The organism is Avibacterium paragallinarum, from assembly GCF_900450705.1.
In the GTDB taxonomy this organism is placed as follows: Bacteria; Pseudomonadota; Gammaproteobacteria; order Enterobacterales; family Pasteurellaceae; genus Avibacterium; species Avibacterium paragallinarum.
Genome location: NZ_UGHK01000002.1, coordinates 1,771,014 through 1,828,684, shown reverse-complemented (window position 1 = coordinate 1,828,684; position 57,671 = coordinate 1,771,014). Strand labels below are relative to the sequence as shown.

Sequence of the window (57,671 nt, the reverse complement as noted above, 5' to 3'; positions counted from 1 at the left end):
GTCAGCACAAACAAAATAAACTCATTGAGCTATTTGTTGCAGGTGTTACTGCAAGGACAGCAGCAGAGTTAGTCAATGTAAACAAAACGACTGCCGCATATTACTTTCATCGTTTACGCCAACTCATCTATCAAAACAGCCTTCACTTAGAGATGTTTGAAGGTGAAATTGAAGCCGATGAAAGTTATTTTGGCGGTGCTCGCAAAGGCAAACGTGGTCGTGGTGCGGCAGGGAAAATTGCGGTATTCGGGCTTCTCAAGCGCAATGGCAAGGTTTATACCGTTGCGGTTCCAAATACGCAATCTGCCACCTTGTTACCCATTATTCGGGAGCAGGTAAAGCCTGATAGTATTGTTTACACCGATAATTATCGTAGTTATGACGTGCTTGATGTGAGTGAATTTAGTCATTTTCGTATCAATCACAGCACACATTTTGCTGAAAATCATAACCACATTAACGGAATTGAGAATTTTTGGAGCCAAGCAAAACGCCATTTACGCAAATTTAATGGTATCCCAAAAGCGCATTTTGAGCTTTATTTAAAGGAATGTGAATGGCGTTTTAATTACAGCAACATAAAAAGTCAAATTTCTATTTTAAAACAATTGGTTAAAGGGAGTTTAGTCTAGTTATCTAGGACAGCCCCTTCCGTTTTTATCTCGCTGTGGTTTTCAATATCCGTGCTTGAAATCGAGTGCGTTTGTAAACGGTTTTTACTTGTTTCCGCCTCGCTTTCAATCACCCCGCCATTCAGTTGGGTGTGCTGATGACCCTTAACATTCATTCCCCCTTCACCCACTGAAATCCCTGCTTGTTCATTGACTTGGGCATAATCCACTTTCGCCTTGCTGTAAGCCGTATTCACGGAAGCCCCGCCACCTGAACCATATGCAACCGAGCCACTTGCCCCTGCACTCACTTGTTTTGATTCGTATTTTTCACGGTCTTGTCGGCTGGTAATGTTGAGATGTTGCACCTCTGCCTCAAGACGTTTGGCCTTGAGGTTAGCCGTATCAAGCGTAAGCTCACCCGCTTCACTATGAATGATGACCTTATCCGCTGTCAAATGGCTATTTTGCCAACGCTCGCTATCTGAGTTGGATTTGCCTTTCGCTACATTCACTGAGCCTTCAATGCCAAAACCATAGCTGTTGCCATTGGTACCAACAAATACCTCCACACTGCCCCCAACAGATTTATTTTCTGTGCGTTGGTGCTCTTCATCTTTCACCCCTTTAACTTCAATACCTTGCTTACCTGACAGCGACATCAGGGCGGCGTTTGCCTCTACGCCTTCAAAGCGGAGTTTTTCACTGCGTGCAGTGGCATTGAAGGTACCTGTGTTTATCGTGGATTTTTGATGCTCAATCTGTTGTGTTTCGCTCGTTTGCGTTTGTTTTTGGCTACCGTAGCCAATGCTTATTTTTACACTTGGGCTAGCGGTTGTGCCAGTCCCTTGCATATTACCGTTGCGTAAGGCATCAACCGTTTCTGCCCCTTTACTCACATTTTGTGCTGCCATCACGGTTTCTTCTGCCGCTTTCATTGCATAAAAGGCTTTGAGTTTAGGATTGCTCACTTGTTGGCTGCGTTTGAGGCTGTTATACGCGGCTTGTGCCATATCCGTTACCGGTGTGCTTACCGAAAGGGTTACCCCCGATTGTTTATACTCATGCTTCGTGTTAGTCTCAATAATGTCTTTCCCCGCTTCGACTTTCGCACTTGCCCCTGCAAGGTCAATTTGATGAGAACGCGAGGTTATTATATCTGTGCCTAAGACATTGGCGTGGTTTCCCGCATCAATGCGAATGTTGCCATTCATCGAACCTAATGTGCTACGGGCATCGGATTGTGTCCAACCCTCTGTTTGATAATCATGCTTTTCTGATATAGAGCCAAAGGTTATCCCGCCCCACTGGTAAACACCCCTGAGTTTTTTTTGGTTTCCTTATGAATATTCTTGAAGTGATTGGTGTCTGCGGCAATATCCACATCGTGACCTGCCTGAACCTGCAAATCATTCTCAGCAATCGCTTGCACGCCTTTGGCTTTAGCATCGTTACCGGCTGCCAGCAACACCTGATTTCCACTTACTTGTGTTCCCACGCGCGTTTCAGATTGCGGTTGGTCAAAACGGGTTTTAGTCACTTTTGCAACACTACCACTTTTCGTTTTATGGAAGGCTTCAAAATGGCGACTTTCTTTTGCCCCATTCAACACAATGTCATTTTCTGCCACTGCTTTTAAATGTGCCGCACTTTCAAGGTTCGCCCCTTCGGCAGTAATATCTCGTCCACTTAATAGCACATCACCGTTGCCTTTGATGTGGCTTACCACCGCCTCTTGAACTTTTTCATTGCGGTAATGGTCGCCTTTACCCATTTTTTCATCAAAACCGACAGAAAGTGCGGTTAGATTTAGCCCTGTTTTTGCATTAACGAGCGTATCCCCTTGCCCCTCGTTAATGATGTCTGCCCCTTGGCTGAGGATAGTATTGGCACTTAAACGCAATTCCCCCTCTTTGCCTTTCACATAAAGCAAGGCTTTGCGGGCGAGGGTGGTTTCACTGCGTTTGAAATGGGAAAGATCCACCTCTGTCCTATGGGTGGTGCTTTGGTGGGTGAAATCGCCGCCGACATCAATAAATAACCCTCGTTCGGCTTCCACTTTTCCGCCGATGTTATCAAAATTCCTTGTGGTTTTAATGCCAACTTTGTTGCCTTGAATCGTTCCCTCATTGCGTAATGTGTCCGTGTTTAACAAGGCGATTTTTCGCCCTGCAATCGTGCCAAGGTTGTTTAAATGGGCGGTGCGTAAATCAATCACATTGGCGGAGATTAACGCCCCTTCGCCGTTTAAATCGCCTTTGTTCGCCACCACATAAACACGCGGGGCAATCACTTCAACAGTTTTGCCACTTGGTAGGGTGACGGTTTGAGGTTCAAACCAAACAATATCTGAGGTGAGAGCAGCAACTTGCTCAGCATTCAGGGCAATACCAGGGGTTAAATGAAATTGTTTTGCAAAGGAAATGCCTTTATCCATCAAAGCTTTGTATTGCGTTTCAAGATCTTGTTGGTTATCCAAGAACATTCGCCCTGTGAGCTGGTTAATTTGATCACGAACTACACGTTGCTCATAATACCCATCACCTAAGCGTTTCAAGATATTTTGTGGCTCACTGCGTAGGGCATCGAACATATAATCTGAGCTCAACCATTTTTTGCGATCGGTAAATTGCGGATCAGTTTCAATTAATGGTTTTTGCCCCTCTGGATGAATTCGATACAAGCTTGAGATTGGCAAGCTTATATTAGCTTGAATATGTCGAATTTCATTCTCGTTTTGTTGCATTGAGGCATATAATGCCGAATAACTTTCTACTTGAGCTTGGTTTAACGGCAATGGAGTTTCTGTGCGTCGCCTATGTGCGTGTCGTCCTGTCCACTCTCTTTGGTGGTAACGTTTAAATCCACCACGCCAGCGAGAATAGGTCCATTCTTGATTACCAATATCATCAATTTGGGTCATCCCTATTTCTTCAATATTGTTAATTCGTTTTGCGGGATCAGCGGTGTTGTGGATCACACCTGCTGCAATGATTTGGCTACGGTTATTTTCCACCTCGCCTGAAAAATCAATATCACCACCACTGAGAATTTTTCCAGGATGCGTTTCTTTCACTTTAGTTTGCCGTTCAATACGTTGTGTGACATAAACATCCCAAAATCGAGAAAACTCTCGCCCAAGTAGGCGAGCATTATGTTTTTGAATTGCCGCATCGAGTTGTTCAAATTTTTCCGCATTGGCATTGACCCAATCAAGATAAGGTTTCATCTCAGCAGAATAAGCAATAAGTTTGGCTTTATATTCCGCCATTGCTTTACGATATTCCACCATTTTCGCTTCATAATCTTTAAGTTCTTGCTCGTATCCATTGCGATTAGAAAAACGCCTGATCGGCTTAGTCGGCTCTACGGGTTCTGTTAGCGTTGAAGCAAGCCCTGATAAATCAGGCAATTTAGGAGCTGGCGTTTCTGGTGGATTAATATGAAATGCTGCCCAAACAGGATCTTGATTAGTATAGATCCCTTGCGGAACAGGAACGCACCCCGTACGCGTTTGTTCATCCACACAGGTTTCTTCATTTGGGGTTGGCAAAATATAGCCTGTAATATTGCCATCTTGCGGACGAAGTGGAATGGTTTTATTTTTATAAATCACTTTGCCTGCTCGACTAAAGGAAATCCAACGAAGTTGATCAAAATCAATACGCTCTCCAATTTTAGGGTCATCAACAATTAAGTAATGTTTATTAACCGCTTGATTGCTGACTTCCTCAAGATTAGTGCGTAAACGTGCATTTTCATTATTCAGCTGTTTTACACCAAACTGAATCCCATTTCCTTCAATCAAGCCACCGCGGTTGATTAAGATATCACTTAATCCTTGAGCCTGATGATTGGCATCAAGGGTTTTCCCAAAGACAATTTTTCCCTCAGATGCCAGCGTGCCACCAATGCCGTTAAACGCCCAATCTTGAGTAAAGATTGTTTTGCTATTTTCAATCTGAGGGGCTGCAATATCTAAGCGTTGGGTAGCTGCAATCACCGCTGAATTTATTGTGCCATCATCTTGTAATTCATCGCTGTTGATAATTTTATTAGCTTGTAGTGCGGTATGACCGCCATAAATACGTCCTGTTCCAACATTCGTGATTGTGCCTGCTTTAATCAGGATTTCAGCCGCCGTATCGCCGGTGCTTAGTCCATTAATTAATCCTCTATTGACAAGGTGTTCACTCACATCAAACGTAACCTGTCCTCCTTGTATTTCACCTTGCTTAGTTTGTTCAATAGATCGGGCATTAATCTTTACTGCGGCTCGTGTGGCGACTACACCAGATTGATTTATAGTTTGTTTACTTTTTAATTGTATATGATTTTCTTGTGACACCACTTTAGCAGCGACTCGATTGTCAATATTATCATCGCTTGTTATCCCGATTTGCTGTTTAGCTTGTACCTGCCCTTGATTAACAATCCTTCCTTGACTGTCAATCTGCACTTCGCCCACTGAAGCTCCGATATGTCCCGCATTACGCACACCAAGCCCCGTGCCGTTATCCACTAATTGGATACGTTCGGCGTACATTCCGCCTAGCTCACTCACATCAACACGATAGGTTTGCGTGGCTTCTGCTGTTTCAGGCGTTGTTGAAGTGCGGTCGTTTTTTTCATTATTTTTGTCGCCAACATAGACCACCGCGTCATTGGTGCGATTGACCTTGTTTTTCCCTGTGGTTACTTTTAAGTTTTTCGCCCAAACGCCCCCCCCTCAACCTTCACTTTCTCGGCGATAATATCGGTGTAATCCGCCTGACGGTTATCTAACCCTTTGCCCGCAATGTTCACCTTACCGCCTTTGACGTGATAGCCTTTAAGCTCTCCGTTTTCTATTTCAGGTTTACCCGTGGTTAAGGTGGAACGCCCCGCATTTATCACGCCACAGCCATCACAATGAATGCCCGAGGGGTTGGCGATCACTACATTGGCTTTCTTGCCAGCCACTTCAATATAACCTTTCAAACGGCTTGGGTTGGTTGAATTAACCTCATTGAGAATCACTTTGGCTTCGCCTGTGGCAAGATTTGGGTTGCCTTGCACCCAGCCTGCAATTTGGGTTTGCGTAGCTTTACGAGCGTTATTTAACACCGCCCCTTTTTCTGCCACATCAAATTGCGAATAGGTATTGCGAGAAACGCCTGCTGGGCTTGGGGTTTGAATATTCACTTGTGGCAAGCCATTGGCGGTTTTTAAAATGGTGGCTTGTTGCGTGGCTGGGGCTGATTTATCCGCTCGAATCGCCATTTCATCCGCCATTGCGACAGGCAAAAAAGAGACATAGCCTAAAGCAAGGAAAAGGCTGAATTGTAGCGGTTTGATTGTCCAGTGCAATGAGGAATGGCGGTTCAACGATGAATAAAGTGCGGTCAGATTTTGCAAGGTTTTTTCTATGCCAAGATTTTCACTCGCCGCTTTACCACAGGTTTTTGCTAGCTCAGAAACCACAATCATTCGGTTCAATGTTTTGCTAAAAATCACGCGATAAGTTTGTTTGTTCATCGTTGTTTCCTTAATTCTCTGCGTTCAATGCGAAATTCATGTTTAAAAACGGTAGCTAAAAGAAAAACCCGTGGTTAAATGGCTGGTTCGGAAGCCTTCAGGTTTTTTGATCGGGATTCCAATGAAATAATCATAATTTAATCCCCATAGTTCACCGCGTAGCCCCAGCACGCCGCCTGTTAAGCTATCACCAAGTTGTAATTCTTCTTGTGATGAGCGAACAATGCCTTTATCAATCCCGAGATAGAGTTCTTGCCCTTTGTTCGCAATATTCCACACCAGCTCGTTTCGCCACACCCAGCCCCGTTCGCCAGAAAGGGATAATTCGCCATCAAAACCGCGTACCGTATAACGTCCGCCAATGCTCAGCTTATCTTGTTGAACAAGGGGCGTTTGATTCCATTGAGCGTTCCAATGGGTGGTAAAACGGAATGGTTGTTTACCTAGCATAAAAGGGTAAGCTAAATCCACTGAGGCAGTGATAATTTGCATTCTTGACGTGCCTTCGTCAAATTTTTCCTCAGGGGCAATTTGCCCCTGTGCCACGTTTGTAATTGGCAGAAAGTTGTAGTGTGGCATTGCCGATGTAGTGCGTGTGCTGAAGCCCCGCTTCCCAACCAGCTGTACGGCGGCGTTGTACTTGAACTTCTGTATCATTAATGAAATTAGATGACTGCCTTGTCCACAGGGTAAAATTCAAATAGGTTTTCGAGCGACTATTTCGCCATAATAAACGCTTGAGCGTCGCATTCATTTGACGGCTTTCACCCGAATAATCATAGGATTCAAACGCTCCCCCAATAGTTTGGTGATATTGATATTTTGACCCTGATAAGGTCAGTAGCGTGTTTTTCCAAGGAATAGAATAGTAAAGGCTGTAATTTTTACTGCCATAATCTCCTTGAGCATTATCGCTATGACGTTTAAAACTTCGGCTCGCACTGAAGTAGAACAGATCATTTAGCGTTGTTACATTATCCCAAGAAAACGTCGCCGAGCCTTGCAAACGCCCTGTCGCTTTTGAACCCGCATCATCTAATCCTAAGGTTAAATGAAACGGCAAGCTCTGTTTATATTGAATAATAATGTCAGATTCGCCAATATTTTCCGTGGCTTGTAGCTCCATATTCGCATCGGCACTAGGAATTCGTTTAAGGTTCTCTAAACCTTGCTCTAAATCTCGCACATTCAAAATCTCCCCCTGTGCCATTGGCATTGCAAACCAAAGCGTTCCACGCGTGGCGAAGGGGATCGCACTGTGATCTTGAAGCTGAATATGCCCAACTCGACCAGGAATAACGGTGAGAATGAGCATTCCCGAGCGTAAATCTTGCGGTTCAACCACCACCCTTGTGGTGATATAACCAAAATCAATCAAACGATTTTGAATGCGGCGTAGTAACACATTAATGCCTTGCGAGCCAATACAAGCAGGCAGTGAAAAATCCCCTGCCGAATAGACCGCACTTAATGCCCAAGAAAAACGGCTTGGTTGAATGAGGGAGGGATTAGCTTCGTTGCGATGAATATCAGTGAGAACAATTTGCTGAATAGGGAAACATTGGGCTTCGTTACGGGGAAAATCACGAGATTGTAATTTCTCGCTTTGCAAATGAATATCAGGCGATTTCACTTGCTGAGCCTGAATTGACGAATTAAGTGCATTTTGCTTGCTGTTGCCGTTGCCGATTATTAATTTGTTGCTCTTCAGGGGTTGCTAGGCGTTCAACTTCTGCCCGAAGAAATAAAGGGAAACAAACTATTCCTAAAAGCAATAAACGGGAAAACTTCATCATAATTTATTGTTCTACAAATGATAACAGCATATTTCAAAGCCTAACGGATAGGCAAATTTTTAGCAAGATAAAATTAAAAATTATGTCAAATTTTACTATGTATATTCTCAATGTGTTATCACTCGTTACCCTAGATTATCGATAAAATTTATTCAGTTTTATTTGTCTTAAAAATAGGGTAATGTAGTTATAAAATTTCTAATGAGAGAAAATATGATGAAATATTTTTCCTTGATTGCAGGATTATGTATTACGTTCGTTCTGAGTGCAGCCGCAATGTTTCTCGCTCAAACCCACATCGCTACACAATGGCACATTAGTGCCTTAACCTTGGCGATTGTGTTGGGAATTGTGTGTGGCAATAGCATTTATCCAATGATTGAAGCGCGGGTGAAAACGGGCGTGTTGTTTGCCAAAGGCTTTTTGTTGCGTTGTGGGATTGTGTTATTTGGCTTTCGTTTAACCTTTCAGGATATTAGTCAAGTGGGATTCAGTGCGTTATTTGCCGATGCTAGCGTGCTGATTTTGACCTTTTTGCTTACTTGTTGGGTAGGGATTAAATGGCTGAAAATCGATCGTCAGATCGTCCAACTCACGGCGGCAGGCTGTAGTATTTGTGGGGCAGCGGCAATTATGGCGACAGAGCCAATTGTAAAAGCACCATCTTACAAAGTATCCGTTGCGGTGGCGTTGATCGTAATTTTCGGTACGCTGAGTATGTTTCTTTACCCTGTGTTGTATCCTTATTTGCAAGCCTATTTGCCAGAGCAGGCGTTTGGTATTTATATCGGCTCAACCGTCCACGAAGTGGCTCAAGTTTATGCTGCAGGGGCAAATATTAGCCCGCAAGTGGCAGATACCGCAGTTATTTCTAAAATGATACGAGTGATGATGCTCGCACCATTATTATTGGCATTCACTCATATGAAATCCCTCAAGCAAGCTGGAACAAAACCGCTTTTATTGGGGGCGATAATTTGGCTATGGCTTGTAATCGGCGGCTTTGGCGTGAATTGGTTTATGGCGTATTGTGCCACCTAGCCGCCTTGTAATAAGTAAAAAAACATCATTGAAAAACACCGCACTTTAATCGGGTTTCAAATACAGCAGGGCGATGCGGTGTTGAAATCAAACGGAGTAAAAATTAAAGTGCGGTATTTTTTTGACTCAAATAGTAACCTGAGTTATTATTCACCAGTTTACTTTCTCCCTTTAATACAACAATTATGCCACTCTCTTTTTCAGAACAAGAAAGGCTGATTCGTCATTCAGCCCAGAATAATCCTGCGATGCCAGTGGAGCAAATTTTGCTGGCTCGTTTGTTGTTGCACAATAGCAGCCGTTATTTGGAAAAACGGAATCAGCTATTAAAAGCCTATCAGCTTAACGATACGCTGTTTATGACGTTAGTGGTGCTGTATTGCCAGCCAAACCACACCTTGCAGCCGAGTAAATTGAGTGAAATTTTCGGTTATTCCAAGACCAATGCAACGCGAATTGCCGATGAATTGGTGAAGCGTCAATGGTTGGAGCGGAGCGAGATTGCGGGCGATCGACGAAGTTTTTTATTGAAATTAACGCCGCAGGGGGTGCAATTTTTAGAAACCTTGTTGCCAAATCAGTGGAAACAGGTGGAGCAACTTTTTTCCGTCCTTGATGAGCAAGAACAAATCACATTGAAACAACTGTTGCTGAAATTGGTAACGCGTTTAGAACATCTTTAATGGTGAATATGATGACAGAAACTGAGCATAAAACGAATAAAAAACGCAAAAAAGCCTTGGCTTATTTTGTTACGATTTTGTTAATCCTTGCCGTTATTGCGGGGCTATATTGGTTCTTCTTCGTACGAAATTATGAAGAAACGGAAGATGCTTATGTGGCAGGCAATCAGGTGATGATCTCGGCACAGGTAAGCGGCAATGTGCGTCAAATCAAGGTGGATAATATGGATTTTGTCCACGCGGGCGATGTGTTGCTGGTGCTTGATGATACGGATCTCAAGCTCAATTTTGCCCAAGCACAGGACAATCTCGCCAGTGCCGTGCGTCAAATTGAGCAATTAGGCTTTACGGTAAAGCAGCTACAAGCAATATTGAATGCAAAACTGACCGCACTTAATAAAGCCAAAGGGGATTTGCAACGCCGCGAGCAGCTGGCAAAAACGGGATCGATCGATAAAGAAAGTTTGCAACACGCTAAAGAGGCGGTGGCACTTGCCGAAGCGGATTGGCAAGCCACGCAAAATCAGCTTGCGGCAAATCAAGCCTTGCTAAAAGGGCTACCGTTGCGAGAGCAACCCGAGGTGAAAAAGGCAGTGAGTGCTTTAATCCTAGCTTGGTTAAATTTGCAACGCAGTCAAATCCTCAGCCCAGTTGAGGGCTATGTGGCACGGCGTAGCGTGCAGGTGGGGCAAAAAGTGGCAGCGGGCAGCCCGCTGATGGCGGTGATTTCTACGCAACAGATGTGGCTTGATGCGAATTTCAAAGAAACGCAGTTACGCAAAATGCGGATCGGTCAGCCTGTGAAAGTGTTTTTTGATCTTTATGGCGATGATGTGAAATTTGATGGCAAAGTGAGCGGGATTGAAATGGGAACAGGGAGTGCGTTTTCTCTTCTGCCAGCACAAAATGCTACAGGAAACTGGATCAAAGTGGTGCAACGCGTGCCAGTGCGGATTGATCTCGATCCTGAACAAATGAAAAAATACCCGCTACGGATTGGGCTTTCAGCCAATGTGGAAGTGAATGTGGCTGAAACGCAAGGGGAGGTGCTACGCAAACCGCGTCCAAATGACGTGCTGTATCAAACACAAACATTGGATTACGACCTTCGCCCAGTCAATGAATTAGCAGAAAAAATTATCCAAGAAAATAGCAATAACGCCGATGAATAGTACACAAAAACCCGTGCAAGGGGCAGCATTAGCCGTAATGACGATTGCGTTATCTCTGGCAACCTTTATGCAAGTGCTGGATTCCACCATCGCGAACGTTGCTATTCCAACCATCGAGGGAGATCTTGGGGCTTCCTCCAGTCAAGGCACTTGGGTGATCACGTCGTTTGGTGTGGCGAATGCGGTTTCGATCCCCATCACAGGCTGGCTTGCCAAACGTTTTGGCGAAGTGCGGTTGTTTTTGATTGCAACGGGATTGTTTGTGCTTGCCTCGTGGCTATGTGGAATTTCCCATAGCTTGGAAATGCTGATTTTATGCCGTATTTTTCAAGGGCTAGCGGCAGGGCCGATTATTCCCCTTTCACAAAGTTTATTATTGAATAATTATCCGCCTGAAAGACGGAGTATGGCTCTGGCATTTTGGTCGATGACGGTGGTGGTCGCCCCGATTTTTGGGCCGATTTTAGGCGGCTGGATCAGTGATAATTTACATTGGGGCTGGATTTTCTTTATTAACGTACCTATCGGGCTGAGCGTGATTTTCCTCAGTTGGAAAATTTTAGATAAGCGGGAAACCAAGATTTCTCAGCAACCCATTGATACTATTGGCTTAATCTTGCTTGTGATTGGTGTGGGCTGCTTGCAATTAATGCTCGATCAAGGGCGTGAACAAGACTGGTTTAACTCCACTGAAATTGTGGTGCTAACAGTAGTTTCCGCAATCGCGTTAGTTGCCCTGATTATTTGGGAACTCACCGACGACAATCCCGTAGTAGATATTTCCCTATTCAAATCGCGTAATTTCAGTGTGGGTTGCCTGTGTACCAGCTTGGCATTTCTGATTTATTTAGGCTCGGTCGTCCTCATTCCGCTATTGCTCCAGCAAGTTTACGGCTACACCGCAACTTGGGCTGGGCTTGCCGCCGCTCCAGTGGGCTTATTTCCGATTTTGCTATCGCCAATTATCGGGCGTTTTGGCTATAAAATTGATATGCGAATTTTAGTAACCATCAGCTTTATGGTCTATGCCCTTACCTTCCATTGGCGAGCGGTAACCTTTGAACCCGCAATGACTTTCACCGATGTCGCATTGCCACAGCTCATTCAAGGGATCGCCGTAGCCTGCTTCTTTATGCCACTAACGACCATTACCCTCTCAGGCTTACCCGCAGAGAAAATGGCATCTGCTTCAAGTTTATTTAACTTTCTACGAACCCTAGCAGGCTCAATCGGTACATCGCTCACCACCTTTTTATGGTATAACCGTGAAGCAATGCACCATACTCAATTTACTGAGGCAATTAATCCTTATAATCCCAATGCACAAGCCTATTACGAAACAATGGCACAGCTTGGCTTGAGCGATACGCAAACGTCAATGTCTTTAGCAAGAAACATTACCGCTCAGGGCTTCATTATCGGGGCAAATGAAATTTTTTGGCTATCTGGCGTAATGTTTATGCTACTTTTTGTCGTGGTGTGGTTCGCAAAGCCACCTTTTGGGAGTTCTCATTAATCAAGTCAATCATAGATTTTTTCAATCAAGTTTTTACAAGATATAAAAAATGAAGACTACTATATTAGACTTTATTCCATTAGACGCTGTCTTGCAATTTCAAATAAGCATACACCAGTGGCAACCGACACATTCAGGGAAGAAACCGATCCCGCCATTGGTATGCTAACTAATTGGTCGCAGGTTTCACGGGTTAAGCGTCGCATTCCGTCCCCCTCAGCGCCCATTACTAAGGCTAATGCCCCCGTTAATTGGGCTTGATAAAGGGTTTCTGTGGCTTCGCCTGCTGTGCCGATAACCCACATATTATAGCTTTGTTGCAAATCGCGAAGCGTGCGTGCTAAGTTGGTTACGCGAATAAGTGGCACGACTTCCGCCGCCCCACACGCCACTTTGCGTGCGGTGGCATTAAGCTGTGCCGATTTATCTTTTGGCACGATCACCGCACACACGCCAGCCGCATCGGCGGTACGCAAACAGGCCCCCAGATTATGCGGATCGGTTACGCCATCTAACACCAATACAAGAGGATTTTGCTGATCGCGTAAAATACGATCCAGATGATTTTCATTTAATTCTTTTGCAGCTTGCACGCGTGCAATAATCCCTTGATGCACTTCACCGTTAGCTTTTTTATCCAACGTTTCGCGGTTAAGAAATTGCACAGAAATGCCAAGCTGATAAAGCATATTGAGAACAGGCTGTAAGCGTTTATCCTCACGCCCTTTTAGCACATAAACTTCAATTAGCCGTTCAGGTGCATTTGCCAAAAACGCATTAACCGCGTGGATTCCATAAATATTTTCAGACATTGTTATCCTTTAATTGATACCTAAAATAAGGCGGAATTATACGCTTGTTTGCCGTCCTTCCGCCAGTTTTTCACAAGTGCATTTTAACTAAGTGCGGTGCGCGATTTACGCTTATTTTTCTGAGCAGAAATTTCTGATTTTTTCACCGCACTTTTGTTTTTCGTTTTTTTCATTGATTGAGTGGCAGACTTCCCTTTTGTTTTTTCGCACTTTCAGCATAGCGGAAGCTTTTTTTCGCTTTATCCTTGGCGGTTTTGCCTTTGCGTCGTGACTTGCGTTCCGTGCGGATAAGTGAGAAATCCACTTGCCGTTGTTCAAGGCTAACGGCTTCTACACGCACTTCCACTTTATCACCTAAACGATAAATCCGTCCGCTGTTTTCACCGATTAATTGCTGGCGATTGACATCAAATTGGTAATAATCATTATCCAAGGTTGAAATATGCACAAGGCCATCAATGAACAAATCATCTAAACGCACAAATAAGCCGAATCCTGTTACGGCGGAAATTACGCCAGTAAATTCTTCGCCAACGTGATCTTGCATATATTCACATTTGAGCCAATCTGCCACTTCTCGCGTTGCATCGTCGGCTCGGCGTTCGGTCATTGAACAATGTTCGCCAAGCGTGTCCATTTCTTCAAGGCTATAATGATAACCGCCTGAATCGGTGGTTTTGCGTTTTGAGCCTTGCAATTTAGCCAGTAAGTATTTGATTCCACGATGTAAGGTTAAATCGGGATAACGGCGAATTGGGGAGGTGAAATGGGCGTATTGCGTAAGGGCTAAGCCAAAATGTCCGATGTTGTCGGCGGAATAAATGGCTTGGCTGAGCGAACGCAGGAGCATTGTTTGAATCAGCTCGTGATCGGGGCGTTCTTTCACTTGTGCCAATAATTTGGCATAATCTTCTGTGCTTGGTTTCGCACCACCGCCTAAACTTAACCCTTGCTCTGCGAGGTAAGCACGGAAAGCACTGAGTTTTTCTTCACTTGGCGTGGCGTGAACACGGTATAACGCAGGTTCGTTGTGGGTTTCCATAAAATTCGCCGCGGCGATGTTGGCTAAAATCATACATTCTTCGATGATTTTATGGGCATCATTGCGAACGACGGGTTCAATGCGTTCGATCCGCCCCATTTCATTAAAAATAAATTTACTCTCAATGGTTTCAAAATCAATCGCACCACGTTGCTGGCGAGCGTTTACTAAGGCTTGATAGAGATGATGTAATTCTTGCAAATGGGGAACAAGGGGGGCATAACGCTGTTGCAGTTCGTCATCACCAGCTAAAATGGCTGCCACTTTGGTGTAAGTGAGGCGTGCGTGGGAGTTCATCACCGCTTCATAAAATTGGTAGCCCGTCATTTTTCCTTTGGCAGAAATTGACAGCTCACAGACCATACAAAGGCGATCCACTTGGGGATTGAGCGAGCATAAGCCATTGGATAACACTTCTGGCAGCATCGGCACAACTCGCGTAGGGAAATAGACGGAATTGCCGCGATTATAGGCTTCATTATCTAAGGCGGTGCGTAGCCGAACATAATAGCTCACATCGGCAATGGCAACCCAAAGCTTCCAGCCCCCTTTGCTGGTGCGTTCGCAATACACCGCGTCATCAAAATCTCGTGCGTCTTCACCATCAATGGTAACTAAAGGAAGTTGGCGTAAATCCACCCGCCCTTTTTTCGCCACTTCCGGCACTTCTTCGGTGAATTTTTTGGCTTGTTTTTGCACCGCACTTGGGAAAACGTGCGGAATATCGTGATTGCGAATAGCAATTTCGGTTTCCATTCCTTTTGCCATATTTTCGCCGAGTACTTCAATAATCATTCCTACTGGACGCGTGAACATTGCAGTGCGGGGCTTGAGTTCCACCACGACCACTTGTCCCATTCTTACTCCGTGTCGATGTTCATTGGGGATCAAAATATCTTGATGGATACGGCTGTCATCAGGCACAACATAGCCGATCCCTTCTTCCAAAAAGAAACGGCCGACAATATGTTTTTTACGCCCCTCCAATAAACGCACGATTCGCACTTCTTGGCGACCTTTGCGATCAAAACCATTGGGCTGAGCCAGCACATAATCACCGTGCATTACTTGACGCATTTGTGCATTTGGGATAAACCAATCTTGTTTCGCCCCCTCCACTTGGAGAAAACCATAACCCTCTTTATGCCCGATGACACTACCTTTCAGCAAATCTAATTTCTTCGGCAAGGCATAGCGTTTGCGTTTGGTAAAAATGAGCTGCCCGTCATTTTCCATCGCTCTCAATCGGCGACGCATTGCCTCTTGCCGCTCTTCATCACGAATGTCTAAAGCGGAGAGGAGTTCTTCTTTGGACATCGGGGCGTTGTGATCGCGGATAATACTAAGAATAAACTCACGGCTTGGCACGGGATTTCCATATTTTTTGAGTTCTTTCTGATAATTTGGATCAGAAAGTGCGGTTGTTTTTTTTGTTATTTTTCGAGCCATAGTGGTTTCCTTAATGTGGCGGAGATGGGTAAGTTTGACATTTGAAGAAGAAAAAAACAAGAAATGGATTTATTTAAAATTTCTTATCACATCAACAATAATCTTTTTTTGTTCATTGGTTAAATTGAGAAACATACTGATAAATATATCATCTAATTCAGATAAATTAGCCATTCTATCATTCTCATCAATCCCATATCTTAGCCAATCTGTTGAAACATTAAGCAAATTTGAGAGTGTTGATATTTTATCTGGAGAGGGGACAGACAAACCGTTCGCCTATTTATAGACAGCTTGTGGAGTAGTAGGCTAAAGCGGATGGAGGAGATTAAATTTAGTTGCAAGATCCCTATTCTTTAATTGAGAAAGATTAGCACCAGTTAGAGCCAACTTAATACGCTCACCAAACTTTTCTCGTTCTGTTTTTATTTTCATGGAGTAAATTATGCTGATCTCAAAATATTTTTAAACCTAATCAGTTTAAATAAAAACCAAAGCGGTTTTATTTTAGTAAAAAAAATGTATAATCAGCATTGGATTTAATCCATAAACTAACATTCAGGAGAAAAAATGAAGAAAATTGCATTATTACTTTTGTCTACGTTCTTGTTAGGTACTGTAAGTACAGCTTATGCAGGAAATTGTGATTACTCTTGGCAAAGAGCTAAAGATGGTTCTCAATGTGGAAAACGGGCATCAAATAGTAGATACTAAAAACATTTAATGCCATTAAAACAAAAGCCCAGCAAATGCTGGGTTTTGCTTGTTGCCAAAAGATTAAACTAATTGTTTGTTTATCACTAATCATTCAGTGATCTTTAGTTAAGCTTTATGTTGGATTATTTTTTCGATTTCTTAATAAACTTCATCAAACGCTTGCGTTTACGCAATTGATTTGGGGTGAGTTTGTTGCGTTTGCCAGCAAATGGGTTGCTTCCCTCTTGGAAAAGCAAGCGGATTGGCGAGCCGATAATTTTTAAACTACGGCGGTAGTAGTTGGATAGGTAACGCTTGTAGCTATCGGGCAGGCGGTCGATTTGGTTGCCGTGTACCACAATAATTGGCGGGTTGTAGCCACCTGGGTGAGCATATTTCAGTTTAATTCGGCGACCGCTCATCATTGGCGGTTGATGTTCGTCCGTTGCCATCTGCAAAATGCGGGTGAGCAATGAGGTTGTCATTTTTTGCGTCGCACAAGCATAGGCTTCTTTGATTGAATCAAATAGATTGCCTACACCACTGCCGTGTAATGCCGAGATAAAATGCACGCGAGCAAAATCAATGAAGTCTAAACGACGATCTAATTCTGATTTAACGCGATCTTTCACTTCTTGATCTAAGCCGTCCCACTTGTTCACCACGATCACTAAAGAACGTCCAGCATTCAAAATAAAGCCTAAGAGCGAGAGATCTTGATCGGAAATTCCCTCGCGGGCATCAATGGTGAGTAATACCACATTGGCTTCTTGAATGGCTTGTAAGGTTTTGATAACGGAGAATTTTTCCACCGTCAAATGCACTTTGCCACGCTTACGCACGCCTGCGGTGTCGATGATGGTATAGTGCTGACCATCACGTTCCATTGGAATAGCAATGCTATCACGCGTTGTACCAGGGAGATCGTAAACCACCACGCGTTCTTCGCCCAAAATGCGGTTAGTGAGGGTAGATTTGCCAACATTTGGTCGCCCCACAATGGCGATTTTGATATTTTGCTCTTGCTCACTTTCTTCTTCCGCAAGAGCTTCGTCTAAAAGTTGAGTGTCTTCTTCGTTGTTGAAATCAAACTCGTGATCCCATTCATCTTGCGAATTTTCATCGTGATTTTGCACCGCACTTTCATTTTCTGACTCAACGGCTTGCTGTTCTGCGAGTGGAGCTAATACCTGCTCCATTAACGCATTCACACCACGCCCTTGAGAAGCTGCGATTTGCACGATTTCCCCTAAACCAAGTTGGTAAAATTCGGCACAGTGGGAATCTGCATCAATACCGTCCGTTTTGTTTGCGACTAATACGGTGGTTTTGTGCTGGCGTTGGCGTAAATATTGAGCGATGCCAATATCTGCGGAAGTTAGCCCAGCACGTGCGTCCACAAGGAATAACACGATGTCCGCTTCTTCAATGGCAAGCAAAGATTGCTCTGCCATTTTTTCTTCTACCCCCTCTTCGGAGCCGTCAATTCCGCCGGTGTCAATGACAATAAAATCATAGCCAGCAATATGTGCTTGACCATATTTGCGATCGCGGGTTAAGCCAGGAAAGTCGGCAACAAGGGCATCTCGGGTTCTGGTAAGGCGATTGAATAAGGTGGATTTCCCCACATTTGGGCGACCCACAAGGGCAACTACGGGAGTTGTCATAAAAAACCTCTGTTTAAATCGTTTTTTGTACAACGCGAAAATAAAGTGCGGTGTAAAATGAAGTGCTTTTTAAAATAACCTAATTATAGCGGATTTTAGGAACAATGAGAAACTTCTTGAAATTCGTATCTGGTTGTAACCAAACAGCTTCGTTATTATTAGATAGGTATGAAAGTTTCCAAAATATCGCTAAACTCTTTCACTTTCCTACGGCGTTACTTCGCCTCACCGTACTGCTTGTCCTGCCTTAGAAGCAACGCCTTATATGAAAGTGAAATTGATTTAGCAATATCATTGTTTATCTCCAAAACCAAACGAGATGTCCTTACGAAACACGGTACAAATACACGCTTTAAGTTTCGTACTTACATATAGGTACGTTAGCCTAATCGTCCATATACCCTAAACTACGCAAAGCCCTTTCATCGTCAGCCCAGCCTGATTTGACTTTTACCCAAAGTTCTAAATGGACTTTGTTATCAAAGAGGCGTTCCATATCGGCACGGGCTTCTGTGCCGATGACTTTGATTTTTTGTCCTTGATGACCGATGACCATTTTTTTCTGCCCTTCGCGTTCAACGAGGATTAAGCCGTTGACTTCATAAGTGCCACGTTCGTTGGTTTTAAATTGTTCAATTTCTACGGTAACCGAATAAGGAAGCTCTTCGCCCATAAAACGCATTAATTTTTCGCGAATGATTTCCGATGCCATAAAGCGTTGTGAGCGGTCGGTAACGTAATCTTCAGGGAAATGATGCACGCCTTTACACAAGGATTGACGCACGATTTTTTCCAGTTCTTGAACGTTATTTCCACGCTGTGCAGAAATTGGGACGATGGCTTTAAACTCAAATTTTTGGCTAATTTCAGTGATGAACGGCAAAAGCGCTTCTTTGTCTTTGATATTATCAATTTTGTTAATTGCTAGAACTACAGGGGCTTTGGCTCGGCGCAGTTTATTTAGCACCATTTCATCATCTTCATTCCAATGCGTGCCATCAACCACAAAAATGATGAGATCGACATCACCAATGGCACTGCTTGCTGCGCGGTTCATTAAGCGGTTAATGGCACGTTTTTCTTCAATATGCAGCCCCGGGGTGTCCACATAAATGGCTTGATAAGGGCCGTCTGTTTGAATCCCTAAAATGCGGTGGCGAGTCGTTTGTGCTTTTCTTGATGTAATGGAAATTTTTTGTCCTAATATTTTGTTTAATAAGGTAGATTTCCCCACATTTGGACGACCTACAATGGCAATAAATCCACAGTAGGTTGGCTGTTCTTGGTGATGTTCTGTTGTTTGTGTCATTTTATATCCAATAGTTTTAAGATTTGTTCTGCGGCTGCTTGTTCCGCTTTACGGCGGCTTGAACCTACGCCGATAAAAGTGCGGTCAATTTTTTTGATGTTTTCCACACGACATTCTACGGTGAAGGTTTGATTATGGGCTTCCCCCTTGATGTTTATCACTTCATAGCTTGGGAGAGGGAGGCAAGCACCTTGCAAATATTCTTGTAAACGGGTTTTCGGATCTTTTTGATTTTCACCCGGTTTAATTTGGCTGAGCAGGGTTTGATACCAGTTACGGACAACGGCGGTACTGGTAGGCAGATCGCGATCTAATGAGATCGCTCCAATGATGGCTTCCACACAGTCGGCAAGAATGGACTCACGGCGAAAACCGCCACTTTTGAGTTCCCCAGGACCAAGCTGCATATAGTCGCCAAGCTCGAAAGCTCTGGCAAGCTGAGCAAGGGTGGGTTCACGCACGAGGGTAGCACGCATTCGGCTTAGCTCGCCCTCGTTACATTTAGGAAATTGCTGATACAACGCATCAGCAATGGTGTAGTTCAAAATGGCATCGCCTAAAAATTCCAAGCGTTCATTATGATTTTTTGCCGCACTGCGATGAGTGAGGGCTTGCTTTAGCCATTTTACCTCTTGGAATTGATAGCCGATTTTACGCTGTAAGCGATCTAAATTATTCATTGTCATTATTGAATTTTGCTAAACATTCGGTCAAAACGCAGACCCGTTGGCCATTCGCCTTGTTTTTTATCAAGGCTTAGCCAAATATATTTCGCTTTGCCGACAATATTTTTCTCTGGCACAAAGCCCCAAAAACGGCTGTCAGCACTGTGGTTGCGGTTGTCGCCCATCACAAAATATTCGCCCAGTGGCACAACCCACTCGGTGATGTAATTGTGCTGTTGGCGGTAGCCTTGATATAAATAAGTGGCATTAGGCGGTTGCGGATCCCAATGAATTTGGTGGGTAACATCACCACTTTCAGTAAGCACTAATGGGTTTTGATTGCTATAAATCGGTTTGCCCGCACGATCTTGCCCAATGATAATGTTGAAGTTTTTATCCGCCTCTGGCGTGCTGTAAGTAAATTCTTTGGTTACGCAATCTTCTGTGCATTCTTTGCCGTCTTTTCCGTAGGTGATGGTGAGATGGCGATCCGCCTCGTTATATTGAATGCGATCACCGGGAATGCCGATCACGCGTTTAATGTAATCCACATTTGGCTCAGGCGGGGCTTTAAACACGATAATATCGCCACGTTGCGGTTTGCCTGTTTCAATTAAGGTGTTTTGGAAAACGGGATCTTTAATGCCATAAGCATATTTTTCCACTAACAAGAAATCACCAACTCGCAATGTGGGTTCCATTGAGCCTGATGGAATTTGGAATGGCTCAAAGAAAAAGGAACGTAAAATTAGCACAAAAGCGAGAACAGGGAAGAGAGAAGATAAAAACTCGCCACTTTCTGAAATCGGCTCGATTTTGGCTTTTTCTTCTTCCGTCAAAGGCTTGCCACTGCGTTGTTCTGCTCGTGCAATTTGGCGTTCGCGTTTTGGCAAAGCAGAAAAGCGATAGTAGCACCATAACACCCCACAAAGTGCGGTCAATAAAATCAACACAATGGTAAAGGTGTTAGGCAAGCCTAAATGATCTAACCATTTCCAAATACCGTATCCGACAGCAATCAGTAGAATAAAAAATAAGTTTGATTTTGACATAAGCTTTCCTTTTATTTGTCTTTGCCAACGTGTAAGATGGCTAAAAACGCTTCTTGTGGCACTTCAACGTTACCTAAAGATTTCATTCGTTTTTTACCCTCTTTTTGTTTCTGTAACAGTTTTTTCTTACGGCTCACGTCCCCACCGTAACATTTCGCCAATACGTTTTTGCGTAACTGTTTGACAGTTGATCGTGCGATAATGTGATTGCCGATCGCCGCTTGAATCGCAATATCAAATTGTTGGCGAGGAATGAGTTCACGCATTTTTTCCACCAATTCCCGTCCCCGATATGGGGCGTTATCTTTGTGTACGATCAAAGCAAGGGCATCAACCCGCTCGCCGTTAATCATAATATCTACGCGAACCATATCTGCCGCTTGGAAACGTTTAAAACCGTAATCCAATGAAGCATAACCGCGTGAGGTAGATTTCAAACGATCGAAGAAATCAAGCACCACTTCCCCCATCGGGATTTCATAGGTCAGTGCGACTTGGTTGCCGTGATATACCATATTGGTTTGCACACCACGTTTTTCAACGCATAGCGTAATCACATTGCCTAAATAGGTTTGCGGTAACAGCATATTACATTCGGCGATTGGCTCGCGAATTTCGCTAATATTATTCAATAGTGGCAATTTTGACGGGCTATCCACATAAATCACTTCGCCATTGGTTTGTAACACTTCATAGACTACGGTTGGGGCGGTGGTGATTAAATCAAGATTATATTCACGTTCTAAACGCTCTTGAATAATCTCCATATGCAATAAGCCCAAGAAACCACAGCGGAAACCAAAGCCCAGTGCGGTGGAATTTTCAGGCTCATAGAATAATGACGCATCGTTTAGGCTCAATTTACCTAAGGCATCACGGAAGGCTTCGTAATCATCCGAACTAATCGGGAACAGCCCCGCATAAACCTGAGGTTTCACTTTTTTAAAGCCTGGTAATGCGGTGGTGGCGGGGTTATTATGCAAGGTGAGCGTATCCCCCACAGGTGCACCTAAAATATCTTTAATGGCACACACCACCCAGCCCACTTCGCCACAGTTCAGCACTTGGGTATCCACTTGCTTCGGTGTAAAAATCCCCAAACGATCTACATTATAAGATTGCCCTGTGGACATCACTTTGATTTTGTCGCCCTTGCGTAACGTGCCGTTTTTAATACGCACAAGAGAAACCACGCCGAGATAGTTATCAAACCAAGAATCAATAATCAAGGCTTGTAATGGGGCATCAGGATCGCCTTCAGGTGCGGGGATTTTATGCACAATTTCTTCTAGCACATCTTCAATGCCCTGTCCTGTTTTAGCAGAACAACGCACCGCATCAATGGCATCAATTCCGACAATCTCCTCAATTTCTTCCGCAACACGCTCAGGTTCAGCGGCGGGTAAGTCAATTTTATTCAGGATAGGAACAACTTCTAAATCCATTTCAATAGCGGTGTAACAGTTTGCCAAGGTTTGAGCTTCCACCCCTTGCCCTGCGTCCACCACCAATAACGCCCCCTCACAAGCGGCTAAAGAACGGGATACTTCATAAGAAAAATCAACGTGTCCCGGTGTGTCAATAAAATTAAGCTGATAAGTTTCGCCATCTTTGGCTTTGTAATTGAGCGTAACGCTTTGTGCTTTAATGGTAATCCCACGTTCACGCTCTAAATCCATTGAATCCAAAACCTGTTCCGCCATTTCACGGTCAGAAAGCCCACCACAGGTTTGAATTAAACGATCGGAAAGGGTGGATTTCCCGTGGTCAATATGAGCAATAATTGAAAAGTTGCGAATATTTTTCATAAGTAATAATAAAATTCAAGGTGAATATATTTATAAGATTAATCTCACGATTTTACCTGAATCTTGTGCTATTCGCTAGCAATAGCGAACAAGTGCGGTGAAATAAATAGGCGTATTTATTTAGAAAGGGGCAAAGAAAACCCTAAGGCACTTACCTTAGGGTTTTAGAATGCATTATAAGCTTTCAGTGAAAGTACGGGTAATTACATCACGTTGTTGTTCTGGCGTTAATGAATTAAAACGCACAGCATACCCAGAAACACGGATTGTTAATTGTGGATATTTTTCAGGGTGTTTCACCGCATCTTCTAAGGTTTCACGGCGTAATACGTTCACGTTTAAGTGCTGACCACCTTCTACTTTTACTGTTGGGGCAACATCAACTGGCAATTCACGATATTCGATTTGACCAAGTTCGCTTACTGCAACGATTTGATCTTCGGTGAAATCGCCTTTTGCACATAAGCAACGCGCTTCGCCTTTTTCACTGTCTAATAACCAAAATGAATTTAAAAGATTGTCATTGGCAGCTTGTGTAATTTGGATACCCTTTATCATAAAAAAACTCCTAAATTTGTTTGTTAATTAATCACGGATTGAAGAAGATTCTATCAAAAAATTTGATCAATTCAATTATTTTGATATAGGTCAGATTGAATTTAACAAATAAAAATAATGAAATTGATACATATCAAAATAAATCTATTTTAAAAATTTGAATTTAACATTTTCTTAACTTTTAATTAAAAAATAATTAAAAATTAAATCCGCATTGAAGCTGTTCATTTATGGCGAGGTTCTTTATAATCTCGACACTATTTTTAGTGCGAATGAGTGCAGAGGATAACAAAATGAAAACGTGGAAAGATGTGATTGGCAACGAAAAAAGCCAACCCTATTTTCAGCAAATCTTACAACAAGTCCAGCGTGAAAAAGCAGCTGGTAAAATTGTCTATCCGCCCAGTAATGAAGTATTTAATGCCTTCAAATTAACCGAATTTGATCAAGTGAAAGTGGTGATTTTAGGGCAAGATCCTTATCACGGTCCAAACCAAGCCCACGGCTTATCATTTTCTGTTAAACCTGGCATTGCACCGCCGCCCTCGCTCGTCAATATTTATAAAGAACTGGCTGCTGATGTGGGCTTCCAAATTCCATCGCATGGCTATTTATTGTCTTGGGCTGAGCAAGGCGTGTTGCTTCTCAACACCGTCCTCACTGTAGAACAAGGCAAAGCCCATTCCCATTCGCAATTTGGTTGGGAAACCTTCACTGATCGAGTTATCGCCGCATTAAACGAGCAACGAGAGCATCTCGTCTTTTTGCTGTGGGGAAGCCACGCCCAGAAAAAAGGGCAGTTTATCGACCGCACAAAACATTGCGTTCTCACCGCACCACACCCTTCGCCACTTTCGGCACATCGCGGTTTTTTTGGTTGTCAGCATTTTTCTCAAACCAACCAGTATTTACAGCAGCACCGCATTTTGCCGATTGAATGGCAATTGCCTTTAACGGTTTAACAAATTTTAAGGATTTCAAAATGTTAGCAATTATCTCACCTGCCAAAACTCTTGATTTTGAAAGTGCGGTAGAAAAATTTGAGGTTTTTCAGCCTGCTTTAACTGACTACAGTCAGCAATTAATCGACATTTGCCGCACCCTCGCCCCGCAAGATGTCGCCTCGTTAATGTCGATCAGCGATAAATTAGCCTCGCTCAACGTGGCACGCTTCGCCCAATGGACGGCAGATCATAATGAACAAAACGCACGCCCAGCCATTTTTGCTTTTAAAGGCGATGTTTACACGGGCTTAGACGCGGAGCATTTATCTCGCGAAGACATTTTATTCGCTCAACAGCATTTAAGAATGTTATCGGGACTCTATGGTTTGTTACGCCCGCTAGATTTAATGCAGCCTTATCGTTTGGAAATGGGGACAAAATTAGCCAACCCGAAAGGCAAGGATCTCTACGCGTTTTGGGGCAATGTGATCACCCAAACCTTACAGCAAGCCTTAGACGAGCAAGGGGATAACGTGCTGGTGAATTTAGCCTCTGACGAATATTACAAATCTGTGAAAGAAAGCCAGCTCAAGGCACATATTGTTAAGCCCGTCTTTTTAGATTACAAAAATGGCAAATATAAAGTTATCAGTTTTTATGCGAAAAAAGCCCGTGGCTTAATGTGTCGTTACCTCATTCAAAATCGACTCACTCACGTTGAGCAATTAAAAGCCTTTGATCTTGGCGGATATTGGTTTGATGAAGCCGCTTCAAGCGAGAAAGAATTTGTGTTTAAACGAGAGGTGAGCGAATAAAATGAAGCCTTTGTTAGCCTTTTTTCACAACATCAAAAAAACGTTATTTTTTAGCACCGCACTTTTATTAACGGCTTGCGTATCCTCGCCACAACTCAGCGTGCCTGAAGCCATTACGCATAATAACAGCTCTTATTATCTGATTTCGCAACAGGATTTAGGCAGCGTGGCACGTTATTTTTATGTGCCAAAAGGGGAAAGTGCTGAGCATTGGCATAGTGCAATCGAGCTGTTGCAAGATAGAAATTGGCAGCAACGCACGTTAGCGGATCGGATCGCCTTGCGTAAGCGAGTGTATCAAAACACGGGCGTTACTCATTTTGATCTTTATCCACACAACAATGAATTGGTCGCTTTTGTTATCTACGAGCCAACCGAACAAAATAAAGATTGGCAAGTGAATGTTGCCAGAGGCAAAGATCTTCCCTTTTGTGGCTTTGTGCAATACCAATATTCTTTAAAAATCGCCAAAAACAAAAAATTAATGAATATGAAAAAAGAGAAGATTATCAAATATTTGCAAAAATATGTGGTAAATAAAGAAATACAAAATTTGAGTAACAGCCATTTTTCTTGGAATTGTAAAAAATAATGCAAGAAGTCTATTCCAAACAAGTCAAAAGTGCGGCGAATTTGGCGATTGCCACCGCCTTTATTTTAATTTTAATTAAAGGCTTTGCGTGGTGGAAAACCGATTCCGTCAGTATGCTCGCCTCAATCACCGATTCCACGCTGGATTTATTAGCCTCTTTTATGAATATGCTGATTTTGCGTTTTGCCCTAATGCCTGCGGATCACAACCATTCCTTTGGACACGGTAAAGCGGAGTCTTTGGCTTCCTTAATTCAAAGTGCGTTTATTTCGGGCAGTGCCATTTTCCTGTTGCTTCAAGGCATTTATCGCCTCACTGCCCCGCAGCCTTTAACGCAAACTTATTTAGGCGTGATCGTTACCCTGATTTCCATTGCAGCGACGTTACTATTGGTGCTGTATCAAAGCCACATTATCAAGCAAACGGACAGCCCCGCAATCAAAGCGGATCGCCTGCATTATCAAACCGATTTGCTGATGAACATCGCGATTTTATGCTCGCTCGGGCTAACCCTATGGGGCGTGCTTTGGGCTGATGCGATTTTTGCTATTTTGATCGCTTTATATATTTTGTTTAATGCAGGGCAGATGTTTTACGATGCTATTCAATTATTGCTCGATCAAGCCTTGCCTCTAGAGGAAATCGAACAAATTGAACAAGTTATCCAATCGCAACCCAATATTTTAGGCTTTCACGATCTCCGCACTCGACGCTCGGGGGCTATCCGCTTTATTCAATTTCATTTGGAACTTGATGATCACCTTTCTTTTATTGAAGCTCATCAAATCACCGATCATCTTGAACAGCGTTTACGTCAATGTTTTCCTCGAGTCGATATTGTGATTCACCACGAACCTACTAGTGTAGTGAAAAATGAAGAGCAAGATAAAGTAATAATGGGTAACTTATCAAAAAATACTTAGACCTAAATCAAAATGTGAAGTAATTCACAAAATTTTTCTAGAGCGATAATTGGGAATAGTGTAAGCTACGCACAATTTCTATATTACTAACTTTCAATAAAGGTATTTGCATTATGATCAAAAAAATTGCCGTATTAACCAGTGGTGGTGATGCACCAGGAATGAACGCAGCAATTCGTGGAGTAGTCCGTGCTGCATTAGGAGAAGGCTTAGAAGTTTATGGCATTTATGATGGCTATCACGGGCTTTATCATAATAAAATCAAACAATTAACGCGTTATAGCGTATCAGATATAATCAATCGTGGCGGTACATTCCTTGGTTCAGCACGTTTCCCAGAATTTAAAAAACCTGAAGTGCGGGCGAAATGTGCGGAAATTTTACGTTCACACGGCATTGATGCACTTGTAGTTATCGGCGGGGACGGTTCTTATATGGGAGCGAAATTGCTTACCGAAGAACACGGCTTCCCTTGTGTGGGGATTCCTGGCACAATTGATAATGATGTAGCTGGAACGGATTACACTATCGGTTATCAAACCGCGTTAGAAACTGCTGTAACTGCCATTGACCGTTTGCGTGATACTTCAAGCTCGCACCAACGTATTTCAATCGTGGAATTAATGGGCAGACATTGTAGTGACTTAACTATTTCAGCAGGTATTGCAGGTGGTTGTGAATATATTGTCGCCTCCGAAGTAGAATTTAACCGAGAAGAATTAATTCAGCAAATTGAACGTAGTATTATTAAAGGTAAACGTCACGCTATTATCGCTATCACAGAACATATTTGTGATGTAAATGAATTAGCTAAAGAAATTGAAGCTCGCGTGAAACACGAAACTCGAGCAACGATTTTAGGGCATATTCAACGTGGTGGTACACCTTGTGCGTTTGATCGTATTTTAGCTTCTCGTATGGGTGTTTATGCGGTAGATCTCTTATTACAAGGTAAAGGTGGATACTGCGTAGGAATTCAAAATGAGCATCTTGTTCATCATGATATTATTGATGCAATCAATAATATGCGTCGCGAATTTAAAGCTGAATGGTTAGAAGTTGCTAAGCGTTTAGATTAATTTTTGTGATATTGAATGTTCTAAAATCAAACAAGTAACATATGATAAAAATGCCAATTTTTTATAATTGGCATTTTTATTGACTATTTTCTTGGACAAAGCTCATTTTCACTAAAAAAATACGCAATTTCGCGTTCTGCACTTTCAGGGCTGTCCGAACCGTGTACGCAATTTTGTCGCTTGCTTAAGGCAAATTGTTTGCGAATTGTGCCAGCTTCGGCTTGTTCTGGATCCGTTGCCCCCATTAAAGTGCGGTAGTTTTTTATCGCATTTTCTTTTTCCAAAACGGAAACCACCACAGGGGCAGAAGTCATATATTCCACCAAGCCCGCAAAGAAAGGTTTGCCTTGATGTTCAGCGTAAAAACCCTCCGCTTGCTCTTGGGTGAGATGAACCATTTTCATCGCCACAATGCGAAAGCCTTCATTTTCCAAACAAGTTAGGATTTTGCCGATAAGGTTACGCTCCACCGCATCGGGCTTGATAATTGACAACGTCCGTTCCATATTTTCCTCCTATGAGTTGGCTTGATTAAGTAAAAGATGAGCCAGTGTTTGCACGCCGATACCTGTCGCCCCTGCCGCCCATAAATTGCTAGCGGATTTGCGATAGGTGGCTGAGCAATCAATGTGCAACCAATGTTGTTGATAATTTTTGACAAAATAGGACAAAAACGCCGTTGCAGTGCTTGCCCCCGCCCCTACTGGCACGGTGCCGATATTGGCGATTTGAGCAAATTGCGAAGCAATCTGCCCGCGATGAAATTCTTCAAAAGGTAAACGCCAGAAAGGCTCATTGGCGGTCTGTGCTGCATTCAATAAGGCGGTAACCAATTCGTTATCCATTGAAAGCACGCTGTGATAATCGTTCCCCACTGCCACTTTCGCCGCCCCTGTTAGGGTGGCACAGTCGATAATAAACTGCGGGTTTTGTTTATCCGCTTCGATCAAACCGTCCGCCAACACAAGGCGACCCTCTGCGTCCGTGTTTAACACTTCCGCCGTTACGCCATTGCGATAGGTGATGATGTCGCCCAGTTTTAAGGCGTTGGCACTCACCATATTTTCCGCACAGCATAGATAAAGTTTTACGCGTTGATTTAACCCACCTGCGATTGCCATTCCCAATGCACCCGTGAGCAACGCCGCCCCGCCCATATCCGTTCGCATTGTGGACATTGAATCGCTTGGTTTAATGCTGTATCCGCCACTGTCAAAGGTGATCCCTTTGCCTACTAAACAAGCCAATACAGGGGCATTGGGATCTTGGCTTGGATTGAAATCGAGTTGCAACATCGCAGGGGGATTTACTGAGCCTTTCCCCACTTGCCAAATACCTTGATAATTTTGTGCGAGCAATTCTTCGCCAGAAATGATGTCAAAACTGACCGCACTTTCACTGGCGTAGTCGGCTGAAAGCTCGGCAATAAATTGAGCCGCACGCTCAGCTAATTTTTTCGGAGTAATCACATCAGAAGGTAAGTTAATGATTTCTCTCACAAAGTCACCACATTGAATACGTGCAAATAATTCCGCCTGTGGCTCATCGTCAAGATGAGGAAATTCAATAGCATAATCTTGTTTCGCGGAATAAAAGCCTTGATAAAACGCCCAGCAGTTTTCTAAATCCCAGCCCTCGCCGCTGAGTTCCACGTTGTGAATGCCTTGATTGCGTAATTTGCGTGCCGCTTGTTGGATCAAAGTGCGGTCAGAATTTGAGGCATTTTTTTGCAGATGGATAATGCTTTCCTCATTGGCAAAGCTAAGCAACGCATTTTCTCCCCAAACGGGGGACGCGGGTTGTGTTGAAAGATGAACTAACATAATGATTATCCTTTATAAAAAGTGGTTTCTGTATCCTAATATAATAAAAGGAAAAATCCAACGGAATAATGATGAGAGGTGTGTTTTTATCACAAATGAAAAGGGCGGACAAGTTGCCCGCCCGAGAAGTGATTTAGTCTAAATGAATGGGCTTGGTTTTATAAAAAGAAATCATCGCAATCGGGGCGATCACGGTGAACCAAATCGACCATTGCAATGGCATTCCTAAATATACGCATAGCACGCCGAGGAAAGTGGCAGCAATAGCGAGGGTAAAGCCAATTACGCTGTAATTGGTGTCTTTATCTAAATACCAACGCAAGAATGCTAAGGCGATGAGATAAATCGCGGTGCAGAGGCTTAACGCGGTCATTGCAAATAAAGGCGAAACCGAATGGGCGTTTGTGCTGTGTTCGGCGACTTCCGCCATTGTGCCAAATTCTTTTACTGAATCGGCGAGCAATTCTAAGCCTGAACCTAAGGCGGTGAGGGCGATGAAAATTAGCAAATGTCCGTAGCCATAGACTAACGCGTTATTTAAGGTGCGTTGTGAATGCAAAAATTCCCCCCACGGCATTTTGAAATATAGCCACCAAAGAGAGAACATTAGTGCTGAAATCCCTAAGCCTAAAGGGAATGCTTCGGTAAGTATCGCTTCATTACTGTGGAATAATGGCGTGATGGCGTTGGTCGCCCCTAGAATGCCTTCGCCGAGTACGATAATCACCAATAAACCATAACGCTCGGCAATGTGATGCGGATGCCACGCAGTTTTATTGGCACTTTCCGCCCAAACGGGAACAGATAATTCGAGTAAAGCACCAAATAGGAAGATTTGATTAAACAAATGAGGAATATAGATAACAATAATTGCCCAAAAAAGCTGTGCAATAATAATACCGAACGCATAGCGTAAACAGGTCGTTCGACGCTCAGAATCGCTTTTGGCAGCACGAAACCACTGATATGCCATAGCAATACGCATTACGATATAACCAATGAGGATCATTGTGTAATCATTATGCTCAAACACATTATTAATGCCAATGGCTAAAATAATCGCCCCGAACATTTGCACCATTGTAACAATGCGGTAACTAAAGTCGTCGTTATCATAAGCCGAAGCAAACCAAGTGAAATTCATCCACGCCCACCATACGCAGAAAAACGAGGTGGCAAAACGAATTAATCCGTCACTGAAATGATGAGCTGCTAAAGCGTGGTGTAAACCGCTCGCGGTGGCAGCAATGGCGATAACAAAAACTAAATCAAAATAAAGCTCCAAGGTGGTAGCGACACGGTGCGGTTCGTGGTGGTCGCGGGAACGCATTATTTTATGAATCATTAAAAACTCCGAATACAAATAAAAACTTAGGGGCTGTAGTAGATTAGCAACAATGCTATACTACAAAAATGAAGATAACATATTGTAAATTAAAGCAATCCATACAGAAAAAACTGCTTGAGTTTTTTGTCGCAGAAGTTACTGCAAGAACAGCAGCAAATTTGCTAGATATTCAACCGAATACAGCCGCTTTGTTCTACCATAAAATCAGGCTTGTGATTGGCTATCATTTATCCCTTGAAGTTAACGAGATTTTTGAGGGGAAATTGAACTAGACGAAAGCTATTTTGGTGGTCATCGAAAGGGAAAACGAGGACGAGGACGAGGAGCGGCTGGAAAAGTTGCTGTTTTTGGGTTACTAAAACGACAAGGAAAGGTATTTACTGTTGTGGTTGAAAACACCAAGAGTGAAACATTACTCCCTGTTATTAAAAGAAAAATCAAGCCTGATAGCTGGGTTTATACGGACACTTATCGCAGTTATGATGCGCTTGATGTGAGTGAATTTCACCACGAACGAATCAATCATTCCGAGCTATTTGCGGTGAAACAAAATCATATTAATGGCATTGAAAATTTTTGGAATCAGGCGAAGCGGATACTGCGAAAATATAATGGAATTAACCGAAAAAACTTTCCTTTATTCTTGAAGGAATGTGAATTTCGGTTTAACTTTGGGACACCAAAAGAGCAGTTAAAAATATTGCGAAAATGGTGTGAAATTTAGGGCTAATCTACTACAGCCCCAAAACTTAACCAAGTTGAAAAATAATTTAGCTATTAACCTGTGGTGCAAAATTTCAGCGGGGATTCTATCACAATTTTTGATTTTCTGAGTAGTTCACTAAATTTCTATAAAAAACTTGGTGAATGCGGGTGAAAAGAGTATAATTCGCCCGTTTTTTGACTTACTTTATTAACATTAGAGGAATTAATGGCAAAAGAAGATTGTATTGAAATGCAAGGCACGATTTTAGAAACCTTGCCGAACACGATGTTCCGCGTTGAATTAGAAAATGGACACGTTGTTACTGCACATATTTCAGGAAAAATGCGTAAAAATTATATCCGTATCTTAACGGGCGATAAAGTAACGGTGGAAATGACACCTTACGATTTAAGTAAAGGGCGTATTATTTTCCGCAGTCGTTAATTTAGCTTCCTTCTTAAGGATCTGCTTCGAAATGAAGCAGATTTTTTCTTTTCTGACTTCCTTTTTCTGCCATTTCTCATTATAGTTCGGTTATTTCTAGCTAACAATAAGGCGATAAAATGAAGAATATCAAACACTTTGCACAACGCTATGTAGATTGGGTGATCCGCTTAGGTAGGGTAAAATTTTCCTTGCTTGGTGTAGTCATTTTGGCGGTGCTTGCCCTTTGCACGCAATTTTTGTTGAGCTTATGTGTAGTCGGCACAGTATATTGGCACGATGTAGGGCGTTCTGTATTTTTTGGCTTAATTTCCGCCCCATTTGTGATTTATTTCTTCACCTTATTAGTAGAAAAACTAGAAAAATCTCGCCTTGAACTGGCAAAATTGGTAGATAATTTACGTCGTGAAGTATCAGAAAGAATGATTGCGGAACGAAAATTATCTGTTGCGTTAAATGATTTAGAACAAAGTAGCCGTAACAAAACCGCTTTAATGACCACCATCAGCCACGAACTACGCACGCCGCTCAATGGCATTATCGGCTTAAGTCGCATTTTGCTAGACAGCCCCTTGAATCCCGAACAACAAAATTATCTCAAAACCATCAATATGAGTGCAGTGTCTTTAGGGCATATTTTTAGCGATATTATCGATTTAGAAAAAATTGATGCGCACAAAATTGAATTAAACCGTAAAGAAACGGATTTTTATGCCTTTCTCAATGACATCGCCAATTTTGCCACCTTAATGGCAGAGCAAAACCACCTGAAATTTGAATTGCAATATGAGCCAAACTTACCGCAATGGATTTACATCGACAACGCCAGATTAAGCCAAATTCTGTGGAATTTAATTAATAATGCGGTGAAATTCACCGAAAAAGGCGTGATTCGCCTCCGTGTTTCACAAGTAGGAGAACAAACTTTCGCTTTTGCGATTTCTGATACGGGCATTGGCATTGCACAAGCCGAGCTAGAACATATTTTCGCGATGTATTACCGCGTGAAATCCAAACAATATCAGCACGCGGGCAGTGGCATTGGCTTGGCAGTTTCCAAAACCATCGCCAACCTAATGGGCGGCGATCTCACCGTGCAAAGTGCGGTGGGAAAAGGCTCTGTTTTTACATTACAGATCCAAGCGGAAATTGTGAGTAAACCTTTAGAATATCAGCATTATTTACCTCATCAGCTACGCATTTTGTTGATTGAAGATATTGAAGTGAATATCGTGGTGGCGAAATCTATTTTAGAAAAATTGGGCTATCAGGTTGATGTGGCAATGACGGGCAAGCAAGCCATTGAGAAATTTGAACAAAATGACTACGACTTATTGTTAATCGACATTCAACTGCCTGATATGTCAGGCTTCGACATTGCCCAACAGTTGCGTCAAAATTATGAAAATGATCACTATGATTATCTCCCGCCGCTGATCGCCTTAACTGCTAATGTAATGCACGATAAGCAAGATTATTTGCAACAGGGAATGGACGACATTCTCCGCAAACCTCTCTCCTTGGACGAACTAACGCAATGTTTGTATCAGTATTTTGCTGATGACCTCACGCAAAGCTCACCGCCTCCGAGCTTTGTGCCTCATCAGGCAGAAAGGCTATCCGCATCGTACGATAGCCCGCTGGATTTCCCATTTTTGAATGAGCTTATGGCACTCTTAGGCAAAAAAACAGTGAAAAATAACACCGCACTGTTTGAACAGCAAATGCCTGATTATATTGCAGAACTGAACATCGCATACAAGGCATACAAAAACGCTCCTTACCCTAAAGAACCCCTAGCCTACCTTGCCCACAAAATCAAAGGAGCCGCAGGGTCTGTGGGCTTAAAACGCATTCAACACCTCGCCGCGTCAGTGCAAGAATGGCAATCTCCAGATTGGGAGGCGAAGATTGATGATTGGATCGCACAACTGAATGAATATTGGCAACAAGATTTGAAAACATTAATGGATTGGTTAAGTAATGCTGATGTCGCTTGACAATTATTTGGGCTCCTTGCATTGCCTTTTAGGGAAACGCCTAAGAGAATATGAATAGCGTTGCCTTCCCACTTTTTACTATTTTACTAATCTACGTTTTTTCGCTTATATAGCTCAATTGAGTTCACTTTTATACAACACTCTGCTCCGATGACACAAGCATACGGAGAGGAGAAATATAGTCGTTTAAGTTCAAAATAAGACAAGGCAACAAGTCTCAGACAGTACAAATAGCACGGCAAGGCGAAATAACACCGTATTATTTTGAAATCAAACGACTATAACGCCGTAGGAAAGTGAAAGAAGTTTCGCTATATTGTATTTTTCAGGTGAACACATCTCCCTACAAGTATCAACATAATTTTGTTTTGATTAAATCGATATTTTCATTATTACTCTGCTTGCCGATATTTATCGATCCACAATAAAAAATTCGCATACACTGTTCCTGCTACAGAATGCCATACGCAAGCCACTGCACACACTACGGCAGATTCAGGAATCGCGGGGAAAAATTTCATACTTAGCCCTGTAGCAAGCCCTGCGTTTTGTACGCCCACTTCGAGCGAAAGGGTTTTCTTTTTCGCAAGGCTCATTCCAACGCCTTTGCCTGCTAAATAGCCCAAGGCATAGCCAATCACATTATGCACAACAATACACAGCAAAATCACCAGCCCAGATTGCAAAAAATAGTTGCCATAAATCGCCACCACACCACCAACAATAAAGGCAAAGTTAATCACTGCCACACCAGGCATTAAGGCTTTAATATCTTGAAACCATTGTTTGCGGTGAAATGCCATATTCAAAATTGACCCCACAGCAACAGGCAAGACGGTTACAAGCAACATAAATTTAAACATCGCCCAGCCGTTCATTTCGATACTTTGTCCAACTAAATAATTGAGCAAGAGCGGGGTCATCACGGGTGCGATCAGGGTGGACACAGTAGTCATTCCCACTGAAAACGCCACATCGCCTTTAAACGCCACATCGCCTTTACATAGAAACGCCATAATGTTAGACGCTACGCCACCAGGGCAAGAACCAACTAAGACCAAACCAAGGGTAAGTGCTGGAGAAAGCTCAAAACTTTTTGCAATCGCAATCGCCACAAAAGGCATTACGGTATATTGCACAATCGTACCAATAAGAATATCTAACGGACGTTGTGCTAACACTTGGTAATCTTTTTTACCTAAAGTCATTCCCATTGAAAGCATAATAATGCTGATGATGAACACTTGCGTATCGCCTTTTACCCAAGTGAATAATTCAGGTTTATAAAAGGTGATTAACGCCAGCACGATAATAAAAAGTGCGGTGAATTTTGCTAATAAAAAACTGAGTTTTTTCAGAAATTGCATTACTTTCTCCTAATTTTTTCGTCAATAAACGTGCTACTTTGCTTGCTTCCAAGGGGCAACTTTAAATAAGCATAACATTCCGGGAATCGCGAGCCAGAAGCAAAGCCAGAAATACTCATAGTAGCCGAGCCAGTCAATTAATGTGCCCGCTTGGGTGTTTAAGGTGGCACGGGGTAAGGCGGCGAGGCTGGTGAATAAGGCGAGTTGGGTGGCAGTGTAAAGCGGGTTGGTTTCGCGTGCCATAAAGGCGACAAAGGCGGCTGTACCTAAGCCGATGCCGATATATTCTGCCGCCACTACCACGCCAAGCGACCACAACGCGGTGCTGTCCACCTCCGTAAAAGGCCCTTGGCTTGCTAGCCACGCAAAGCCCAAAATGGTGATCATTTGCACCACGCCGAACAGCCATAAAGCACGGTTAATACCGATTTTCAGCATTATCACCCCGCCTAGGATACTGGCGGCGATCATCGGCCAAAGGGAAGCATTTTTCACCACCACGCCAATTTGTGTATTACTGAACCCCATATCCAAATAGAATGGCGAAATCAACGCCGTTGCCATACTGTCGCCAAGTTTGTAAAGGAAAATAAATGCCAAAATCCCCAATGCCGACCAAATCCCTTTACGTTGAAAAAATTCACGAAACGGCTCGACTACGCTATCTTGTAAAGTGCGGTGTTTTTTCAGCTCAATTTTTGGCTCAGTGCTTAAAAATAGGCACATAAAAATGCCCGGCAACATAAACAGTGCGGTGATGATAAACACAGTTTGCCAAGCAAAATGATCGGATAAAATCAGCGATAGCGACCCTGGCACTAAGCCCGCTACGCGATACGCATTGACGTGAATGGAATTGCCTAGCCCGAGTTCTTGATCGGATAAAATTTCCCGCCGATAGGCATCAAGCACAATATCTTGCGTGGCGGAAAAAAACGCACAAAGCGTGCCTAGCCCCGCGACTAAACTCAAGCCCCCTTGCTGTTTGGGATCGATAAAGCCAAATAAGGCAAGGCTCACGAGTAAGAGAATTTGCGAGATAAAAATCCAGCCCCGCCGCCGTCCTAAAAACGGTGGCACAAAACGATCAAGCAATGGCGACCAGAGAAATTTCCACGAAAACGGCAAGGTGATGAGGGTGAGATAGCCGAGGGCCTTGAGGTCGATTTGCTCAGAACGCAGCCAAATTGGCAGCAGGGAAATCAAAATATACAGCGGCAACCCTGAGCTAAAGCCCGTGAACACGCAAATGAGCATATTGCGACTAAAAATCTGCTGCCAGAGGGGTGGTGTCGTTGTCATAGCGATAAAAGTGCGGTGAGAAAAACAGATAAATTTATGCGGCAGCCAATGCCACCGCATAAACGCCTAATCCCGATAGCCTTTAGGATTATTTTTTTGCCAGTTCCACGTATCTTGCATCATTTCGTTCAAGCCCCACTTCGCTTTCCAGCCTAATTCTTTAGCGGCAAGGGACGGATCGGAATAGCAAGTGGCAATGTCCCCTGGACGACGGTCCACCAGTTTGTAAGGGATCTGAATGCCATTCGTTTTCTCAAAGGCACTCACCATATCCAACACCGAATAACCTACACCCGTACCAAGATTGTAAATGTGCAAGCCCACGTCATTTTGATGACGTTCTAAGGCTTTTAAATGCCCAATGGCGAGATCCACAACGTGGATATAATCACGCACGCCCGTGCCGTCGTGGGTATCATAATCACTGCCGAACACAGAAAGTTGCGGTAATTTGCCGATCGCCACTTGGCTGATGTAAGGCAATAAATTGTTCGGAATGCCTGTTGGATCTTCGCCAATCAAACCGCTGTGATGAGCACCAACAGGATTGAAATAACGCAAAATGGTGAAGCTAAATTGTGGTTCAGCTTTTGCGACATCGGAGAGAATTTGCTCAACCATTAATTTTGATGTGCCGTAAGGGTTAGTTGTGCCGCCCACTTTGCATTGCTCGGTGATTGGCACGATTTCAGGATCGCCATACACGGTGGCAGAAGAGCTAAACACCAAATTCCACACGCCCGCTTTTTTCATTTCTTCCACTAAAACTAGCGATCCCACCACGTTATTTTGATAATACGCCATTGGCTTTTGCACGCTTTCGCCCACCGCTTTTAAGCCCGCGAAGTGAATGACTGATTTGATCGCATTTTCAGCAAAAATTTGCTGTAACATCGCACGATCTAACACATTGCCTTGATAAAACTTCACCGCTTTACCGGTAATTTGCTCTACGCGTTGCAAAGATTTTGGTGAGGAATTGCTTAAATTATCCAACACCACCACGTTAAATCCTGCGTTTACTAATTCCACTACCGTATGCGATCCAATATAGCCTGCTCCGCCTGTTACTAAAATAGTCATTTTGTTCCTCAGTTTCTTACTTGTCATAAATTTGGCTAGTATAAACCATTTTTTCGCCAGATTTTCATCATCGCGAAAAAACTCGTCCAGAAAACACCGCACTTTTTCGCCAATCCCGATTTTCCTGACACCGCAAACGTTTACTATTGCGTACTTTTCTGTAAAATAACGCCATTTTTCTTTCCCTAATTTGTAAAGGACATCTATGCTTACAGAAAAACTTTTCGAGATCACTCAGCGTGGCTCAACCTTACGTCAAGAAATTATCGCGGGCTTAACCACCTTTTTAGCGATGGTGTATTCCGTGATTGTCGTGCCGAATATGCTCGCGGCGGCAGGTTTTCCGCCTGAAAGCGTGTTTATCGCCACCTGTTTAGTTTCAGGGCTTGGCTCAATTTTAATCGGCTTATGGGCAAACGCCCCAATGGCGATCGGCTGTGCCATTTCCCTCACCGCTTTCACCGCCTTCAGCCTCGTTTTAGGGCAAGGGGTGAGCATTCCCGTCGCCTTAGGGGCAGTGTTTTTAATGGGAATCGTGTTTAGCCTAATTTCTGCTACTGGCGTGCGAGCGTGGATTTTACGCAACCTCCCGGCTAGCATTGCACAAGGGGCAGGTATCGGCATCGGCTTATTCTTATTATTAATCGCCACCAACGGCGTAGGTATTGTGGTAGGCAACCAAGCAGGGCTGCCGATTAAACTCGGCGATTTCACCAGCTTCCCCGTGTTGATTTCCCTTGCTGGGCTTGCGGCGATTATCGGGCTAGAAAAAATGCAAATCAAAGGCGGCATTTTGTGGGTGATTATCGCGATCACGCTGATCGGCTTAGCGGTTGATCCGAACGTTACCTTCAACGGTGAATTGTTCAAAATGCCAAGTTTCGGCGAGCAATCGCTGTTCTTACAATTAGACCTCACAGGAGCATTGCAACCTGCCATTCTGCCCGTTGTTTTCGCCTTAGTGATGACTGCCGTTTTCGATGCCACAGGCACAATCCGAGCCGTTGCAGGGCAAGCCAATTTGCTGGATAAAGACGGGCAAATCATCAACGGCGGCAAAGCCTTAACTTCCGATTCTGTCAGTAGCCTTTTCTCAGGTCTATTCGGCACAGCCCCTGCGGCGGTGTATATCGAATCTGCTGCGGGTACGGCTGCGGGCGGGAAAACGGGTATCACCGCCATTGTCGTGGGCGTATTATTCTTATTAATGATCTTCTTCCAACCACTCGCTACTCTCGTACCAAACTACGCCACTGCACCTGCCTTGATGTATGTGGGGTTATTAATGCTCAGCAATGTCAGCAAATTAGATTTCAACGACTTTATCGGTGCTATGAGTGGCTTGGTTTGTGCGGTATTCATCGTGCTAACCGCCAATATCGTAACTGGCATTATGCTTGGTTTCGCTTGCCTTGTCATCGGACGACTCATCAGCGGTGATGTGAAAAAACTCAACCTCGGTACAGTGCTAATCGCGATTGCGTTAATCGCTTTTTATTTGGGTGGGTGGAATATTTAAAAACACGACAATAGCATTCGAAATACAGGCAATCCTACGATAGTTATCGTAGGATTTTTTTATCATTTCAAATTGTTCTTAAAACAACCTTTAAACAAACTCCTCACCGACAGACTGAATACTTCAGTCACGAATATTTTACGATCTCGATCGCAAAAGTGCGGCGTGTTTCTTGTCTATTTTTTCCTTACAATGCAAAGTAGGAAATACTGAATTGTTCAGTAAACATACTTTAATATGGAATGAAAAAGGAAACTCACAATGAAAATTAAAACGATTTTATCTTCTCTCATTTTGGCAATAACATTTATTGGTTCGGTTTATGCTGATGAAACAGTGAATCCGCCAGCCACGACACAAGTGACGGATAATAAAACTATCGACACCACATTTATTGGCGAAAAGCTCAATATTAATACGGCAAGTGCAAGTGAAATTCAAAAAGCCTTAGTAGGCATTGGGGCGAAGAAAGCAGAAGCTATCGTGGAATATCGAGAACAACACGGTAAATTTATCGCTCCAGAACAACTATTAGAAGTAAAGGGGATCGGAAAAGCGATTTTTGAAAAAAATAAAGATCGCATAGATTTATCTTCATTTAATAGTAATAGCCAATAGAGACAAATTGAAAAATGCACTATACTACTTGAGCTAAGTCAAAGATTATCGTCAGAGCATTTTAACGATAACTTTCTGTTTTATCCTTATAAGGTAGCTTAGTGCAAGCTACCTTTTTCATATTACAGGATTGAAAAATGAAACAAAAAATTGTGCTTGCTACGGGCAACCAAGGTAAAGTGAAAGAAATGGCTGATGTGCTTGCGGAATTTGGTTTCGATGTCATTGCACAGACTGATTTAGGCATTGAAAGCCCCGAAGAAACAGGCTTAACTTTTGTGGAAAATGCCTTATTAAAAGCTCGTTATGCGGCAAAAATGTCTGGCTTGCCAGCGATTGCTGATGATAGCGGATTAGTGGTAAACGCATTGAATGGTGAACCGGGTTTATATTCAGCACGTTATGCTGGGGTTGATAGCGAGCAAGCCGATGCCGAAAATCGTAAAAAGTTATTACAAAAATTAGCTAACGTGCCAGCTAAAGAACGGCAAGCTAAATTTGTTAGTTGTATTGTATTATTGCAACACGAAACCGATCCTTCTCCGATTATTGCGGAGGGGGAATGTGTCGGAGAAATCACCTTTGCTGAAAAGGGAGAAAATGGTTTTGGTTATGACAGCCTCTTTTTCTATCCAGAAAAAGACCGCACTTTTGCCGAGCTAGACACCGCAGAAAAGAAAAAAATCTCGCACCGTGCAAGGGCGTTAGCAGTATTAAAAGAGCGGTTAAAATAATGCTCGTATTGCCTCCGTTAAGTTTGTATATCCATATCCCTTGGTGCGTGCAAAAATGCCCTTACTGCGATTTCAACTCGCACGCTCAAAAAGGCAATATTCCCGAGCAAGACTATGTCCAGCATTTGCTAGCAGATTTACGTCAAGATCTTGAACGCTATCAAGAAAGCATTGCTCATCGCTCTCTGCATTCGATTTTTATCGGCGGCGGTACGCCAAGCTTGTTCTCAGCAACAGCGATTTCTCAGCTTTTACAAGGTATTGAACAACAAATTCCTTTTGAACCTGAGATTGAAATCACCCTTGAAGCTAACCCTGGTACGGCAGAAGCGAGCCGTTTTTCAGGTTATGTAGAGGCGGGAGTAAATCGCCTTTCTTTAGGCATACAAAGTTTTGATGATGAAAAATTGCAACGCTTAGGGCGTATTCATAATTCTCGAGAAGCCCAAAGTGCGGTGCAAATGGCGAAAGATTCAGGATTTCACCGCATTAATTTGGATTTAATGCACGGCTTGCCTGAGCAAACTTTACCCCAAGCCCTTGAGGATTTACGCCAAGCCATCGCCCTTGAACCAAGCCATCTCTCTTGGTATCAGCTCACCATTGAACCCAATACAATGTTCGCCTACCGTCCGCCGGCTTTGCCTAATGATGATGCCTTATGGGATATTTTCGAGCAAGGCCATCAGCTTTTAACCACCGCAGGCTACCAGCAATACGAAACCTCTACCTATGCCAAAGCGGGCGATCAGTGTCGGCATAATTTGAATTACTGGCGATTTGGCGATTATTTGGCGATAGGCTGTGGGGCTCACGGCAAACTGAGCTTTACAAATGGCGATATTATACGTTTTAGTAAAACCAAGCACCCTAAAGGCTATATGCGAGGGGAATATTTATATGAAGAAAAACCGATCACACTTACGGATCGTCCTTTTGAATTTTTTATGAACCGTTTTCGCTTGCTGGAAGCCTTTCCCAAAACGGAATTTCAACAATTAACGGGGCTTTCCTCCGATGTTATCAGAGAGCCAATGAATTGGGCAAAAAGGAAAAAATATGTTCAAGAAACTGACCGCACTTGGCAAATTACGCAACAAGGCAAATTATTTCTCAATGAGTTATTAACAGAATTTTTATCTGAAGATCACTAAATCCAGTCCACTTTCATACAGGAGCAACCAGCTTGTATGAAAGTAGAACTCATTTAGTGATAACGAATTATTGTGCAAGCAAACGCTCATCTAACAATAAATCGTCATTTCTATTCACACCAACACCACGAGCAAGAATATTGCGTGCAATCTGATAAGCTTCATCTAAGGAATGCTCTGTATAAGTGCCACATTGGTATTCATTTAATTCAGGAATATCATTTTGATTTTGCACTTGTAGAATATCTTTCATTGCCGCAAGCCAAGCTGTTACGACTTGTTGCTCATTCGGTCTACCAATTAATGACATATAAAACCCTGTACGGCACCCCATTGGAGAAATGTCAATAATCTCAACTTGCTCACTATTCAAGTGATCCCGCATAAAACCTGCAAAAAGATGTTCAAGAGTATGAATCCCTTTCGGCGGTAAAATTTCTTTATTTGGAATACAAAAACGTAAATCGAAAATAGTAATGTCATCACCTTTTGGTGTACGCATTATTTTTGCAACACGCACGGCGGGAGCATTCATCTTCGTATGATCGACTTTAAAACTATCAAGTAACGGCATAATATCCTTCCTTATAAAATGTAAATTTATGTAAAAAAATCTCTGTATTTTTGAACTTTCTTGCTATTAAAGAGTCATATGATATAGCAACTTGCAGTTGTTTTAATAAATTTGATTCCTTAATTATTTCGCCATTCTTATCTAGAATGGCTTTTTTATGGCTAGTTGTCCACAATCAATATAGACATTGCGAACCTTTACTGTTTATTAAAATGGCTACACCTAAACTTGGTTAAAGATAAGTAGTAGCAAATAGCGAAATAATTTTCCTATCAGTATTAATAGCAATGAGTTAAACTAATTTAATCTTAGCCAACCTGCCAATGCACAAAACGCATCACCTACAATAGGAAACCAACTGAACAATAATGTCCAAATACCATAACGTTGGATTTTCTTTAATGCCCAGCTATGTTGCAAATTTCGTTGTTCTAAATGAGGGAAACATCGTCCAATAATATAAGTTGTCATCCCCCCTAGGGTATTCCCTATTACTGCAACAATAACTAATTTAAAAATATCAACAGAAAAAAATGTCTCATCAAAAGGTGCGGTCAAAAAGAGAAACATAATTTCTGAATTGCCTAGCAATACTGTTGAGCTTAAAAACGCACTAATAAACATTATCCACAGGCTATTATTTTGTTGGTCAAACAACTTGTAATCAACCAAATCAAACATAATCTGTCATATATTTATTCATATAATTAATTCGATCTTGTTCGTTGATTTGTCGAATTACTTTGGCAGGGCTTCCCATAGCCAAACTATTGGCTGGAATATTTTTATTAACCAAAGAACCCGCCCCAATGACTGAATTATCTCCAATAGTTACACCGCCCAAAATAATCGTATTTCCTCCAATCCAAACATTATTACCAATGATAATAGGTAAAGCTTGCTCCCAATCTTGCTGACGTAATTCTGGATCAAGGGGATGCCCAACGGTATAAAGACTCACATTTGGAGCAAACATCACATTATCCCCAATCTTAATCCCTCCACTGTCTAACAGCGTACAGTGGTAATTGGCAAAGAAATTTTCTCCCACTTCAATAAAACAACCATAATCACAAAAAAATGGTGCATTAATATGTGGAATCCCTTTGGATTTACCTAAAATCTGTTGAATCAATGCTGTCCTTTTTTCTATTTCGGAAGGACAAATTTGTGTGTTATATTGGAAAAGACGTTTTTTATTTTCTAAACGAAGCTGGGCTAATTCACGATCATTTGGCTTATGAGCAAATCCCGCTAGCATTTTTTGTTTATTGGATAACATTTATTTCCCCTTTACTAGCTGATTGATACGCACATCAAATACGTCCATTCCGGCTGCAAGTCCCGCTTTTATACCAAGATCAGCATCTTCAAATACCAAGCAATTTTTTGGATTAACGTGGAGTAACTCCGCACAACGTAAAAATGTATCTGGAGCAGGTTTATGTTTTTCTACATCATCAGCTGTAACAATAGCATCAAAATAAGAATAAAGATCAAATTTTGTTAATAATAAATTTACTATTGCTTGATGAGAACCTGTACCCAGTGCTAAAGGCTTTTTATCAGAAAAATATCGCACAACATCAAAAGTAGGAAGTAGGCTTGAATGTTGCATAATTAACTCAATACCATATTGTCGTTTTAATCTTATAACATCATCAAATAAACTCATTGGCATCGCTGCTTTTTGCATCATTACTTTCGCGATTTCTCTTACCGAAGCACCGCCTAATTCATAAAGCATTTGCCCATCAATAGGATATCCCAAAGTCTCTCCCACCTTATCCCACGCACTTTTATGGCTCGGCATAGTATCAATCACTGTGCCATCCATATCAAAAATTAATCCTTCATAGTCTGAAAAACACTCAAAATCTATCATTTTTACCCCCCTAAAATTTTATTATTTTGATACAAATTTGTGATCTCTGCACTGTTTTATTTTCTGAGATTCCAGTAAAGTTAGCATATATAGAATTATAATCACTACGTCCAAATCTTCGAATAAATAACAGAAGGTAAAAATGGAATTACAGCAACAATTAACGTTTTTATTACAGAGAAAACTCATAGATGAAGAAATTGTACAATGGATCTTGCACATTCAGGAACATTTGATTACACAATGGCACGCTGATGTAGATAATCGCCAAGTTTTTATGCTCTTTAATCATTTAGCCATGGCATTAGGACGTATTAAACGAGGATATATCGCCAATCCATTAGATGCTGAAATATTATCAGAAATACAAAGTGCGGTTTCTTTTCCCCAAATTTTTCAACGTCATTCTGAGTTGCTAGCACTTATCCCCTTAATAATACCTGAGAATGAACAAACGCATCTTATTGCAAATATTTACGCCCTTTCACTTACACAACCGCATATTTTAGATTCATTTTAAAATCAGGCTCTGCACTATAGGCTTAAAAATGAGAAACACTATAGCGTTAATTATTCATTTTTGAATACCCGCATTGGTGCTATAATTTTCGACCATTTCATTAATAACATTTTATTAATAATAGGAAAGAATATGATACGAATTGGGCACGGGTTTGATGTACACGCATTTGGTGGTAATGGGCCGATTATTATTGGCGGGGTGGCAGTGCCTTATGAGAAAGGTTTGCTGGCGCATAGTGATGGTGATGTGGCGTTGCACGCTCTAACTGATGCCTTGTTAGGTGCGGCGGCGTTGGGGGATATTGGTAAATTATTCCCAGACACCGATCCGCAATACAAAGGGGCGGATAGTAAAGTTTTGCTACAAGAGGCTTATCATCAAGTACAAGACAAGGGCTATAAAATCGGCAATGTGGACATTACGATCATTGCGCAAGCACCGAAAATGCGTCCGCACATTGATGCGATGCGGGCTGCCATTGCTCAGGTCTTGGCTTGCGATATGGAGCAAGTGAATGTGAAAGCCACCACCAGCGAAAAACTCGGTTTTACGGGACGGGGCGAGGGCATTGCGTGCGAAGCGGTTGCTCTGTTGGTTAAGGGGTAATCAATGCTTGAGCTGGCTTATTTGCAATCCCCGCCTACTCAACAAGCCCATTTGAAAGCGGAATGTGCGGATTTTATCGTTAAAGAAAATTTGGGCTATGAGATGACAGGCGAAGGGGAATTTGTTGCCCTGTATGTGCGGAAAACCGATGCTAACACCCTTTTCGTGGGGGAAAAATTGGCAGAGTTTGCGGGCGTTCCAGCGCGTAATATGAGTTATGCTGGATTAAAAGATCGCAAGGCGGTTACTGAACAGTGGTTCTGTTTGCATATGGCAGGTAAGCCCACGCCTGATTTCAGCCAATTCCATTTGGAGGGGGTAGAGCTCCTCAAGGTTACCCGCCATAATCGCAAAATTCGTACAGGCAGCCTAGATGGCAATCATTTTGAGATTTTGCTACGCGGTGCAACGGAAACAGCCGATCTGAAAGTGCGGTTAGAAAATTTAGCAAATTTTGGCTTTCCCAATTATTTCACCGAACAACGTTTCGGGCGTGATGGGCATAATCTCACCCAAGCAATGCGTTGGGCTGAGGGAGAAATTAAGGTGAAAGATCGCAAAAAACGCAGTTTTTACCTTTCTGCCGCACGCAGTGAAATGTTTAATTTGGTGGTGTCTGATCGCCTCTCGCGACAACTTTCGCAAACCGTTTTACTCGGCGATATTGTTCAGTTAAGTGGTTCGCAAAGTTGGTTTAGCGTTGATGAAAATGAAGATCGCAATGAATTAAAAGTGCGGTTAGAAAATCACGATATTTTTCTCACCGCCCCTTTGGTGGGGGAAGTGCCGCAGCCTGCGAATGAATATGAAAACGCGGTTGTGCAACAGCACCAAGCCATTCTCGCCTTAATGCAAAAAGAACGAATGAAACCCAGCCGCCGCCCTTTAATGATGCATCCGCAAGATTTGCAATGGACATTTTTACCCGAAGGGCTAAAACTGTCTTTTTCGCTCCCCGCGGGTAGCTATGCCACCGCATTGGTTCGCGAATTAGTTATGATTATTGAATAGGAAACATAATGAATATTTTACTCTCTAATGATGATGGCATTCACGCCGAAGGCATCAAAGCCCTTGCCAAAGAATTGCGTAAAATCGCACAAGTTACGGTGGTCGCCCCCGATCGCAATCGTAGTGCCGCCTCAAGCTCGCTCACCTTAGTTGAGCCTTTACGCCCAATGAAATTGGATAATGGCGATTATTGCATTAATGGCACGCCTGCCGATTGCGTGCATTTAGCCTTGAATGGTTTTCTGTCTGGGCAAGTGGATTTGGTGGTGTCTGGCATTAACGCAGGGGTCAATTTAGGTGATGATGTGCTGTATTCTGGCACGGTTGCCGCGGCGTTTGAAGGTCGTCATCTTGGCTTGCCAGCGGTTGCGGTTTCCCTTGATGGTCGCCAATACTACGAAACTGCCGCTCGCATTGTGTGCGAACTAATCCCCAAATTGCATAGCCAGCTATTAAAAAGCCGTGAAATTTTGAACATTAACGTGCCAGACTTGCCTTATGAAGAAATTAAAGGCATCAAAGTTTGTCATTTGGGTTATCGTGCGGCTGCCGCTGAGGTGATTAAACAGCAAGATCCCCGTGGCGACACAATCTATTGGATTGGCCCTGCAGGCTTGGCGGAATATGAGCAAGAAGGCACGGATTTTCACGCGGTGAAAAATGGTTATGTTTCCATTACGCCAATCCAAGCAGATATGACCGCTTATCACTCACTTCAATCTTTACAAGATTGGTTAAAAAGTGAATAATGCAATGTTTTACAACAGTTTGAGGATAGTCGATTGAAAATTTTTGGTACGCTGTACGATAAAGTAATGCAATGGTCAACCCACCGCTATGCAACGGGTTGGTTGATTTTTACTAGCTTTATTGAATCCATTTTTTTCCCTGTTCCCACTGATGTGATGTTAATCCCAATGGCAATATCTCAACCCAAACGTGCTGTGCGTTTTGGCGTTTATGCGGGAGTCGCTTCCGCAATTGGCGGGATTGTAGGCTACGCACTGGGCTATTATGCCTTTGATAGTATTCAGCATTATCTCGTTAGCCTTGGTTATCAAGCACAATTTGACACCCTGCTCAGTTGGTTTCAACGTTGGGGCGTTATGGTGATGTTTCTTGCGGGCTTTACGCCGTTACCCTATAAACTTTTTACTATCTGTGCAGGTGTAATGAATATGGCATTTGTGCCTTTTTTGCTCATTTCCCTCGTTTCACGGCTGGCAAGGTTTATCTTGGTGGCGAAATTATCCGCTTGGGGCGGGCAGAAATTTGCCCATCGGCTACGTCAATCCATTGAGTGGATTGGCTGGGCGGTACTCCTCTTGGCTGCGATTATTTACTTAATTATGAGATAATTGGGTTTTACTATGAATAAATGGCTTTCATTATTGTCTATTATTTTGCTCTTGCCAGCCTGTGCAACCACGCCATCGCCTAACGATGAAAATGCACTCTCGCCTGGGGTAATGCAACCTGTGGCCAGTTCTGGGGCAGCGGACGGAGCAGAATGGCAACCTAAAATCAAATCAATACCTATGCCAGAATCAATGAATTAATAAATAATAAGGAATACATTATGAAAAAATCTTTTTTTATGTTACCCATTGCAATCTCTGTATTAGCGGCTTGTTCATCAACCAGCCCTGCTCCTGTAGAAGAAGCAAATAATGCTTTACCTGCGGGAATGATGCGAGCTGTAGATAATAATTTATCTACTACTTGGGAGCCTCAAATTCAAAAACAGAATATGCCTGCTTCGATGGTAACCCCACAACCCCATCAAACTTACCAAACATATCAAGGGAACGCACAACAGTTACAACAAAATCAACCCGTTGTCGCTATGGAAAAAGTATCACAAGACTTTGTTATTCCACGCAATCCACAAACAAACGCGCCCGATTATAGCAAGATTAGCAAAGGGTTCTATAAAGGTAGCACATATACCGTACGTAAAGGCGATACAATGTTTTTAATCGCCTACATTTGTGGGCTTGATGTTAAAGAACTTGCAACAATGAATCATATGAGTGAACCTTATAATTTAAGCGTTGGTCAAGTCTTGAAAGTATCAAATAAAATAGCAACAGCTTCTACTACTCAAACAACACAAAGCACCTACAATCAACGCTCAAATAACAGTTCCTATATTTCTGAGCCATCCATAACTATGCCTACGCAAATGAATAATCAAGTTCAAGAAAAAGTAAAATCAAGCGTACCTGTTATCACCAAAACACAGCAAACTACTGGAGTTAATAATATTGTTTGGCGATGGCCAACCCGCGGTAATATTGTGCAAAGCTTCTCTAACGCCGATGGTGGCAACAAAGGGATCGACATCAGTGGTTCACGTGGTCAAGCAATTAATGCTGCTGCTGCAGGCCGTGTAGTTTATGCTGGAAACGCTTTACGTGGTTATGGAAACCTCATCATCATCAAACATAATGATGATTTCCTCAGTGCTTATGCTCACAATGAAAGTATTTTGGTGAAAGATCAACAAGAAGTAAAAGCAGGTCAGCAAATTGCCAAAATGGGAAGCTCTGGCACAAATAGTGTAAAACTGCATTTTGAAATTCGCTACAAAGGTAAATCTGTTGATCCTGTAAACTATTTACCAAGACGCTAAGATGAAAAAACGCATAACGTTATCCCTGCTTAGTACAGCCCTGCTTATGGGCTATATTTCCCCTTCGCCAATGCCTTTAGTTGGTACAGACCGTGATGAAAAAGGTTGTATTCCTTCTGCTGGCTACACTTGGTCAGAACTGAAACAGCAATGCGTACAACCTTTTGAAATTGCCGACATTCGTTTAACCGATCCAGAAAATCCCCCTCTTGCGGTATATGTCATTCTTGCCGAAGAACAAGGCAAAGCCGAAGTTTTCTCAGCAAATTTACCGAAAAATTTAATTTTAGAGGCGGTAAAAGGCGGCTATGCGGCAAAAGATAAAAACTTGTATTTAATCAAAACCCAAACAGGCTGGGAACTGAGAAAACCAACTCGTTCTTAGAAAACGTAAAAAATAAGTGCGGTGTAAAATCTCCGAATTTTCCACCGCACTTTATTTTGTCTATTTATAAATAATTATTTACTCGCTTTATAAATCGCCACTGCCTCTGGCATTAGTCGAAGTAGATTTTGTTGGCGATCTTTATCGCTTGGATGGGTGGAAGAAAGTGCAGCAAGCACACCTTGTGAACCAGATGAAACTTTTTGCATTTTTTCCCATAATTTAGGAGCAGCTTGTGGGTTATAGCCCGCCCTTGCCATTAAAAATAGCCCTACTTCGTCTGCTTCCGTTTCGGCACTTCGGGAATAAGGTTTGTCCAATGCCCAATCTTTAGTTAATCCAACAACGAATCCACTTCCTTCTGAGCCAATTTGAGTTGCAAGAGCAACCTGAGCAACTTGAGCCATCACATTAGTAAATACACCTAAGTTTGCTTGTTTCTTGCTGTGTTCTTTGAGGGCGTGAGCCATTTCGTGTCCCATTACGGTGGCGATTTCATCATCGCTGAGCTGAAGTTTATCCACTAGCCCTGTGTAAAATGCCATTTTGCCCCCTGGCATTGCCCACGCATTGAGTTCGTTAGATTTGATGACGGTGAGTTGCCAATTAAAAGGTTGCCCCGTGTGATTTTCTTGATCCGCATAGGGACGCATTTGGTTAAACACGTTGTGAATGCGTTTTGCGGTGGGGGAGGTGGTGTCCACAACTCCTTGCTGTTTGGCTTTATTCACCGTTTGCATATAGCTCGCGGCGGATTGTTGGTTTATGCTAGCAGAATCCGCACAGGCATTCAAAAATAAGGCGAGAAACGAAAGTGCGGTGAGTTTTTTGAGTGTTTTTAGCATCGTAATTCCTTAGGTTTAGCCCTATCAGAAAAATATCGCTGTTGGTGTTCAATATTATACCGCGTGATTTTGTTATTTTTTCGGTTTGCGGATCGAAGCCTTGCCTTCGCTTGAACGGAAACGGTGATAAATTTCCCCCTAGAAAAATACCGCACTTTTAATGCGGTATTTGGTAGTTAAATGGTGGATTATTTTTTCGCACGCTCGAAAGAATCTAAGATTTCTTTACGCGCGGCTTCCACGTCTTCCCAGCCATCAACTTTCACCCATTTGCCAGCTTCGAGAGCTTTGTAGCTTTCAAAGAAATGCTGGATTTGGGCTTTTAAGAGTGCGGGTAAATCATTCACGTCTTTGATGTGATCGTACTCTTTGCTTAATTTGCTATGTGGCACGGCGATCACTTTGGCATCTTGACCTGATTCGTCCGTCATTTTTAACACACCCACTGGGCGGCAACGGATAACAGAACCCGGTTGTAATGGATAAGGGGTTGGCACGAGTACATCAACTGGGTCGCCATCAAGCGAGAGGGTGTGGTTAATGTAGCCGTAGTTTGCTGGATAGAACATCGCTGTCGCCATAAAGCGATCGACGAATAATGTTCCCGTTTCTTTATCCACTTCATATTTGATTGGATCAGAGTTGGCTGGAATTTCAATCACAACATAAATATCATCAGGAAGTTCTTTTCCTGCTGGAACGGTTTCTAAACCCATTTTGTATTCCTTCTTAGTTTATGAATGGTATTGTTGTTCGAGTTTAAACCCAAACAATCACAAATAATCAGTGTCATTATAGCCTTATTCATTGCGAATTGTCGAGTTTAGGATTTTTTTCGCGGTGGCGTTTTTTAGCCATTGTTTTTTATTACTGTACTATTATAATAGTTCAATATGTTTATCTTTGATTAGGGCAAGATTATGAAAAAAAATCCTTCATTATTTGGCGGGGCGATGATTATCGCAGGCGGTACGATTGGGGCAGGTATGCTCGCCAATCCGATTTCCACAGCGGGTATTTGGTTTATCGGCTCAATGTTGATTCTTTGCTACACTTGGTTTTGTATGACCACCTCCGGCTTAATGCTGTTGGAAGCCAATTTGCATTACCCCACTGGGGCAAGTTTTGACACCATCGTTAAAGATTTGCTCGGCAAAGGCTGGAACGTGATTAATGGGCTGTCCGTTGCCTTTGTGTTGTACATTCTCACCTATGCCTATATCACCTCTGGCGGTGGTTTAACGGAAAGTTTCCTCAACCAACTTTTCAGCCAAGATCAAAGTGCGGTGCAAATTGGACGCACTTTTGGCTCGCTGATTTTCTGTGCGGTGCTGGCGTTTTTCGTGTGGTTTTCCACCAAAGCCGTTGATCGTTTAAGTGCGATTTTGATCGCGGGAATGGTGGTGGCGTTTTTCCTATCTATCACCAATTTGCTCGGCTTAGTGCAGACAGATATTTTGCTCAATAGCCTCTCGCAAGGAGAACAGCAATATTTGCCTTACGCTCTCGCCGCGTTGCCCGTGTGCTTGGTGTCCTTTGGCTTTCATCAAAATGTCCCGAGTTTAGTGAAATATTACGATCGCAATAGCGGCAAAGTCACCAAATCCATTATTTACGGCACATTCATTGCCCTCATCATCTATATGCTGTGGCAGTTAGCCATTCAAGGGAATTTGCCACGCAATGAGTTTATCCCTGTGATCCAAAAAGGTGGCGACATTGCTCTCTTATTGGAAGCCCTTAATGCTCAAATTCAAACGGATTATATTGGCTTAATGCTACGCTTCTTCACCTATATGGCGATCGCAAGCTCGTTCCTCGGTGTAACCCTTGGTTTATTTGATTACCTCGCGGATCTGTGCAAATTTGATAACAGCGGAGCAGGCAGAACCAAAACCGCCTTGCTCACCTTCTTACCGCCGTTGATTTTAAGCCTACTTTTCCCTTATGGCTTTGTAATCGCCATTGGCTACGCGGGGCTTGCTGCCACCATTTGGGCGGTGATTACCCCTGCACTGCTAGCAAAAGCAAGTCGCAAGCGGTTTCCAGACGAACGCTATCAAGTTTATGGCGGCAGCGGAATGATTTATTTCGTGATTTTATTCGGCGTGATCAATATTTTGGTACAGCTTGCCGATCTTGTGGGCTGGTTGCCCGTATTTGGCAGATAGTCGCAAATGGCATAAAATAAGCCACATTATTTCTCGTTTTAGCACGGGATTTCCCGTGCTAATTTTTTCTATAGAAAACAAAATGAAAACCTCTGTTTACGACAAAGAAGGCTTTTTCGAGCTGTATCAAAAATTACGCCAAAACCCCATTAGCCTCAATGAAATTGTGGAGAAGCCCACAATGCTCAGTTTGTTGCCCGATTTGCAAGGCAAAAAATTGCTCGATCTCGGCTGTGGAATGGGCGAACATTTACAGCTTTATTTAGAAAAAGGGGCGAAGTTTGTAGTGGGAATGGATTTATCGCAAGCAATGTTGCAACAAGCGGCAAAAAATCTCGCCGAAAAACAACCGCACTTTGCGTTATATCAACTGGCAATGGAACAACTCAACGCCCTGCCTGATGACAATTTTGATGTGATTACCAGCTCTTTCGCCTTTCATTATGTGCAAGATTTCCCGCAGTTGTTGGCTCAGATTTATGCCAAATTGAACCCCAATGGCTGGCTGATTTTTTCACAAGAACACCCCATTGTAACTTGCTATCAAGGCGGGGAGCGATGGGGAAAAGATCAAAACAAACAGCAACTTGCCTATCGTCTGAATTATTATCGCGATGAGGGCGAACGGCAGCGAAATTGGTTTAAACAGCCTTTTAAAACCTATCACCGCACCTTGTCCACCATTGTAAACGATCTCATCAATGCGGGCTTTCAAGTGGAAAAAATGCTTGAACCAATGCTGGCAGATCAGCCCGAATGGCAGCAAGAATTTAAAGATTTACAACATCGCCCCGTGCTGCTGTTAATTAAAGCGAAAAAAAGCTAAAAATTTGCTTGCATAAAAAAATTTTTTGCGTAAATTAATAAGCAATCAATTTTGGAGAAACTTAAATGAATTTTAATTGCAATACTCATCACCACCATCACCCTGAATAATCTTTCGGGCGATGGCGATTGCTTGGAAGATAAGACTTCCGAGTGAGTACTGCAAATCACAACCCTAAAAACCTCTCGGAAGCCAACTTTCGAGAGGTTTTTTTATAGCTTAATTTTAATAACATTAATAAAGGAAAAACAAATGGCAAACACAACAAGATTACGCATTGCGTTACAAAAAAAAGGTCGTCTAAGCAAAGACTGTGCGGAGTTGCTGAAACAATGCGGGGTAAAAATTAACTGGAACGAACAGCGTTTGATCGCCTATGCGGAAAATATGCCCATTGAAATTTTGCGTGTGCGTGATGACGATATTCCTGGTCTAGTTTTTGATGGCGTGGTGGATCTCGGCATTATTGGCGAAAACGTGTTGGAAGAGGAAGAACTCGGTCGCCTTGCTACAGGCGAAAGCGTAGCTTACAAGAAATTACGTACCTTAGATTTCGGTGGCTGTCGTTTATCCTTAGCCATTGATCGCGATCGGGCTTACAACGGCGTGCAAGACTTTGCCAACTCTCGCATTGCCACCTCCTATCCCAATTTATTAAAACGCTATATGGCGGAGCAAGGCGTGCCATTCAAAAGCACTTTATTGAACGGCTCGGTGGAAGTCGCCCCCTCTGCGGGCTTAGCCGATGCCATTTGCGATTTGGTGTCTTCAGGGGCAACTCTTGAAGCCAATGGCTTAAAAGAAGTGGAAGTGATCTACCGCTCGACAGCGTGCTTAATTCAGCGTCAAGAGCCATTAAGCGATGAAAAACAAGCCCTTGTGGATAAGCTCTTAACCCGCATTCAAGGCATTCAACAAGCAGGTGAATCCAAATACATTATGCTACACGCGCCAAAAGCCCAACTGGAAACCATTATTTCCCTGCTTCCTGGGGTGGAAAACCCAACCATTTTGCCTCTCGCTCACGATGAAAGCAAAGTAGCACTACACGCCGTTAGCCAAGAAACCCTGTTCTGGGAAACAATGGAAGAATTGAAAGCACAGGGTGCAAGCTCGGTTTTAGTGCTACCCATTGAAAAAATGCTCGCTTAAAGTGCGGTGAAATTTTGCAACAAATTTTAAGGAAGAACACAATGCAAACCCTAATCTGGAAAAACTTAACCCAACAAGAAAAACAACAAGCCTTAATGCGACCTGCCATTTCGGCAGCACAGTCCATTAAAGACGCCGTGGACGCCATTCGTGAAAAAGTGCAAGGTGAAGGCGATAAGGCGTTATTTGAACTAGGCGAAAAATTCGACAAGGTCAAACTAGACAGTCTCGTTATCTCGCAAACGGAAATTCAAGCGGCAGCGGCTCGCTTACCCGATGAATTAAGAACCGCCATTCAAAATGCCAAAACCAATATCGAACGCTTTCACCAAGCTCAAATCCCCCAAGCGGTGGACATTGAAACCCAAGCGGGAGTGCGTTGCCAAGTGGTAACTCGCCCGATTAATCGGGTGGGCTTGTATATCCCCGGTGGCTCTGCCCCGCTTTTTTCCACCGTGTTAATGCTTGCTATTCCAGCCAAAATTGCCGGCTGTAAAAAAATCGTACTTTGCTCTCCGCCGCCTATCGCTGATGCAATTTTATATGCGGCAGATCTCTGCGGGGTCGAAACCATTTACCCTGTTGGCGGCGCACAAGCTATTGTCGCAATGGCATTCGGCACAGAAACCGTTGCTAAAGTGGATAAAATCTTCGGCCCCGGCAATACCTTTGTTACTGAAGCCAAACGTCAAGTGAGCCAAGCACTGAACGGCGCAGCTATTGATATGCAAGCTGGCCCTTCTGAAGTGCTGGTCTTAGCAGATGAAAATGCTGATCCCGATTTTGTCACCAGCGATTTACTTTCCCAAGCGGAACACGGGGCGGACAGCCAAGTGATTTTGGTTACCCCAAGTGAAACCTTAGCCAAAAACACCGCACTTGCTATTGAACGCCAACTGGCAATGCTCCCGCGTGCAGAAACCGCTCGCCAAGCCCTTAGCCACAGCCGTATTTTTATCGCAGAAAACTTGAGCCAAGCCATTGAAATCAGCAATGAATACGCCCCAGAGCATTTGGTGGTGCAAGTGGAAAACGCACGTGGCATATTGGATCAACTCGACAATGCAGGATCGCTCTTCCTTGGTGCATACAGCCCTGAAAGTATGGGGGATTACGCCAGCGGCACAAATCACGTTCTTCCCACTTATGGCTACACCCGCACCACCTCAAGCCTCGGCTTAGCAGATTTCAGCAAACGAATGACTGTGCAGGAACTTAGCCCACAAGGTTTTCGCGATCTTGCCCCAACCGTCATTCAAATGGCTGCGGCAGAACAGCTTGATGCACATAAAAATGCGGTATTAGTGCGGTTAGAAAAGTTGCAAAATTTGTATAAATAACGAATAATTGACTGGTTTTATATACAGTTAAATATCGGAGAGAATATGCAAAATCAAATTGAAATTTATCAATCGCAAGATGGTTCAACACAGGTTGAGGTGCAATTTAATCAAGATACCGTTTGGCTTAGCTTACAACAGATGGCGGATATATTCGGGCGTGATAAATCCGTTATTTCACGTCATTTGCGTAATATTTTTAATGAGGGTGAACTTATAAAAAATTCAGTTGTTGCAAAAAATGCAACAACTGCTTCTGATGGAAAAACCTATCAAGTTGAATTTTACAACCTTGATGCAATTATTTCTGTAGGCTACCGAGTTAATTCAAAAGCAGGGACGCAATTTCGTATCTGGGCAACCCAACGCCTTAAAGAATATCTTGTTCAAGGTTATACGCTGAACCAAAAACGTTTAACAGAAAAGGGCGTAGAATTTAGCCAAGTGATCGCCTTACTGGATCGCACATTAAGCAACCAAACCTTAGTAAATGAGGAAGGAAAAGCCGTTCTTAATGTCGTACAGGAATATGCACGCAGCTGGAGCTTATTACAGGCTTATGACGAACAAAGCCTAAATTCTAAACAGCAAAAACAAAATGAAATGCGTCCATTATTAATACAAGACGTAGAAAAAGCGATTGCACAATTAAAGCAAACACTCATTGAAAAAGGAGAAGCCACGCCACTTTTCGCCAACCCACGCAATGATGGATTGATTTCTGCCATAAATACTATCGAACAAGGTTTTGGTGATGAGCTATTTTATCCGAATATCGCCAGCCGTGCTGCTCATTTGTTGTATTTCATCATTAAAAACCACCCTTTAACTGATGGCAACAAACGAACGGGAGCGTTTCTATTCCTTTGGTATTTGAGATTAAATCAGCATTTGCTTGCCAAGTCAGTAGAACAATTAATTAACGATAATACACTCGTTGCACTGGCATTATTAGTCGCGGAAAGTTTACCCGAACAAAAAGAATTAATGATAAAACTGATCGAGCATTTTATTTTGCTTAAATAAAAGTGCGGTCAAAAAAACAAAAATTTTTAGAGAGAACAAAAATGACAATCACAACCTTATCACGCAAAAACATTCAAGCACTCACGCCCTATCAATCCGCGCGCCGTTTAGGGGGGAGTGGTGATGTGTGGCTGAATGCCAATGAATATCCGCTTTCACCAGATTTCAATTTAACCCAGCATCAATTTAACCGCTACCCCGAAGCTCAGCCCGAAAACGTGGTGAAGGCTTATGCTACCTATGCGGGTGTTCAACCTGAAAACGTGCTGATTACGCGTGGGGGCGATGAGGGAATTGAGCTGATTATCCGTGCCTTTTGCGAAAATGGCGACAGCGTGCTGTACTGCCCGCCAACCTATGGAATGTATGCGGTGAGTGCGGAAACCTGTGGCATTGCGTGCAAAACCGTGCCATTAACCACCGATTTTCAGCTCGATCTCGCCAAGATCGAACAAAATCTTGCTGGCGTAAAAGTTATTTTCGTGTGTAGCCCTAACAACCCAACGGGCAATGTGTTACGCCGAGAGGATCTCATTCAATTATTAGAAATGACCCGCGACCGTGCCATTGTGGTGGTGGACGAAGCCTATATCGAGTTTTGCCCTGATAGCACAATGGTAACGGAGTTAGCGAAGTATCCACACCTTGCCATCATTCGCACCCTCTCTAAAGCCTTTGCTTTAGCGGGCTTGCGTTGTGGCTTCACGCTAGCAAATGCGGAACTTATCGGCGTATTGCAAAAAGTCATCGCCCCTTACCCAATCCCCGTACCCGTTTTAGATCTCGCTGCCCAAGCCTTATCTGAACAAGGCTTATACCAAATGCAAGCACAAGTGGAAAAGGTGAA

Annotated in this window: 53 protein-coding genes, 3 pseudogenes and 1 other annotated feature (2 of these 57 cut by a window edge); of the genes and pseudogenes, 32 read left to right on the top strand and 24 right to left on the bottom strand. The window is 42.9% G+C overall.

The genetic code is table 11. The features are described 5' to 3' along the window. Positions 1-632: the 3' portion of an IS1595-like element ISHpa1 family transposase gene (locus DXZ23_RS13965; RefSeq protein ID WP_017805306.1), read on the top strand. The gene continues 19 nt to the left of window position 1, outside the view; 632 of the gene's 651 nt are visible here — the last part of the coding sequence; its start codon lies beyond the left edge, outside the window; its stop codon occupies positions 630-632. Here the strand turns inward: DXZ23_RS13965 and DXZ23_RS13960 are convergent. The 4 genes and pseudogenes from DXZ23_RS13960 to DXZ23_RS16025 form a co-directional block, all read right to left on the bottom strand. After that, positions 629-1,825 (bottom strand): hemagglutinin repeat-containing protein, encoded by a 1,197-nt coding sequence (locus DXZ23_RS13960; protein WP_021723940.1) that lies wholly within the window; start codon positions 1,823-1,825, stop codon positions 629-631. The genes DXZ23_RS13965 and DXZ23_RS13960 overlap by 4 nt on opposite strands. Positions 1,826-4,944: 3,119 nt before the next feature. Then, a pseudogene (locus tag DXZ23_RS16035) lies at positions 4,945-6,128 on the bottom strand (two-partner secretion domain-containing protein); the annotation flags it as partial. A gap of 42 nt (positions 6,129-6,170) precedes the next feature. Continuing rightward, complete coding sequence (locus DXZ23_RS16030) at positions 6,171-6,620, bottom strand: ShlB/FhaC/HecB family hemolysin secretion/activation protein (protein ID WP_021723937.1); 450 nt, start codon at positions 6,618-6,620, stop codon at positions 6,171-6,173. Between the two features lie 28 nt (positions 6,621-6,648). Further along, positions 6,649-7,761: a ShlB/FhaC/HecB family hemolysin secretion/activation protein gene (locus DXZ23_RS16025; RefSeq protein WP_021723936.1), complete on the bottom strand. Its 1,113-nt coding sequence runs from the start codon at positions 7,759-7,761 to the stop codon at positions 6,649-6,651. Between the two features lie 379 nt (positions 7,762-8,140). On the opposite strand from DXZ23_RS16025, the gene DXZ23_RS13940 reads away from it, so the two are divergent. The 4 genes from DXZ23_RS13940 (at position 8,141) to DXZ23_RS13925 (ending at position 12,336) form a co-directional block, all read left to right on the top strand. Next, complete coding sequence (locus DXZ23_RS13940; RefSeq protein WP_026138419.1) at positions 8,141-8,965, top strand: YeiH family protein; 825 nt, start codon at positions 8,141-8,143, stop codon at positions 8,963-8,965. 185 nt (positions 8,966-9,150) lie between these two features. Beyond that, entirely contained in the window at positions 9,151-9,648 is a 498-nt protein-coding gene (mprA, locus tag DXZ23_RS13935) for a transcriptional repressor MprA (protein WP_017805023.1), read from the top strand. Beyond that, positions 9,648-10,820, top strand: coding sequence for an EmrA/EmrK family multidrug efflux transporter periplasmic adaptor subunit (locus tag DXZ23_RS13930; RefSeq protein ID WP_021723933.1), 1,173 nt, complete (start codon positions 9,648-9,650; stop codon positions 10,818-10,820). The genes mprA and DXZ23_RS13930 overlap by 1 nt, the downstream gene beginning before the upstream one ends. Further along, positions 10,813-12,336 carry a DHA2 family efflux MFS transporter permease subunit gene (locus tag DXZ23_RS13925; protein WP_035695635.1) on the top strand — a complete coding sequence of 508 codons (1,524 nt, stop codon included), beginning with the start codon at positions 10,813-10,815 and terminating at the stop codon, positions 12,334-12,336. Before DXZ23_RS13930 ends, DXZ23_RS13925 begins: the two co-directional genes overlap by 8 nt. A gap of 71 nt (positions 12,337-12,407) precedes the next feature. On the opposite strand, the gene rlmB is transcribed toward DXZ23_RS13925, so the two are convergent. Then, entirely contained in the window at positions 12,408-13,148 is a 741-nt protein-coding gene (gene rlmB / locus DXZ23_RS13920; protein ID WP_017805027.1) for a 23S rRNA (guanosine(2251)-2'-O)-methyltransferase RlmB, read from the bottom strand. Between the two features lie 169 nt (positions 13,149-13,317). Next, positions 13,318-15,639, bottom strand: a complete 2,322-nt coding sequence (gene rnr, locus DXZ23_RS13915) for a ribonuclease R (protein ID WP_017805029.1) — start codon at positions 15,637-15,639, stop codon at positions 13,318-13,320. 570 nt (positions 15,640-16,209) lie between these two features. Between rnr and DXZ23_RS15560 the strand changes: the two genes are divergently transcribed. Next, positions 16,210-16,353 carry a hypothetical protein gene (locus tag DXZ23_RS15560; RefSeq protein ID WP_165381625.1) on the top strand — a complete coding sequence of 48 codons (144 nt, stop codon included), beginning with the start codon at positions 16,210-16,212 and terminating at the stop codon, positions 16,351-16,353. A gap of 125 nt (positions 16,354-16,478) precedes the next feature. Here DXZ23_RS15560 and der read toward each other — a convergent pair whose 3' ends face one another. The 6 genes from der to grcA all read right to left on the bottom strand — a co-directional run bounded on the left by der (position 16,479) and on the right by grcA (position 23,394). Further along, on the bottom strand, positions 16,479-18,002 hold the full coding sequence (der, locus tag DXZ23_RS13905; protein ID WP_035695633.1) for a ribosome biogenesis GTPase Der: 1,524 nt from the start codon (positions 18,000-18,002) through the stop codon (positions 16,479-16,481). 385 nt (positions 18,003-18,387) lie between these two features. Next, entirely contained in the window at positions 18,388-19,311 is a 924-nt protein-coding gene (gene era, locus DXZ23_RS13900) for a GTPase Era (RefSeq protein WP_017805033.1), read from the bottom strand. After that, positions 19,308-19,991, bottom strand: coding sequence for a ribonuclease III (gene rnc / locus DXZ23_RS13895; protein ID WP_021723928.1), 684 nt, complete (start codon positions 19,989-19,991; stop codon positions 19,308-19,310). Before rnc ends, era begins: the two co-directional genes overlap by 4 nt. Before the next feature lie 5 nt (positions 19,992-19,996). Further along, positions 19,997-21,028: a signal peptidase I gene (gene lepB, locus DXZ23_RS13890; protein WP_017805035.1), complete on the bottom strand. Its 1,032-nt coding sequence runs from the start codon at positions 21,026-21,028 to the stop codon at positions 19,997-19,999. Between the two features lie 11 nt (positions 21,029-21,039). Further along, on the bottom strand, positions 21,040-22,836 hold the full coding sequence (gene lepA / locus DXZ23_RS13885; RefSeq protein WP_017805036.1) for a translation elongation factor 4: 1,797 nt from the start codon (positions 22,834-22,836) through the stop codon (positions 21,040-21,042). Positions 22,837-23,010: 174 nt separating this feature from the next. Next, complete coding sequence (gene grcA / locus DXZ23_RS13880) at positions 23,011-23,394, bottom strand: autonomous glycyl radical cofactor GrcA (protein WP_017805037.1); 384 nt, start codon at positions 23,392-23,394, stop codon at positions 23,011-23,013. A 293-nt stretch (positions 23,395-23,687) separates the two neighbouring features. Between grcA and ung the strand changes: the two genes are divergently transcribed. The 5 genes from ung (at position 23,688) to pfkA (ending at position 27,747) form a co-directional block, all read left to right on the top strand. Next, on the top strand, positions 23,688-24,356 hold the full coding sequence (gene ung / locus DXZ23_RS13875) for a uracil-DNA glycosylase (protein WP_017805038.1): 669 nt from the start codon (positions 23,688-23,690) through the stop codon (positions 24,354-24,356). Positions 24,357-24,376: 20 nt separating this feature from the next. Continuing rightward, on the top strand, positions 24,377-25,153 hold the full coding sequence (gene yaaA, locus DXZ23_RS13870; protein WP_021723926.1) for a peroxide stress protein YaaA: 777 nt from the start codon (positions 24,377-24,379) through the stop codon (positions 25,151-25,153). Positions 25,154-25,184: 31 nt separating this feature from the next. Continuing rightward, positions 25,185-25,745: an HI_0983 family protein gene (locus DXZ23_RS13865; protein ID WP_026138421.1), complete on the top strand. Its 561-nt coding sequence runs from the start codon at positions 25,185-25,187 to the stop codon at positions 25,743-25,745. Then, positions 25,745-26,668 carry a cation diffusion facilitator family transporter gene (locus tag DXZ23_RS13860; RefSeq protein ID WP_017805041.1) on the top strand — a complete coding sequence of 308 codons (924 nt, stop codon included), beginning with the start codon at positions 25,745-25,747 and terminating at the stop codon, positions 26,666-26,668. The genes DXZ23_RS13865 and DXZ23_RS13860 overlap by 1 nt, the downstream gene beginning before the upstream one ends. Before the next feature lie 113 nt (positions 26,669-26,781). Beyond that, entirely contained in the window at positions 26,782-27,747 is a 966-nt protein-coding gene (pfkA, locus tag DXZ23_RS13855) for a 6-phosphofructokinase (RefSeq protein WP_017805042.1), read from the top strand. Positions 27,748-27,830: 83 nt separating this feature from the next. On the opposite strand, the gene ndk is transcribed toward pfkA, so the two are convergent. The 3 genes from ndk to DXZ23_RS13840 form a co-directional block, all read right to left on the bottom strand. Further along, positions 27,831-28,253 (bottom strand): nucleoside-diphosphate kinase, encoded by a 423-nt coding sequence (ndk, locus tag DXZ23_RS13850; protein ID WP_017805043.1) that lies wholly within the window; start codon positions 28,251-28,253, stop codon positions 27,831-27,833. A gap of 9 nt (positions 28,254-28,262) precedes the next feature. Beyond that, positions 28,263-29,570 (bottom strand): aminopeptidase PepB, encoded by a 1,308-nt coding sequence (gene pepB, locus DXZ23_RS13845; RefSeq protein WP_017805044.1) that lies wholly within the window; start codon positions 29,568-29,570, stop codon positions 28,263-28,265. A 133-nt stretch (positions 29,571-29,703) separates the two neighbouring features. After that, positions 29,704-30,915: a low temperature requirement protein A gene (locus DXZ23_RS13840; protein ID WP_017805046.1), complete on the bottom strand. Its 1,212-nt coding sequence runs from the start codon at positions 30,913-30,915 to the stop codon at positions 29,704-29,706. A gap of 68 nt (positions 30,916-30,983) precedes the next feature. Between DXZ23_RS13840 and DXZ23_RS13835 the strand changes: the two are divergent. The 3 genes and pseudogenes from DXZ23_RS13835 (at position 30,984) to DXZ23_RS13825 (ending at position 34,068) form a co-directional block, all read left to right on the top strand. Next, a pseudogene (locus tag DXZ23_RS13835) lies at positions 30,984-31,642 on the top strand (IS1595 family transposase). Between the two features lie 207 nt (positions 31,643-31,849). After that, positions 31,850-32,068 carry a translation initiation factor IF-1 gene (gene infA / locus DXZ23_RS13830; protein ID WP_005627617.1) on the top strand — a complete coding sequence of 73 codons (219 nt, stop codon included), beginning with the start codon at positions 31,850-31,852 and terminating at the stop codon, positions 32,066-32,068. A gap of 119 nt (positions 32,069-32,187) precedes the next feature. Next, on the top strand, positions 32,188-34,068 hold the full coding sequence (locus DXZ23_RS13825) for an ATP-binding protein (protein ID WP_017805047.1): 1,881 nt from the start codon (positions 32,188-32,190) through the stop codon (positions 34,066-34,068). A 392-nt stretch (positions 34,069-34,460) separates the two neighbouring features. Here the strand turns inward: DXZ23_RS13825 and DXZ23_RS13820 are convergent, their stop codons facing one another. From DXZ23_RS13820 to galE, 3 genes are all read right to left on the bottom strand, one after another. After that, on the bottom strand, positions 34,461-35,435 hold the full coding sequence (locus DXZ23_RS13820; RefSeq protein ID WP_017805048.1) for a bile acid:sodium symporter family protein: 975 nt from the start codon (positions 35,433-35,435) through the stop codon (positions 34,461-34,463). A 33-nt stretch (positions 35,436-35,468) separates the two neighbouring features. Then, positions 35,469-36,737 (bottom strand): AmpG family muropeptide MFS transporter, encoded by a 1,269-nt coding sequence (locus DXZ23_RS13815; protein ID WP_026138426.1) that lies wholly within the window; start codon positions 36,735-36,737, stop codon positions 35,469-35,471. Positions 36,738-36,803: 66 nt separating this feature from the next. Next, the gene (galE, locus tag DXZ23_RS13810) at positions 36,804-37,820 is read right to left on the bottom strand and encodes a UDP-glucose 4-epimerase GalE (protein WP_017805050.1); all 1,017 of its coding nucleotides are present in this window, start codon (positions 37,818-37,820) and stop codon (positions 36,804-36,806) included. 205 nt (positions 37,821-38,025) lie between these two features. On the opposite strand from galE, the gene DXZ23_RS13805 reads away from it, so the two are divergent. From DXZ23_RS13805 to hemW, 4 genes are all read left to right on the top strand, one after another. Continuing rightward, positions 38,026-39,339 carry an NCS2 family permease gene (locus DXZ23_RS13805; protein WP_017805051.1) on the top strand — a complete coding sequence of 438 codons (1,314 nt, stop codon included), beginning with the start codon at positions 38,026-38,028 and terminating at the stop codon, positions 39,337-39,339. A 261-nt stretch (positions 39,340-39,600) separates the two neighbouring features. Beyond that, a complete protein-coding gene (locus DXZ23_RS13800; RefSeq protein ID WP_017805052.1) occupies positions 39,601-39,957 on the top strand; it encodes a ComEA family DNA-binding protein in 357 nt (118 codons plus the stop codon). Between the two features lie 137 nt (positions 39,958-40,094). Beyond that, the gene (rdgB, locus tag DXZ23_RS13795) at positions 40,095-40,691 is read left to right on the top strand and encodes an RdgB/HAM1 family non-canonical purine NTP pyrophosphatase (protein ID WP_017805053.1); all 597 of its coding nucleotides are present in this window, start codon (positions 40,095-40,097) and stop codon (positions 40,689-40,691) included. Then, positions 40,691-41,845, top strand: a complete 1,155-nt coding sequence (gene hemW / locus DXZ23_RS13790) for a radical SAM family heme chaperone HemW (protein WP_017805054.1) — start codon at positions 40,691-40,693, stop codon at positions 41,843-41,845. Before rdgB ends, hemW begins: the two co-directional genes overlap by 1 nt. Positions 41,846-41,912: 67 nt before the next feature. On the opposite strand, the gene luxS is transcribed toward hemW, so the two are convergent. From luxS to DXZ23_RS13770, 4 genes and pseudogenes are all read right to left on the bottom strand, one after another. Next, positions 41,913-42,419 carry an S-ribosylhomocysteine lyase gene (gene luxS / locus DXZ23_RS13785; RefSeq protein WP_017805055.1) on the bottom strand — a complete coding sequence of 169 codons (507 nt, stop codon included), beginning with the start codon at positions 42,417-42,419 and terminating at the stop codon, positions 41,913-41,915. 300 nt (positions 42,420-42,719) lie between these two features. Continuing rightward, positions 42,720-43,100 (bottom strand): annotated as a pseudogene (locus DXZ23_RS13780) (YqaA family protein); the annotation flags it as partial. Continuing rightward, positions 43,093-43,701 carry a sugar O-acetyltransferase gene (locus DXZ23_RS13775; RefSeq protein WP_017805058.1) on the bottom strand — a complete coding sequence of 203 codons (609 nt, stop codon included), beginning with the start codon at positions 43,699-43,701 and terminating at the stop codon, positions 43,093-43,095. The pseudogene DXZ23_RS13780 and the gene DXZ23_RS13775, both read right to left, overlap by 8 nt. Beyond that, on the bottom strand, positions 43,702-44,304 hold the full coding sequence (locus DXZ23_RS13770) for a beta-phosphoglucomutase family hydrolase (RefSeq protein ID WP_017805059.1): 603 nt from the start codon (positions 44,302-44,304) through the stop codon (positions 43,702-43,704). Positions 44,305-44,446: 142 nt separating this feature from the next. Between DXZ23_RS13770 and DXZ23_RS13765 the strand changes: the two genes are divergently transcribed. From DXZ23_RS13765 to DXZ23_RS13730, 8 genes are all read left to right on the top strand, one after another. Further along, positions 44,447-44,824: a hypothetical protein gene (locus DXZ23_RS13765; protein ID WP_017805060.1), complete on the top strand. Its 378-nt coding sequence runs from the start codon at positions 44,447-44,449 to the stop codon at positions 44,822-44,824. 132 nt (positions 44,825-44,956) lie between these two features. Next, positions 44,957-45,433: a 2-C-methyl-D-erythritol 2,4-cyclodiphosphate synthase gene (gene ispF / locus DXZ23_RS13760; protein WP_017805061.1), complete on the top strand. Its 477-nt coding sequence runs from the start codon at positions 44,957-44,959 to the stop codon at positions 45,431-45,433. 3 nt (positions 45,434-45,436) lie between these two features. Next, on the top strand, positions 45,437-46,444 hold the full coding sequence (truD, locus tag DXZ23_RS13755) for a tRNA pseudouridine(13) synthase TruD (RefSeq protein WP_017805062.1): 1,008 nt from the start codon (positions 45,437-45,439) through the stop codon (positions 46,442-46,444). 8 nt (positions 46,445-46,452) lie between these two features. Further along, positions 46,453-47,193: a 5'/3'-nucleotidase SurE gene (gene surE, locus DXZ23_RS13750; RefSeq protein ID WP_017805063.1), complete on the top strand. Its 741-nt coding sequence runs from the start codon at positions 46,453-46,455 to the stop codon at positions 47,191-47,193. Positions 47,194-47,226: 33 nt separating this feature from the next. Next, positions 47,227-47,802, top strand: a complete 576-nt coding sequence (locus tag DXZ23_RS13745) for a YqaA family protein (protein WP_017805064.1) — start codon at positions 47,227-47,229, stop codon at positions 47,800-47,802. A 12-nt stretch (positions 47,803-47,814) separates the two neighbouring features. Further along, a complete protein-coding gene (locus DXZ23_RS13740; protein ID WP_017805065.1) occupies positions 47,815-48,003 on the top strand; it encodes a hypothetical protein in 189 nt (62 codons plus the stop codon). 20 nt (positions 48,004-48,023) lie between these two features. Continuing rightward, positions 48,024-49,079 (top strand): peptidoglycan DD-metalloendopeptidase family protein, encoded by a 1,056-nt coding sequence (locus DXZ23_RS13735; protein ID WP_017805066.1) that lies wholly within the window; start codon positions 48,024-48,026, stop codon positions 49,077-49,079. Between the two features lies 1 nt (position 49,080). Then, a complete protein-coding gene (locus tag DXZ23_RS13730; RefSeq protein ID WP_017805067.1) occupies positions 49,081-49,464 on the top strand; it encodes a hypothetical protein in 384 nt (127 codons plus the stop codon). Positions 49,465-49,538: 74 nt separating this feature from the next. On the opposite strand, the gene DXZ23_RS13725 is transcribed toward DXZ23_RS13730, so the two are convergent. Both DXZ23_RS13725 and ppa read right to left on the bottom strand, forming a co-directional pair. Beyond that, on the bottom strand, positions 49,539-50,309 hold the full coding sequence (locus DXZ23_RS13725) for a M48 family metallopeptidase (RefSeq protein WP_017805068.1): 771 nt from the start codon (positions 50,307-50,309) through the stop codon (positions 49,539-49,541). A gap of 188 nt (positions 50,310-50,497) precedes the next feature. Next, positions 50,498-51,025 carry an inorganic diphosphatase gene (gene ppa / locus DXZ23_RS13720; RefSeq protein ID WP_017805069.1) on the bottom strand — a complete coding sequence of 176 codons (528 nt, stop codon included), beginning with the start codon at positions 51,023-51,025 and terminating at the stop codon, positions 50,498-50,500. 204 nt (positions 51,026-51,229) lie between these two features. Between ppa and mtr the strand changes: the two genes are divergently transcribed. The 6 genes from mtr to hisC all read left to right on the top strand — a co-directional run. Beyond that, complete coding sequence (gene mtr, locus DXZ23_RS13715; RefSeq protein WP_017805070.1) at positions 51,230-52,480, top strand: tryptophan permease; 1,251 nt, start codon at positions 51,230-51,232, stop codon at positions 52,478-52,480. Positions 52,481-52,562: 82 nt separating this feature from the next. Continuing rightward, entirely contained in the window at positions 52,563-53,306 is a 744-nt protein-coding gene (locus DXZ23_RS13710; RefSeq protein WP_017805071.1) for a class I SAM-dependent methyltransferase, read from the top strand. A gap of 85 nt (positions 53,307-53,391) precedes the next feature. Further along, positions 53,392-53,521: a sequence feature (His leader region), on the top strand. 37 nt (positions 53,522-53,558) lie between these two features. Beyond that, positions 53,559-54,458 (top strand): ATP phosphoribosyltransferase, encoded by a 900-nt coding sequence (gene hisG, locus DXZ23_RS13705; RefSeq protein WP_017805073.1) that lies wholly within the window; start codon positions 53,559-53,561, stop codon positions 54,456-54,458. Positions 54,459-54,499: 41 nt separating this feature from the next. Then, positions 54,500-55,798, top strand: coding sequence for a histidinol dehydrogenase (gene hisD, locus DXZ23_RS13700; protein ID WP_017805074.1), 1,299 nt, complete (start codon positions 54,500-54,502; stop codon positions 55,796-55,798). 45 nt (positions 55,799-55,843) lie between these two features. Continuing rightward, positions 55,844-56,824: a virulence RhuM family protein/type II toxin-antitoxin system death-on-curing family toxin gene (locus tag DXZ23_RS13695; protein WP_017805075.1), complete on the top strand. Its 981-nt coding sequence runs from the start codon at positions 55,844-55,846 to the stop codon at positions 56,822-56,824. 41 nt (positions 56,825-56,865) lie between these two features. After that, on the top strand, positions 56,866-57,671 hold the 5' portion of the coding sequence (gene hisC, locus DXZ23_RS13690) for a histidinol-phosphate transaminase (RefSeq protein ID WP_017805076.1). 250 nt of this gene lie beyond the right edge of the window; 806 of the gene's 1,056 nt are visible here — the first part of the coding sequence; its start codon is at positions 56,866-56,868; its stop codon lies beyond the right edge, outside the window.

What these genes read in the sequence shown, in the direction of transcription:
- DXZ23_RS15560 (WP_165381625.1), top strand. Translation starts at nt 16,210, where the DNA reads ATGAAGAAAATTGCATTATTACTTTTGTCTACGTTCTTGTTAGGTACT.
- grcA (WP_017805037.1), bottom strand. Translation starts at nt 23,394, where the DNA reads ATGATAAAGGGTATCCAAATTACACAAGCTGCCAATGACAATCTTTTA.
- DXZ23_RS13740 (WP_017805065.1), top strand. Translation starts at nt 47,815, where the DNA reads ATGAATAAATGGCTTTCATTATTGTCTATTATTTTGCTCTTGCCAGCC.
- mprA (WP_017805023.1), top strand. Translation starts at nt 9,151, where the DNA reads ATGCCACTCTCTTTTTCAGAACAAGAAAGGCTGATTCGTCATTCAGCC.
- DXZ23_RS13940 (WP_026138419.1), top strand. Translation starts at nt 8,141, where the DNA reads ATGAAATATTTTTCCTTGATTGCAGGATTATGTATTACGTTCGTTCTG.
- DXZ23_RS13815 (WP_026138426.1), bottom strand. Translation starts at nt 36,737, where the DNA reads ATGACAACGACACCACCCCTCTGGCAGCAGATTTTTAGTCGCAATATG.
- DXZ23_RS13805 (WP_017805051.1), top strand. Translation starts at nt 38,026, where the DNA reads ATGCTTACAGAAAAACTTTTCGAGATCACTCAGCGTGGCTCAACCTTA.
- DXZ23_RS13860 (WP_017805041.1), top strand. Translation starts at nt 25,745, where the DNA reads ATGCAAGAAGTCTATTCCAAACAAGTCAAAAGTGCGGCGAATTTGGCG.
- DXZ23_RS13710 (WP_017805071.1), top strand. Translation starts at nt 52,563, where the DNA reads ATGAAAACCTCTGTTTACGACAAAGAAGGCTTTTTCGAGCTGTATCAA.
- ispF (WP_017805061.1), top strand. Translation starts at nt 44,957, where the DNA reads ATGATACGAATTGGGCACGGGTTTGATGTACACGCATTTGGTGGTAAT.
- mtr (WP_017805070.1), top strand. Translation starts at nt 51,230, where the DNA reads ATGAAAAAAAATCCTTCATTATTTGGCGGGGCGATGATTATCGCAGGC.
- era (WP_017805033.1), bottom strand. Translation starts at nt 19,311, where the DNA reads ATGACACAAACAACAGAACATCACCAAGAACAGCCAACCTACTGTGGA.
- DXZ23_RS13770 (WP_017805059.1), bottom strand. Translation starts at nt 44,304, where the DNA reads ATGATAGATTTTGAGTGTTTTTCAGACTATGAAGGATTAATTTTTGAT.
- DXZ23_RS13695 (WP_017805075.1), top strand. Translation starts at nt 55,844, where the DNA reads ATGCAAAATCAAATTGAAATTTATCAATCGCAAGATGGTTCAACACAG.
- galE (WP_017805050.1), bottom strand. Translation starts at nt 37,820, where the DNA reads ATGACTATTTTAGTAACAGGCGGAGCAGGCTATATTGGATCGCATACG.
- surE (WP_017805063.1), top strand. Translation starts at nt 46,453, where the DNA reads ATGAATATTTTACTCTCTAATGATGATGGCATTCACGCCGAAGGCATC.
- ung (WP_017805038.1), top strand. Translation starts at nt 23,688, where the DNA reads ATGAAAACGTGGAAAGATGTGATTGGCAACGAAAAAAGCCAACCCTAT.
- hemW (WP_017805054.1), top strand. Translation starts at nt 40,691, where the DNA reads ATGCTCGTATTGCCTCCGTTAAGTTTGTATATCCATATCCCTTGGTGC.
- hisD (WP_017805074.1), top strand. Translation starts at nt 54,500, where the DNA reads ATGCAAACCCTAATCTGGAAAAACTTAACCCAACAAGAAAAACAACAA.
- DXZ23_RS13725 (WP_017805068.1), bottom strand. Translation starts at nt 50,309, where the DNA reads ATGCTAAAAACACTCAAAAAACTCACCGCACTTTCGTTTCTCGCCTTA.
- truD (WP_017805062.1), top strand. Translation starts at nt 45,437, where the DNA reads ATGCTTGAGCTGGCTTATTTGCAATCCCCGCCTACTCAACAAGCCCAT.
- rlmB (WP_017805027.1), bottom strand. Translation starts at nt 13,148, where the DNA reads ATGTCTGAAAATATTTATGGAATCCACGCGGTTAATGCGTTTTTGGCA.
- DXZ23_RS13930 (WP_021723933.1), top strand. Translation starts at nt 9,648, where the DNA reads ATGGTGAATATGATGACAGAAACTGAGCATAAAACGAATAAAAAACGC.
- DXZ23_RS13840 (WP_017805046.1), bottom strand. Translation starts at nt 30,915, where the DNA reads ATGATTCATAAAATAATGCGTTCCCGCGACCACCACGAACCGCACCGT.
- DXZ23_RS13825 (WP_017805047.1), top strand. Translation starts at nt 32,188, where the DNA reads ATGAAGAATATCAAACACTTTGCACAACGCTATGTAGATTGGGTGATC.
- DXZ23_RS13960 (WP_021723940.1), bottom strand. Translation starts at nt 1,825, where the DNA reads ATGAATGGCAACATTCGCATTGATGCGGGAAACCACGCCAATGTCTTA.
- DXZ23_RS13775 (WP_017805058.1), bottom strand. Translation starts at nt 43,701, where the DNA reads ATGTTATCCAATAAACAAAAAATGCTAGCGGGATTTGCTCATAAGCCA.
- DXZ23_RS13765 (WP_017805060.1), top strand. Translation starts at nt 44,447, where the DNA reads ATGGAATTACAGCAACAATTAACGTTTTTATTACAGAGAAAACTCATA.
- DXZ23_RS13730 (WP_017805067.1), top strand. Translation starts at nt 49,081, where the DNA reads ATGAAAAAACGCATAACGTTATCCCTGCTTAGTACAGCCCTGCTTATG.
- pepB (WP_017805044.1), bottom strand. Translation starts at nt 29,570, where the DNA reads ATGTTAGTTCATCTTTCAACACAACCCGCGTCCCCCGTTTGGGGAGAA.
- pfkA (WP_017805042.1), top strand. Translation starts at nt 26,782, where the DNA reads ATGATCAAAAAAATTGCCGTATTAACCAGTGGTGGTGATGCACCAGGA.
- rdgB (WP_017805053.1), top strand. Translation starts at nt 40,095, where the DNA reads ATGAAACAAAAAATTGTGCTTGCTACGGGCAACCAAGGTAAAGTGAAA.
- ppa (WP_017805069.1), bottom strand. Translation starts at nt 51,025, where the DNA reads ATGGGTTTAGAAACCGTTCCAGCAGGAAAAGAACTTCCTGATGATATT.
- infA (WP_005627617.1), top strand. Translation starts at nt 31,850, where the DNA reads ATGGCAAAAGAAGATTGTATTGAAATGCAAGGCACGATTTTAGAAACC.
- hisG (WP_017805073.1), top strand. Translation starts at nt 53,559, where the DNA reads ATGGCAAACACAACAAGATTACGCATTGCGTTACAAAAAAAAGGTCGT.
- lepA (WP_017805036.1), bottom strand. Translation starts at nt 22,836, where the DNA reads ATGAAAAATATTCGCAACTTTTCAATTATTGCTCATATTGACCACGGG.
- DXZ23_RS13820 (WP_017805048.1), bottom strand. Translation starts at nt 35,435, where the DNA reads ATGCAATTTCTGAAAAAACTCAGTTTTTTATTAGCAAAATTCACCGCA.
- ndk (WP_017805043.1), bottom strand. Translation starts at nt 28,253, where the DNA reads ATGGAACGGACGTTGTCAATTATCAAGCCCGATGCGGTGGAGCGTAAC.
- rnc (WP_021723928.1), bottom strand. Translation starts at nt 19,991, where the DNA reads ATGAATAATTTAGATCGCTTACAGCGTAAAATCGGCTATCAATTCCAA.
- rnr (WP_017805029.1), bottom strand. Translation starts at nt 15,639, where the DNA reads ATGGCTCGAAAAATAACAAAAAAAACAACCGCACTTTCTGATCCAAAT.
- DXZ23_RS13800 (WP_017805052.1), top strand. Translation starts at nt 39,601, where the DNA reads ATGAAAATTAAAACGATTTTATCTTCTCTCATTTTGGCAATAACATTT.
- yaaA (WP_021723926.1), top strand. Translation starts at nt 24,377, where the DNA reads ATGTTAGCAATTATCTCACCTGCCAAAACTCTTGATTTTGAAAGTGCG.
- der (WP_035695633.1), bottom strand. Translation starts at nt 18,002, where the DNA reads ATGACAACTCCCGTAGTTGCCCTTGTGGGTCGCCCAAATGTGGGGAAA.
- luxS (WP_017805055.1), bottom strand. Translation starts at nt 42,419, where the DNA reads ATGCCGTTACTTGATAGTTTTAAAGTCGATCATACGAAGATGAATGCT.
- DXZ23_RS13735 (WP_017805066.1), top strand. Translation starts at nt 48,024, where the DNA reads ATGAAAAAATCTTTTTTTATGTTACCCATTGCAATCTCTGTATTAGCG.
- DXZ23_RS16030 (WP_021723937.1), bottom strand. Translation starts at nt 6,620, where the DNA reads ATGCAAATTATCACTGCCTCAGTGGATTTAGCTTACCCTTTTATGCTA.
- lepB (WP_017805035.1), bottom strand. Translation starts at nt 21,028, where the DNA reads ATGTCAAAATCAAACTTATTTTTTATTCTACTGATTGCTGTCGGATAC.
- DXZ23_RS13925 (WP_035695635.1), top strand. Translation starts at nt 10,813, where the DNA reads ATGAATAGTACACAAAAACCCGTGCAAGGGGCAGCATTAGCCGTAATG.